54 protein-coding genes (1 of these 54 only partly in view) are annotated in these 57,671 nt (G+C 34.2%); 6 read left to right on the forward strand and 48 right to left on the reverse strand.

Annotated elements, in window-relative coordinates:
- The coding region (locus tag E7Z77_RS00460) for a pentapeptide repeat-containing protein (protein ID WP_292748955.1) at positions 1-763 on the forward strand (763 nt) is incomplete at its 5' end.
- 88 nt (positions 764-851) lie between these two features.
- On the forward strand, positions 852-1,880 hold the full coding sequence (locus E7Z77_RS00465; protein WP_292748957.1) for an NADH-dependent flavin oxidoreductase: 1,029 nt from the start codon (positions 852-854) through the stop codon (positions 1,878-1,880).
- 23 nt (positions 1,881-1,903) lie between these two features.
- On the opposite strand, the gene E7Z77_RS00470 is transcribed toward E7Z77_RS00465, so the two are convergent.
- The 4 genes from E7Z77_RS00470 to E7Z77_RS00485 all read right to left on the reverse strand — a co-directional run bounded on the left by E7Z77_RS00470 (position 1,904) and on the right by E7Z77_RS00485 (position 4,974).
- On the reverse strand, positions 1,904-2,554 hold the full coding sequence (locus tag E7Z77_RS00470) for a zinc ribbon domain-containing protein (protein WP_292748959.1): 651 nt from the start codon (positions 2,552-2,554) through the stop codon (positions 1,904-1,906).
- A 64-nt stretch (positions 2,555-2,618) separates the two neighbouring features.
- Positions 2,619-3,059 carry a hypothetical protein gene (locus tag E7Z77_RS00475; RefSeq protein ID WP_292748961.1) on the reverse strand — a complete coding sequence of 147 codons (441 nt, stop codon included), beginning with the start codon at positions 3,057-3,059 and terminating at the stop codon, positions 2,619-2,621.
- Positions 3,060-3,104: 45 nt separating this feature from the next.
- Positions 3,105-4,496 carry an MATE family efflux transporter gene (locus E7Z77_RS00480; protein WP_292748963.1) on the reverse strand — a complete coding sequence of 464 codons (1,392 nt, stop codon included), beginning with the start codon at positions 4,494-4,496 and terminating at the stop codon, positions 3,105-3,107.
- Between the two features lie 28 nt (positions 4,497-4,524).
- Positions 4,525-4,974: a flavodoxin gene (locus E7Z77_RS00485; RefSeq protein WP_292748965.1), complete on the reverse strand. Its 450-nt coding sequence runs from the start codon at positions 4,972-4,974 to the stop codon at positions 4,525-4,527.
- 95 nt (positions 4,975-5,069) lie between these two features.
- Here E7Z77_RS00485 and E7Z77_RS00490 point away from each other — a divergent pair, with 95 nt between their 5' ends.
- On the forward strand, positions 5,070-5,945 hold the full coding sequence (locus E7Z77_RS00490) for a hypothetical protein (protein WP_292748967.1): 876 nt from the start codon (positions 5,070-5,072) through the stop codon (positions 5,943-5,945).
- On the opposite strand, the gene E7Z77_RS00495 is transcribed toward E7Z77_RS00490, so the two are convergent.
- The 12 genes from E7Z77_RS00495 to E7Z77_RS00550 form a co-directional block, all read right to left on the reverse strand.
- Entirely contained in the window at positions 5,897-6,898 is a 1,002-nt protein-coding gene (locus tag E7Z77_RS00495; protein WP_292748969.1) for a glycosyltransferase family 2 protein, read from the reverse strand. The two genes, E7Z77_RS00490 and E7Z77_RS00495, sit on opposite strands and share 49 nt — an antisense overlap.
- 18 nt (positions 6,899-6,916) lie before the next feature.
- Positions 6,917-8,713 (reverse strand): glycosyltransferase family 39 protein, encoded by a 1,797-nt coding sequence (locus tag E7Z77_RS00500; RefSeq protein WP_292748971.1) that lies wholly within the window; start codon positions 8,711-8,713, stop codon positions 6,917-6,919.
- A 93-nt stretch (positions 8,714-8,806) separates the two neighbouring features.
- On the reverse strand, positions 8,807-9,490 hold the full coding sequence (locus tag E7Z77_RS00505) for an amino acid ABC transporter ATP-binding protein (protein ID WP_292748973.1): 684 nt from the start codon (positions 9,488-9,490) through the stop codon (positions 8,807-8,809).
- Positions 9,491-9,499: 9 nt separating this feature from the next.
- A complete protein-coding gene (locus E7Z77_RS00510; RefSeq protein WP_292748975.1) occupies positions 9,500-10,150 on the reverse strand; it encodes an amino acid ABC transporter permease in 651 nt (216 codons plus the stop codon).
- 30 nt (positions 10,151-10,180) lie between these two features.
- On the reverse strand, positions 10,181-11,008 hold the full coding sequence (locus E7Z77_RS00515) for an amino acid ABC transporter substrate-binding protein (RefSeq protein ID WP_292748977.1): 828 nt from the start codon (positions 11,006-11,008) through the stop codon (positions 10,181-10,183).
- A gap of 174 nt (positions 11,009-11,182) precedes the next feature.
- On the reverse strand, positions 11,183-13,798 hold the full coding sequence (locus tag E7Z77_RS00520) for a CDP-glycerol glycerophosphotransferase family protein (RefSeq protein WP_292748979.1): 2,616 nt from the start codon (positions 13,796-13,798) through the stop codon (positions 11,183-11,185).
- A 12-nt stretch (positions 13,799-13,810) separates the two neighbouring features.
- Positions 13,811-17,014 (reverse strand): CDP-glycerol glycerophosphotransferase family protein, encoded by a 3,204-nt coding sequence (locus E7Z77_RS00525; RefSeq protein WP_292748981.1) that lies wholly within the window; start codon positions 17,012-17,014, stop codon positions 13,811-13,813.
- A gap of 28 nt (positions 17,015-17,042) precedes the next feature.
- Positions 17,043-17,432: a hypothetical protein gene (locus E7Z77_RS00530; RefSeq protein WP_292748983.1), complete on the reverse strand. Its 390-nt coding sequence runs from the start codon at positions 17,430-17,432 to the stop codon at positions 17,043-17,045.
- 20 nt (positions 17,433-17,452) lie between these two features.
- A complete protein-coding gene (locus tag E7Z77_RS00535; RefSeq protein WP_292748985.1) occupies positions 17,453-17,878 on the reverse strand; it encodes a universal stress protein in 426 nt (141 codons plus the stop codon).
- A 50-nt stretch (positions 17,879-17,928) separates the two neighbouring features.
- Positions 17,929-18,669: a phosphocholine cytidylyltransferase family protein gene (locus E7Z77_RS00540; RefSeq protein WP_292748987.1), complete on the reverse strand. Its 741-nt coding sequence runs from the start codon at positions 18,667-18,669 to the stop codon at positions 17,929-17,931.
- A complete protein-coding gene (locus tag E7Z77_RS00545) occupies positions 18,666-19,637 on the reverse strand; it encodes an NAD(P)H-dependent glycerol-3-phosphate dehydrogenase (RefSeq protein WP_292748989.1) in 972 nt (323 codons plus the stop codon). The genes E7Z77_RS00540 and E7Z77_RS00545 overlap by 4 nt, the downstream gene beginning before the upstream one ends.
- 75 nt (positions 19,638-19,712) lie before the next feature.
- Positions 19,713-20,252, reverse strand: coding sequence for a glutathione peroxidase (locus E7Z77_RS00550; RefSeq protein ID WP_292748991.1), 540 nt, complete (start codon positions 20,250-20,252; stop codon positions 19,713-19,715).
- A gap of 104 nt (positions 20,253-20,356) precedes the next feature.
- Between E7Z77_RS00550 and E7Z77_RS00555 the strand changes: the two genes are divergently transcribed.
- A complete protein-coding gene (locus E7Z77_RS00555) occupies positions 20,357-21,448 on the forward strand; it encodes a cation diffusion facilitator family transporter (RefSeq protein WP_292748994.1) in 1,092 nt (363 codons plus the stop codon).
- Between the two features lie 40 nt (positions 21,449-21,488).
- Positions 21,489-21,851 carry a hypothetical protein gene (locus E7Z77_RS00560; RefSeq protein ID WP_292748997.1) on the forward strand — a complete coding sequence of 121 codons (363 nt, stop codon included), beginning with the start codon at positions 21,489-21,491 and terminating at the stop codon, positions 21,849-21,851.
- A 17-nt stretch (positions 21,852-21,868) separates the two neighbouring features.
- Here the strand turns inward: E7Z77_RS00560 and E7Z77_RS00565 are convergent, their stop codons facing one another.
- The 19 genes from E7Z77_RS00565 to E7Z77_RS00655 form a co-directional block, all read right to left on the reverse strand.
- Positions 21,869-22,159: a hypothetical protein gene (locus E7Z77_RS00565; protein WP_292748999.1), complete on the reverse strand. Its 291-nt coding sequence runs from the start codon at positions 22,157-22,159 to the stop codon at positions 21,869-21,871.
- Complete coding sequence (locus E7Z77_RS00570; protein ID WP_292749001.1) at positions 22,159-22,491, reverse strand: hypothetical protein; 333 nt, start codon at positions 22,489-22,491, stop codon at positions 22,159-22,161. Before E7Z77_RS00570 ends, E7Z77_RS00565 begins: the two co-directional genes overlap by 1 nt.
- Positions 22,475-23,611 carry a zinc ribbon domain-containing protein gene (locus E7Z77_RS00575; RefSeq protein WP_292749003.1) on the reverse strand — a complete coding sequence of 379 codons (1,137 nt, stop codon included), beginning with the start codon at positions 23,609-23,611 and terminating at the stop codon, positions 22,475-22,477. The genes E7Z77_RS00570 and E7Z77_RS00575 overlap by 17 nt, the downstream gene beginning before the upstream one ends.
- A gap of 8 nt (positions 23,612-23,619) precedes the next feature.
- Positions 23,620-23,955, reverse strand: coding sequence for a zinc ribbon domain-containing protein (locus tag E7Z77_RS00580; protein WP_292749005.1), 336 nt, complete (start codon positions 23,953-23,955; stop codon positions 23,620-23,622).
- 230 nt (positions 23,956-24,185) lie between these two features.
- The gene (locus E7Z77_RS00585) at positions 24,186-25,076 is read right to left on the reverse strand and encodes an SseB family protein (RefSeq protein ID WP_292749007.1); all 891 of its coding nucleotides are present in this window, start codon (positions 25,074-25,076) and stop codon (positions 24,186-24,188) included.
- 18 nt (positions 25,077-25,094) lie between these two features.
- Positions 25,095-25,712: a hypothetical protein gene (locus E7Z77_RS00590; RefSeq protein WP_292749009.1), complete on the reverse strand. Its 618-nt coding sequence runs from the start codon at positions 25,710-25,712 to the stop codon at positions 25,095-25,097.
- Positions 25,713-25,720: 8 nt separating this feature from the next.
- A complete protein-coding gene (locus E7Z77_RS00595) occupies positions 25,721-26,317 on the reverse strand; it encodes a hypothetical protein (RefSeq protein WP_292749011.1) in 597 nt (198 codons plus the stop codon).
- A 5-nt stretch (positions 26,318-26,322) separates the two neighbouring features.
- A complete protein-coding gene (locus E7Z77_RS00600) occupies positions 26,323-27,372 on the reverse strand; it encodes a zinc ribbon domain-containing protein (RefSeq protein WP_292749013.1) in 1,050 nt (349 codons plus the stop codon).
- Positions 27,365-28,819 carry an AAA family ATPase gene (locus E7Z77_RS00605; RefSeq protein ID WP_292749016.1) on the reverse strand — a complete coding sequence of 485 codons (1,455 nt, stop codon included), beginning with the start codon at positions 28,817-28,819 and terminating at the stop codon, positions 27,365-27,367. Before E7Z77_RS00605 ends, E7Z77_RS00600 begins: the two co-directional genes overlap by 8 nt.
- A 73-nt stretch (positions 28,820-28,892) precedes the next feature.
- Positions 28,893-30,800 carry an ATP-dependent DNA helicase gene (locus E7Z77_RS00610; protein ID WP_292749019.1) on the reverse strand — a complete coding sequence of 636 codons (1,908 nt, stop codon included), beginning with the start codon at positions 30,798-30,800 and terminating at the stop codon, positions 28,893-28,895.
- A 107-nt stretch (positions 30,801-30,907) separates the two neighbouring features.
- Complete coding sequence (locus E7Z77_RS00615) at positions 30,908-31,318, reverse strand: hypothetical protein (RefSeq protein WP_292749021.1); 411 nt, start codon at positions 31,316-31,318, stop codon at positions 30,908-30,910.
- Positions 31,319-31,329: 11 nt separating this feature from the next.
- Positions 31,330-32,226, reverse strand: coding sequence for an HIRAN domain-containing protein (locus E7Z77_RS00620; protein ID WP_292749024.1), 897 nt, complete (start codon positions 32,224-32,226; stop codon positions 31,330-31,332).
- Between the two features lie 53 nt (positions 32,227-32,279).
- Positions 32,280-33,260, reverse strand: coding sequence for an SseB family protein (locus E7Z77_RS00625; RefSeq protein WP_292749026.1), 981 nt, complete (start codon positions 33,258-33,260; stop codon positions 32,280-32,282).
- A gap of 64 nt (positions 33,261-33,324) precedes the next feature.
- Complete coding sequence (locus E7Z77_RS00630) at positions 33,325-33,606, reverse strand: hypothetical protein (protein ID WP_292749028.1); 282 nt, start codon at positions 33,604-33,606, stop codon at positions 33,325-33,327.
- A 2-nt stretch (positions 33,607-33,608) separates the two neighbouring features.
- A complete protein-coding gene (locus E7Z77_RS00635; protein ID WP_292749030.1) occupies positions 33,609-34,529 on the reverse strand; it encodes a hypothetical protein in 921 nt (306 codons plus the stop codon).
- Between the two features lie 12 nt (positions 34,530-34,541).
- On the reverse strand, positions 34,542-34,715 hold the full coding sequence (locus E7Z77_RS00640; RefSeq protein WP_292749032.1) for a hypothetical protein: 174 nt from the start codon (positions 34,713-34,715) through the stop codon (positions 34,542-34,544).
- An 8-nt stretch (positions 34,716-34,723) separates the two neighbouring features.
- Positions 34,724-34,879 (reverse strand): hypothetical protein, encoded by a 156-nt coding sequence (locus E7Z77_RS00645; protein ID WP_292749034.1) that lies wholly within the window; start codon positions 34,877-34,879, stop codon positions 34,724-34,726.
- A gap of 24 nt (positions 34,880-34,903) precedes the next feature.
- Positions 34,904-36,067, reverse strand: a complete 1,164-nt coding sequence (locus E7Z77_RS00650; RefSeq protein ID WP_292749036.1) for a cold shock domain-containing protein — start codon at positions 36,065-36,067, stop codon at positions 34,904-34,906.
- 124 nt (positions 36,068-36,191) lie between these two features.
- Entirely contained in the window at positions 36,192-38,816 is a 2,625-nt protein-coding gene (locus E7Z77_RS00655; RefSeq protein ID WP_292749038.1) for a hypothetical protein, read from the reverse strand.
- A 97-nt stretch (positions 38,817-38,913) separates the two neighbouring features.
- On the opposite strand from E7Z77_RS00655, the gene E7Z77_RS00660 reads away from it, so the two are divergent.
- Positions 38,914-39,327: a YkvA family protein gene (locus E7Z77_RS00660; protein ID WP_292749040.1), complete on the forward strand. Its 414-nt coding sequence runs from the start codon at positions 38,914-38,916 to the stop codon at positions 39,325-39,327.
- Here the strand turns inward: E7Z77_RS00660 and E7Z77_RS00665 are convergent.
- The 13 genes from E7Z77_RS00665 to E7Z77_RS00725 all read right to left on the reverse strand — a co-directional run.
- Positions 39,324-40,154: a hypothetical protein gene (locus E7Z77_RS00665; protein ID WP_292749042.1), complete on the reverse strand. Its 831-nt coding sequence runs from the start codon at positions 40,152-40,154 to the stop codon at positions 39,324-39,326. The genes E7Z77_RS00660 and E7Z77_RS00665 overlap by 4 nt on opposite strands.
- 94 nt (positions 40,155-40,248) lie before the next feature.
- Positions 40,249-40,884, reverse strand: coding sequence for a hypothetical protein (locus E7Z77_RS00670; protein ID WP_292749044.1), 636 nt, complete (start codon positions 40,882-40,884; stop codon positions 40,249-40,251).
- A gap of 118 nt (positions 40,885-41,002) precedes the next feature.
- Complete coding sequence (locus E7Z77_RS00675; RefSeq protein ID WP_292749047.1) at positions 41,003-43,477, reverse strand: hypothetical protein; 2,475 nt, start codon at positions 43,475-43,477, stop codon at positions 41,003-41,005.
- A gap of 67 nt (positions 43,478-43,544) precedes the next feature.
- Complete coding sequence (locus E7Z77_RS00680) at positions 43,545-47,603, reverse strand: ATP-dependent helicase (RefSeq protein ID WP_292749051.1); 4,059 nt, start codon at positions 47,601-47,603, stop codon at positions 43,545-43,547.
- Positions 47,590-48,810: a hypothetical protein gene (locus E7Z77_RS00685; protein WP_292749053.1), complete on the reverse strand. Its 1,221-nt coding sequence runs from the start codon at positions 48,808-48,810 to the stop codon at positions 47,590-47,592. The genes E7Z77_RS00680 and E7Z77_RS00685 overlap by 14 nt, the downstream gene beginning before the upstream one ends.
- A gap of 25 nt (positions 48,811-48,835) precedes the next feature.
- Entirely contained in the window at positions 48,836-50,503 is a 1,668-nt protein-coding gene (locus E7Z77_RS00690) for a hypothetical protein (RefSeq protein WP_292749056.1), read from the reverse strand.
- 209 nt (positions 50,504-50,712) lie between these two features.
- The gene (locus E7Z77_RS00695) at positions 50,713-51,564 is read right to left on the reverse strand and encodes a hypothetical protein (RefSeq protein WP_292749058.1); all 852 of its coding nucleotides are present in this window, start codon (positions 51,562-51,564) and stop codon (positions 50,713-50,715) included.
- Positions 51,507-52,523, reverse strand: coding sequence for a VRR-NUC domain-containing protein (locus E7Z77_RS00700; RefSeq protein ID WP_292749060.1), 1,017 nt, complete (start codon positions 52,521-52,523; stop codon positions 51,507-51,509). The genes E7Z77_RS00695 and E7Z77_RS00700 overlap by 58 nt, the downstream gene beginning before the upstream one ends.
- Before the next feature lie 13 nt (positions 52,524-52,536).
- Positions 52,537-53,244 carry a hypothetical protein gene (locus E7Z77_RS00705; RefSeq protein WP_292749062.1) on the reverse strand — a complete coding sequence of 236 codons (708 nt, stop codon included), beginning with the start codon at positions 53,242-53,244 and terminating at the stop codon, positions 52,537-52,539.
- 1 nt (position 53,245) lies between these two features.
- Positions 53,246-54,844, reverse strand: a complete 1,599-nt coding sequence (locus tag E7Z77_RS00710; RefSeq protein WP_292749064.1) for an AAA family ATPase — start codon at positions 54,842-54,844, stop codon at positions 53,246-53,248.
- 21 nt (positions 54,845-54,865) lie between these two features.
- On the reverse strand, positions 54,866-55,081 hold the full coding sequence (locus E7Z77_RS00715; RefSeq protein ID WP_292749066.1) for an exodeoxyribonuclease VII small subunit: 216 nt from the start codon (positions 55,079-55,081) through the stop codon (positions 54,866-54,868).
- Positions 55,078-57,138 (reverse strand): exodeoxyribonuclease VII large subunit, encoded by a 2,061-nt coding sequence (gene xseA / locus E7Z77_RS00720; protein WP_366510226.1) that lies wholly within the window; start codon positions 57,136-57,138, stop codon positions 55,078-55,080. The genes E7Z77_RS00715 and xseA overlap by 4 nt, the downstream gene beginning before the upstream one ends.
- 70 nt (positions 57,139-57,208) lie before the next feature.
- Positions 57,209-57,671: the 3' portion of a hypothetical protein gene (locus tag E7Z77_RS00725; protein ID WP_292749068.1), read on the reverse strand. It continues 41 nt past the right edge of the window; the window shows 463 of its 504 coding nt (coding positions 42-504); the start codon falls outside the window, past its right edge — the gene reads right to left on this strand; the stop codon is at positions 57,209-57,211.

A 57,671-nucleotide genomic window follows, 5' to 3' on the forward strand; every position in this document is an offset into this window, starting at 1 on the left:
TTCTGATTATGAAGATTTTGAAGATTCCGATTTAGATGATTCTGATTTGGATGATTCTGATTTGGATGATTCTGATTTAGATGATTCCGATTTAGATGATTCTGATTATGAAGATTTTGAAGATTCCGATTTAGATGATTCTGATTTGGATGATTCTGATTTGGATGATTCTGATTATGAAGATTTAGAATATGATGATCCCAATCATGAACATTCAATACCACCAGAATATCTTGAAGCTTTAAGGAATTATTTAAACGGAACATCAGATTTAAAACCTCTTCCAAGCAGAATGTCAGAAATGTTTGAATTAATAAAAAATGGTATTTATAAGAATGATTATTCCGGAACTGTATTCGGACCATCCATAGGTCACAATATTGATTTCAATTACAATATTATTCCTAAAGATATTTCATCATCAAAGCCTATTGACTATATCTCTGATGCAAATTATGCACCGGCAGCTTACACAGACCATGAAGATGATTCAAAAAATATGACATCTATCGTTCCATCAAATGAAAAAGATGATGCGCAGATAGTAAGATCCGTTTCAAAAAAGATTGTTTCCTCAATGCATGTTAATGCAGTTGTTCAGGCTGAAAATATAAATTCTGATGCTCCTGATAATCAGACAGGCAGCAATAATCAGCCAGCAGATAATTCTAGAAAGGAATCAACAGGGTTTAACTATTATATTCTGGCTTTATTGGTTATAGTTGTTGTAGGTATTTTTGCTGCATATAAGAAGTTTAATTAGGAAATATTTTTCCTAATCTTTTTTTTTATTTTTTGTAATGTTATTTAAATAAAAAAGTTTATTTATACAATCCTTATTAAGTATTATCATGAAAGACCTATTTGATTTTTGCAAGTTTGGAGAATATAAACTCAACAGCCGTGTTGTACGGACAGGCTTATGGGAGTCCGAAAGAGAAAAAACAGGAAATTTCACACCTGAAATATATAACCGCTATGAAAACATCGCTGCAAGCGGTGTCGGATTGATAATAACTGAACTGATATCATTATATCCGAGAGATGTGTTCAGCAAATATACGCATACACTCAATTTCAAGCAGTTTGTCCGTGAAGCGCGTGATTTGACTGACCTGGTTCATAGATATGATGTTCCTATATTTGCACAGGTTGGTTTTGTACAGTACAACAAGCCTGCCAATCACAATATGGGTCCTGATGACATATCCCTGGAGGATATCAGAAAGATTCAGGCAGATTATATCATTGCAGCGCAGAAAATCGATTATGCAGGTTTTGACGGAATACAGATAGGTCTTGGAAACTACTATTTCTTGTCCCGTTTCATCAATCCGAATTTCAATACACGTGATGATGAATATGGTGGAAGCACCTTTAATCGTTTAAAAATCGTATTGGAAATGATTAAGGTTATCAAAAACAATACAAAACTCCATGTTAATTGCAGATTAAATGCATTTGACGGCACAAATATGGGAATGGAATTGGATGAAACAATTGAGATAGCCAAACTGCTTGAAAAATACGGTGCGGATTCACTTCAGATGACACGTCCGCGTTCACCTCAATTCTTCACAAAAGAAAATACCCAAGGAAATCCTCTAATTGATGCCACTGACCAAATAATCAGGAATGTGAATATTCCGGTAATATTGGGTGGTGGATCCAACAGTCAAAATCAAATCAATGACATATTGAACAGTACTGATATTGACTTTATTTCAATGCAAAGGCCTTTTGTTGCAGACAATGCCTTTCTGCTTGATTGGAGAGTTGAAGGAAATGGAGTTAGCATCTGCAAAACATGCAATAACTGCTATTGGAAAAAGACTTCAACATGTCATATTCACAGTAGAGAATATCATATCGGATATTAAAAAAAGAAAAATAGAGTACTCAACTAAAATGTTTGAGTACCACTGGTTATTTGTAAAGATACGGATTTGGTATCCAATAAATGACCTGATGAATCAAATAAATTAATTTTTGCATGATCAGGATAGTATTTATATGAATCTGCACTGGCCACATCAACATAACCAGATGAATCTATAGTAACTGGAACCATATTTCCATTGTTCAGAGCGGAACCGTCCCTTGAGTAGAATATCTGTATTGTGACTTGTTTTCCAGCAAATTGTGGTCCGATAAGCAGATGAGCATAAGTCTTATCTGCCAACTCACTGCCTGTTGAAATACTACCTCCCTGTATTTTCATTGATTCCTGCACAGGTTTGGCGCTGGATGATGATGAGGTAGGGGTTGCACTTGATTGTGAACTGGATGAGGTTGGTGATGCGCTGTTTTGCGAATCACTGTGACTGTTATTGTTTTCAAGTCCAACATATGCAAAAACACCAGCAAGAGAAATGGCAATAATAACCAAAGCAACAATAATTATTTTAGTAGTCTTATCACTGCCTGCCTTTTCCTCATTTATTGAATTTATAACGGTTTCATGATTCATGGTTTTCTTTGTAAGAGGTGTTCCACATTTCTTACAAAATTTAGCTGAATCATTATTTTCTGAATTACATTTCGGACAATTCATTTCATCTTTCACCCTATAAATAATTTATAGTTAATTAATAATATGTTATCCACAATATTAAATTTTACTTTTTATATCTTCTGAACTGGTCTATGAAATTGTCAATTTCTTCTGAAATCTGGCTCAGCGAAACAATCGGCTTATAGGTTAAAAGGGAATTCAAGGCAATAAGAAGAGGTATCGCTTCACCAATGCGAATATCGTCAAATTCCAAATCCTGATATGTTACCCTGAAGTTTCCTGTGCTGTGCTGGTCCAATCTGAGACCCTGCGGAATGAAATTGATCTGCTCTTTTTCAATGAGTTCCTCCAATACCTTGGTGCCTTCCAGAATGTCTTCAAATTCAACTTTGTCCTTATTTAGGAGGGGTTCTACAAAATCAAATCGAATGTCATATTCATATTTGGAATAGTTGTTTCTGAAGTAGTTGTCCACCATCAGATAATTTATGAAAAGCTCATGGTTTATTATAGAATACTTTTTATTGTTTAAGATGAATTCCATGATTAATTATTTAGTAAAAAAAGTATAAAAAACTAGTTCATTGAACTAGCTTGAATCGTGTGGTTTGTATTTTTTAATTGATATTTCCTTGAATCTGCGAATGAATATTTTAGCCCAGATGTATCCCACTGTTCCTCCAACAAAACAACCGAATACTACACCGGCATAGATTCCTGAAACTCCCCATCCGAAGATGAAGCAGAACAGATATGCAAATACACTTTCAAGGATTAATGATCTAAGCAATGTAATCAAAAGGGAATAGACTCCCTTACCGACACCCTGAAACATCATGGATGACATCATACCATGAGGAACCGCCAAAACGAATAGGCTCAATACTGAAATCGCAGTTGCAATCTGCGGTGACATGCTTGCGCTTGCCTGAGTATATGAAAACATGGTCGCAATCTGTGAAGAGAATATGAACATTAACGCTCCAAGTAAAATTGATATCGCGAATCCGAGCTTGATTGAATAGGAATGTGCAGTCTGGAGATTTTTATAGTTATGGGCACCATATGCAACACCTGCAACTGTTAAAACAGCAGTTCCAAGACCTATCAGTGGAATCATTGACATCTGTACAATTCTCATTGATGCTGTATAAACCGCTACGGCTGTTGTTCCCGCAGCAAGTACAAGCATTGAATTTATGATAATTGCAAGTGCTGAAAAAACAATGTTTTCCAGTGTTGATGGAATTGCAACCTGCAATGTGTCCAGCACCATCTGGCCTGAATAGTTAAAGTTACTAGGGGATAAGTCAAGATACAAGTCCTTTTTGCCCCATATCCAATAGCTCATGACGATACATGATAGGGAAGCTGAAATCACTGTTGCCCAAGCTGCACCCGCAATTCCTAAGTTCAAAACATAGATGAATATAGGATCCAGAATGATATTCATGATTGCGGTTACCGCTATCGCTATTGTCGCTCTTCTCATGTCCCCTTCTGAACGGAAAATTGCAGACAATACTCCTGAATATACGAAAACGAAGAGGAATCCGAATATGATGTAGCTGTAATCCATTGCGTATTGGATAGTGTGTCCCGCTCCCATAAACTGAAGGATAGGAACCATGAATCCTTCTATGATGACTGTAAATATCAATGATATTATGATTGAAAGCAGGATTCCATGAAGACCTGCATTGTTGGCCTGAGCGAAGTTTTTAGCACCGATGTTTCTTGCAATCAGTGAGTTTGCACCTGCACCGATACCGTTACCAAGTCCAATAAGAACCATAAACAATGGTGTAATGAAACCGATTGCCGCAAGCGCATCAGCTCCAAGGCCTGCAACCCATATGCTGTCCGCCAGATTGTAGAGCATAATCAAAAGCATGGAAAGCATCATAGGAAGGGCAAGTTTCACAATAGCCTTTTTAGGATCTCCTGTAATCACTTCAATGTTCTTATTTTTTTTACTCATTTACTCCCCTTTTTATAATTATGATTAATTAGTCTATAAATCCATTCAAAGAATAATCGTCCTTTTTGACCTGTTTTGTTACCAGAAGCAATGTTTTTTCCGGTTTGATTGAATACTTTTCCATCTGGTCAAAAACCTTTTCATTGTCGGCTGAGCCTGCAGTCAGGAAGAATTTGACATTTTTGAATTTTCCTTCGTTCTGCTTCAGGTATGTAATGACCGGATTGGATGCCTTGCCTGCCCATACAGGTGAACCTACATATACCATATCGTAATCTGCAGGGTCATATTTAAGGGCTTCAATATTGATTATTTTTTCAGACAATGCGTCTTTTCCGCCACGTGCAAAGCCAATTTTTCCCTGATAGTTTACTTTTGACTTTATTTCTTCAATGTCTGCATCAGTTTGTTTGGCAATGTCTTCAGCCAGTTTTTTTGTAACATTTGTTCTTGAATAGAATACGACTAATGATTTCATACTAAAAAATTAGATGTTTAATCTATATAAATTTTTTTTAACATAACATTTAGACAAACAATCAAATTATATATCCCTAAAAAGATAATAATATTATGGAAAAATTAAAAATCGCCAAGACTATTTCAACATTTACAAATCCGCCAATCATATGCATTCCTTTGTTTTTCATCATATGTTTGGTCCTGTCATTTGAAAATGGAGTGTTCAACTTTTCTAAATTCATCGTTTTGGAGCTGATTTCAATAGTTTTCACTTCAGTTCTGCCTATGGCAATCATCTTATATTGGGCCAAAAAGCTCAATACAGACAGCGACATTTCAAACCGTGAGGACAGATTTACTCCACTGATTGTTGGCATTGTCTGCTATTTTATCGGATTTTTAATTTCATTGATTCTTAACCTTGATAACTTTTTGACCGTTCTGCTACTATGCTATTCAATCAACACCGGCGTTGTCCTTCTGATTACATCAAAATGGAAAATAAGCGTTCACACCACAGGATTGAGCGGTCCTGTCGGCGCACTGATACTGCTTTTGGGACCTTTCGGTGCATTATTTGGAATATTGTATCCGCTCATTATATGGTCACGCGTTACATTGAACAAGCATACCTTGGCACAGGCCATCTGCGGAGGCGTTCAGGGATTTTTCCTCACAATTATAGAGGCATATCTCTTCTTCACTGTATTTAACCTTAAGACTGTTCCGTTGACACCATTCATTGACTGCATATGGTTCATACTTGCAATAATAGTTACACCAATCATTTTGGGAATTCTCAGCTATGCAAACATCTTCAACAATAAGCTATTCTATCTGATTGAAATCATTGGAATTGTTATCTTTTATCTCTTCAGCCCAATTGAAGTGTTTATAATATATGTTCTGGTTTCAATTGCAAGCATATTAATAAGCTATTATGCAGGTGATGATTTCATCTGGTTTATGGTTTTAAAATCTTCATAGTCCTTTGACCTTATTATATCCTGGAAAAACTTTTTCTTTACAGGACCCAAATTAGTCAAAAAGTCAGAATAATATTCACTTGATTTAATTTCACAGTAGTCCTTTTTAATTAACTCATAGAGTGGAATCTTATATTTTTCTTCAATATCTCTTAAAGCAAAACGAGGGCCGTTTATTTTATAGGCAAGCAAGTCAAACTTATACATCTCATACCATTCATTTTCTATAAATATTCTCATAAGAACCTGGCCTGCCGGAACTGTATCAAGGAATTTCCCGTCGACCACATGGGTTATTGATGCATCGTGCTTTCTTCTGTAGTATAGATGCTCTTTGACAATTGAAATCCTTCGAGCCTTCAGATACACATAATAGAAAAATGGCATGTCCTCGAAAAATATTCCTTCGGGAAAACTTGCATCAATCTTCCTTAAAAAGGAGGTTTTGTATATCTTTTGGCATACTCCTACAGAGAGGTCAAATATGGAACCGGGAGTTTCTTCAGGGCCGAATACCCTGTTTTCAAAACTTTCATCAAATGTTTTTAAGTCAAACCAGTCATTTTCATAGATTTTGCCGGTTTCATCATCATAGTTGATCATCTGAAAGAATGTCATGTTACAGTCATTTTTGGTGATTTCCCCGTATGCGACTTCAAGGGCATCCTCCCTGTACCAGTCATCACCATCGAGAAACATCATGTATTCTCCGTCTGCAATCTTCATTGCGTTGTTTCTTGATGCGCCGGGACCCAGATTTTCCTGGTCAATCACCCTGATTCGGGAATCGTCAAACCCTTCTATTATACTTAAAGTACTGTCTGTTGAGCCATCGTTTACTATAATCAGTTCAAAATCAGGAAAGCTTTGCTTCAAAACGCTTTCAATTGCTTTTTCAATATATCTCTCTTCATTATAAACAGGAAGTATAACAGAAATTTTTGCTCTTGACATTGCTTTTAATTATGTAATCTATGTTATATTAGCTTTCGGTTCATACAATCTGACATTGCCTGAAGTCTGTGTTCTTTTCAGGTCCTTGTGCTGGACAAAGTGGTTTGTAATGATGTAGTCGTCAGTCGGAGAGCCGTAAAATACCGAGGAGTTCAGTTTCACGTCCGTGCGGAGATACCAGGTCACATATCTCATGCAGTACTCATTGTCTGTTGTAATGTTTTTGTTCATATACTCGGAATCGTGGGTTTTGATGAAATAGCACACTTCATCAAGGTTTTCGTTGATTTTACTGAACTTGTAATCGCTTTCAAAAGTAAATGCATGTGCCATCAGAATGATGATTCCCAATATAATAAGAATCTTAACATATCTGTGACGTCTTTTATTTTCAAATTCGAATGTAGGATTTCTTGTTATCCTGTATATGAAGGAGTCCTGATTTTCCAGACCGTTCAGAAGTGTCTGTGAAACGCAGTCTATTGCCCAAACGCAGAAATAAACCAATGGGGGTATGCATGAAATCAGATAGCGGTATGACTTGATATTGATCATGCTGAAGAATATGAAATAAACCAAAAACCATGCAAGGCAGAGGAAATCCATGGAATAGAATTTCTTGCCGATTGGCATCTTTTCAAGAAGGGAAAACATGACCACCATTGCCGTGAGCATGATAGTGTTTGCCAGAAGGTGGTTGACTGTCAGTGAAAAGACAAACAGCACTCCCAATATTATCAGAAGGACAACCAGACATTTCTCGAAGCCTTCAACCTTGAAGCTTCTCCTGTGTGATATGATGGACCTGACGCTTTCAAGATTGGTCAAAAAGTTAATCAGGTGTATCGCAACAGCCATGATAATAAAGATCAGAAGAATCTGTGAAAAGTTAACGCCGAATATGCTAATTGAATCAAAATTCATCAGGTAAAGGAAATTGAACAGGTAAAATGTGGAGTTATCCGTATATCCCGGAGTTTTAACGTACTTATATTCATTGTTGAATCCTCCTACTGATTCTGAAATCTGTGTAACGAATGTCAGTCCTGAACCGATTGAATTTATGAAGATGCATATCAGAGCAAACAGCAATACGGCTATTATTATCCCCATTACTATATATTTGAACTCGGATCCTGTGAGATAATTTCGCGCCATCTGCCAGAATTCCTTTCTGTCATAAAGAAATGTATCAATGACGTTGAAGAAGTCATTTTTGCTTAAGAAATATAAAAGCAGGAGCGGAAGTATGAAAAGCGCTGAATATCTGGTAAATATGCTTAAGACAGCTAAAGGGAAGCACAGCAGATAATATTTGGGATGCTCATATACAGCAAGTATCAAAAAGATAATCACCCAGATTGAAATGCTGATTACAGACACGTCAAGTGTACCGTCTGCCCAATATGTCAGAATAAGATTGAAGCTTGAGAAAAGCACAGCTCCGAACAATGAGAACAATCTGTTGAAGCGGTACTTCAAAAGGATATATATGCTCAGGTTTGCAAGGATTGAAAATATTCCTGTCACTATGAATATCGCTTCCTTGCCAAGGCCGAATCTGAAGAGTATTCCTGTCAAAAAGCAGATTACCGGCGATAAATAAAGCGTTGAGGCATTATGTATGTTTTCATTCAGTCCTGAGTAGAAGAGGGCGTTTGTAAGATATACCAGCACGTCTGATTTAAGCCCCACATGCATATTGTTGTTAATGGAAATTACAGTTACAATAAGACTAAATAATAATAAAACAAGCAAATAGATTCTATCTTGCTTTCTTAAATTTAAATCATAAATCAAATCATTAACAAACATAATACCCAAAAAAGAATTGTTTTAATAAGATTTATGTTGTTATACTTTAAAATACTTTCTAAAAAAAAAGAGTGATTGTAAAGATTTAAATCTTTACTCATTGAATTTTCCTAAGAACTCCTGCATTCTTTGATTTTGTGAAGCAAATACTTCATCAGGAGAACCCTCTTCCACAATATATCCGTCTTCCATGAATATGATTGTATCGGATACGTTACGTGCGAAATTCATCTCGTGTGTAACGATAACCATTGTCATGTGCTCTGCAGCCAGCTGCTTGATTACAGTCAGGATTTCACCTGTAAGTTCAGGGTCAAGCGCTGATGTAGGTTCGTCAAAGAATAATATGTCAGGATTCATTGCGAGTGCCCTTGCAATTGAAACCCTCTGCTGCTGACCACCGGACAGTTCGCATGGGTATGCATCTTCCTTATCTTCCAGACCCATTTTCTTAAGCAGATCCCTGGCGTGGCCATAAACTTCTTCCTTATTTCTTTTTTGAACTTTTAAAGGAGCGTTTGTAATATTTTTCATCACGGAATGATGCGGGAATAGGTTAAAGTTCTGGAAAACCAATCCGAATGTTCCGTCAAAGTTGATTTCACCGCTGTCTTCAACTTCAAGTCCTGTAATGCATCGAAGCAATGTTGATTTACCTGATCCTGAAGGACCGATTATGGAGAGTACTTCACCCTTTTCAACTTTTAGTGAAATATCCTTTAAAACCACATTGTCTTCAAAGCTTTTTTTAAGATTTTTAATTTCAAGTAAACTCATAATACCCCTCTAATCATAATAACTTAACCTGTTTTCCAAGTGTTCCATGACAAATGCAACCAGCACATTGAATATGTAATAGAAAAGACCTGCAACGAGCAATGCTGCAATTGATGCATCAGCTGCCGCAATCTGTTTTGCTACTGTAAACATTTCCGGAATTGCGATTACAAATGAAAGAGAAGTATCCTTTACAAGAGTAATTACTTCATTAGTTACTGAAGGAAGAATTATCTTAAACACCTGAGGTAGAATGATTATAAAAAATGTTTCCAATCTGTTATAGCCTAAAACTTGTGCAGCCTCATATTGTCCTTTTGGAATTGCTTCAATCCCCCCTCTGTATATTTCAGCGAAATAAGCAGCGTAGTTTATAGTGAATGCAATGATGACTGCATAGAATCTATAATCACTTGAAAGATTCATTCCAAAGACATAGTACGGTGCAAAAAATACTACAATCAACTGTAACATTAAAGGTGTACCTCTCATGATAGAAATATAAATCTTCATTAACCATCTTAATGGTGCAAAACTACTCATTCTTCCTCCGGCTATAACCAAACCGAGAGGAAGGGCGAATAGTAATGTAAGCAAGAATATTTCTATTGAGGTAACCATACCTCCTAGTAATTGCGAAATTACATTACTTAAAATCATATAACTAATTCTCCCCTCAAACTAATTAATTTATCCTTGGATTAAAGCAGTAGGTGAAATACCGTATTTTTCAGCTATTTTAACGAAAGTTCCGTCTACGAACATTTCATCTAAAGTAGCTTGTACTTGGTTTCTTAATTCAGTATTTCCTTGTTTGAATCCGACACCATATTTTTCAGTAGTGATTGTGTCATTCAATATAGTGAAATTGACAGTACTGTTTTTGTTTTTAATGTCGTATTCTGCAACACCAATATCCATAGCTATAGCATCACACGCACCGGATTCCAAATCCATGAATGCAGTGTTATAGTCTGCTACTTGGGTTAAAGTTGCAAAGGTATCAGCGATAGTTTTGTTGTCACCTTCAAGTGCTGCTAAAGCAGATGAGTCTTTTTGGGTTTCAACAGTTTTGTTTGCCAAATCAGCAATACTTGTAATGTTGGAATCTGATTTTACAACGAATATTTGTTTGTTGTCAAAGTATGGTTTAGACCAGGTGTAGTCATTTTCTCTTCCATCCATGGTGAAACCGTTCCAAATACAGTCAATAGAACCAGAGTCTAACTCTGCATCTTTAGCATCCCAATCGATTGGTTGTGCTTTAAATGTCCAATTGTTTCTTTCACAAACTTCTTTTGCTAAATCTAAGTCGAAACCAGTGTAGTTTCCACTATCGTCTTTGTATCCGTATGGTGGGAATTCAGCATCAAAACCTACAATGAAAGTTTGATTGTCATTTGCGGTTTGATTAGCGTTGTTACCACCTAAAAAGTCAAATAGACCCGCATTTACAGTAGTTAACATCATTAAACAGATAACTACTAAAGCTAAAATAAAACCTATCTTTTTATTCATTTTAAAACACCAATAGTTATAACTATAGTAGAATTTATTTCTACTGATATAATTTTTATTTGACTATATATTTATGTATTATTATTCAATTTGACAGTAAATGAACAAAATAATACTTTTTAACTTTAATATATTAAATTATCGAGTCAATATGTAAAAAAAAGATTACAAAAATCAGTCATTGTAAATTGCATCATAGCAGCGTTTGGAGTTTTCGGTGTCATGGAACTGGAAGAACTCGTCTACACGGCTTTTGTAGATGTCCTCCATCTGAGCGCTATTGTCAATATATGAAATTATCCTGTCGACAAGATCATCTTCCGTTGAAACGACGCTGCCGAATCCCATAGTATCATATTTGAAGTATCCTTCTTCGGATTCATAATGGAAATCATCCCCATAGTGATAGTAGATGACCGGCTTTTTAAGGTATGCGAAGTCAAAAAATATTGATGAATAGTCGGTGATGAGTATAGCTGACTCATTAAAGATTTCCTGGTATTTCTTGTCGTCATCAAAGTGAACGTAATCGTTTCTTTTGAAATTGCCTATATATTTGCCAAGTTCGGGGTGTGGCTTGAAGAGAATCTCATAGCCATTGCTTTTGGCATAATCTATAAGTCTTTCATTGTTCAGGAGTGAATTGAAGCGTTTGAAATACTCCGATTCTACCAAATCTTCTTCATTGCTGATGTAATTTCTCCAGGTAGGCATTATTACGATCTGCTTTTTATATCCCTCATTGTTGAGATTGTCATATCTCGGAAGGCCCAAAAGCCTGAATGTGCCGTCATCATAGTTATACAGGTCGCTTATGAGGGATTCGTATTCCATTCTGCAGGATGTCACGATAAGTCTTGGATGGCGTTCGTATTTGACAAGCCATGTGGAGAGGTCATGCAGAATTATTCCATGCTGAAGGAAATAAAAATCAACATATGACGTACCTGCAGTCAGATAAGGTGCCTCGAACTTGAACGGACTCAAATAGAACTCGGAACCCTGTGATGAGATGAGCTTGTCTGCAAACAGATACAGAATCTTGTTTTTCAGTGATTCAAATTCGACGATATTGTCATAGGAAGCCTTTAGCCTTTCATAATCCGGAGACTGCCTGTCTATGACAAAGTACTTTTCGATTCCGTCATTCTGCTTGATAGCATACTTGAAGAAGTGCTCCCCATTGTCGTCAGCCATGTCGATGCGATCCATTACAATCCAGATTTTCCTGTTTCTCATGAACGGGAAGAGTATCAGATGTATTGTCCTTATGAATATTGCCCTTCTGTAGAAGTCGTATTTGTCACGGAAGAGCTTTAAGAGCCCCCTTACTTCATACTGATACATTTTCCTATATGAGAACGGCATCACGTTGAATTTTCCGTTGAACATCACAATCCTTGAATCCTTTATGTAGTAATGTGAATCATATGAGATGTTTGAATGCTTTCTGAATTTTATTTCATTATCCAGTATGCATGAATCTCCATCACCAGCGTATTTAATCTTAAGCTCAATTGTGGAGAGGTCTTTGATTGAATCCAGAGGAATCTTCAAGTCAAAGTTATATGATCTCTGCCAGTTGACTGTTAAAAAGCGGCTGATATGGCGTGTCGGATATCTGAATGATTTGGCGGTGATTATTTCCCTGCCGTTTTTGAGGGCATAGACGGATATGTTTTCGCTGTCAAACAGTGACTTGACATGTCCTGAAATGCTTAGGACATCATCCTTCAAATCGGCAAAGTCAATATAGATGTCCCTTTTTGAGAGAACGTCAATCACATCATTTTTTGAATATAACGTGACGTCATCGCTTCTTACATCAACCCTGAATGAATCGATTGGATTCAGGCTGTTCAAATCAATGTCATCGTTTTTAACTGCAATAAAAAATCCGATCATTGAAATATTTGATGTGGCATCGTATATTACATCCTTGTCAATGCAATCGAGAGTTTCCTTAAGCAATTCAAAGAATTTTGGAATTTCATCGCTTTCAAGAAGGCTGTTTTTAACTTCCCTGTTCATCACCGGGATGAAAACGTTCAATATATTGTATTGAATATATATCGGAAGTTCCCTATTTGAGTCCAGAATCCCTCTTGCAAAGAGATTTGCCTGATTGAAGTCGAATTTCCTTTTGAAATAATCATTATTGTTTATCCTGAGGGTATCCCTTCTTTTTCTGAAGTAGTATTTGGCTGAACTTATGAAAGTGTAGCTATTGCTTTTCGTAAGAATCCTGTTCATGAAGAGGTCTGTTTCAAAAAGGTCCTCCCTTTCATCAAATTCGACAAGAGCCTCTTTTTTTATGAAAAGTGAATTGAAAAAGTTTATGTCGTATTCAGGATTTTTAATCAAATCGACTATGCCGTCAGGAATGTCATTTTCGCTTTTTGCATTTCTGTCAATGTAGTCAAGGCTGACATTTACAATGTTTTGGCCATATTTTTCAAATGCCTTCAGCACTTCGCTTAAGGCGTTGGCCGAGAGCGTGTCATTGTTATGCAGGAAATTAATGATTTCTCCCCGTGCATGTTTAAGAGCTGAATTATATCCTGAAGAGTAATTCTTTGGCTTTTGAGAAATCAATACGACATTGTCCGGATATTCCTCCTGATATTTGACGTATTCATCGAGGCAATCTGCACTTCCGTCATTTACTAAAATCAATTGGGTATTGTCCTTGAAATCCAAATTCTGATTGATTACAGACATTATCGCTTCATGGATATGGAATCCGATATCGTCTATCAGCATTATTATTGAAAACTTGAACCTTTTCATTTTATCCCCAATTTAATCTTTAATAATCCAGTCATAGCACCTTTTGGCATTGTTCTTGTCACGGAATTTGAAGAATTCATCAACCCTCTCTTTATACATGTCCTCCATTTCGCAGTGGTTTTCCATATATTCGATTACCTTGTCGATTACATCCTCCTCATCGTCGAAAACCGGACCAAATCCCATTGTCCTGTATTGGAAGTATCCATTTTCAGAATCGAAATGATAGTCATTGCCGTACTGATAGTGAATCAGCGGCTTTTTAAGATATCCGAAATCGAAAAATACTGATGAATAATCTGTAATCATCAGGCTGGATTCGTTTATTAGCTCTGCATAGGTCTTGCTCAGGTCAAATTCCACATATGAGTTTCTGTCAAAAAGGTCAATGTATCTGTTGAGTTCAGGGTGCAGCTTAAGGATAATCTTGTAGCCTTCATTTGAGGCAGCCTGAATCAGGCGAGGATTATTGATCAGTGAATTGAAATACTTATAAAAGTCTGACTGTATGAAATCAAATGAATTTGTCAGATAGTTTCTCCATGTCGGCATTATAATGATCTGTCTTCTCAGATACTTGTTGTCAAGATTGTCGTATCTTGGAAGACCGAGAAGCTGTACGACATCCCTGTTGTAGTAGTATCCCTCATTGAAAAGGGATTCATATTCAAGGTCTGTTGATGTTACAATCAGTTTAGGGTTTCTGTCATATTTCCTGAGCCATGAAGACATGTTGTCCTTTATTATTCCGTGCTGAAGGAAATAGAAGTCAAGATTGATGATTCCCGCCATCAGCTTGTAGTTCTTGTATGCAAATGGTGTCAGGTCATATTCGGTTCCCTGTGATGAAATCAGCTTTGAGGCAAACATGTAATAGAACATGTGCTTTCTGGAATCGCTTACTATTAAACTGTTTGAGAAGACCTCCTTGAGACGATGGAAATCATTTGATGAGTTGTGCACTGCAAAAAACTTCTTGACACCGTCATCCTGATTGATTGCATATCTGAAGAAGTGTTCCCCGTTGTCGTCAGCCTGTGTTTTCCTGTCCATGACAATCCATATGTCCCTGTTTTTCATGAAAGGATATAAAATAAGATGCAGAAGCCTGAAAAGGACTGCATGAATGAAATATGCTTCACCGGATCCTATGATATTTTTCAAATCACCATATTCCAGCCTAAGCATCCTCCAATATGAGAAGTTCTCCACATTGATATCACCGTCATAATAGATAATCTTTCCGTCCTTAATGAAATATCTGCTGAAATTGGAGAGATTACAGTATTTTCTAAATTGCACAGGATATTCCACATCGTTTGATGCCTTAACCTCAAATCTGATGTCCTTATCAGTGATTGGGATTTTAAAATCAAAATTATATATGGAACTGCCCCTTCTTGTCGGATAATCATATACGTCGGGATGGAAAATGTTTTCGCCTTCCTTACCTATGACTTCCAGGTCGCTGTCAAATGAATTGAAGTATCCGGAAATGTTCAGGATGCCGTCCCTGTAGGTGATGAAGTCAAAGTAGCAAAGGTCTTCTGAAAACTCATCATATTCCTCAACGTTGTTTCGGATTTCTGGAATCTGTGTGGGCTTGACAGGGATATAGTTGTTGGTTCCGTGCTTCAGGATTTCAGACATGTCATGGTCATATACTCCGAAATCCATAATTGCCTTGATTTTTATATTGCCGAAATGGCGTTGGTAAGTTCTTTTGAATAAATCCTTAAGGGGTTTAGGCGGTTCAAAGTCAGCTCCGGCAGCAAGGAACTTGTCCAGTCTCAGCTTTTCCATTAGAGTTGGTGTGAAATAAAAGTTGAACGGAAGAAAATCAACTTCATCCGGAAACCTGCTGAAGATTTCTTCGTGATGTTCCCTGATATATCCGTCCCAGCCCTTGAATGTGATGAAATAGTTGTACTTTTGGCTGGAGCTGTCCTCAAGCATCTTTATCAGATTATCTGTAATGATGTTGTCCTCAAGTGAGCCTGAATATATCAGAATGTTGTTCTTTTCCTTTTCTATTCTTTCGCTTATGCACATATCCTCTCCCTTGAATATGTGTCTGCATATCCTGTTTGCCGCATCAGGACAGTCATATGTGCAGTATGTTTTAATAAACTCGCTGTCATCATAATCCTTTTCCCGATTCATTTCCTCAATCAAATCGGAAACTGTCTGGACTTTAGGAAATGGAAGTTCGTCCAATGGGAAATAGATTCCACGCTCCTTCATGTATTCAGCTTCATCATAATTGAAGATGATGATTTTGCGCTTGGTATTTGCAAAGTCAAAGAAAACGCTTGAATAATCTGTGATTAGGCAGTCCGCCATATTCAGAAGGTCGTATATTTCCCAGCCCTGCGGAAATGCCATTATATTTTTGTAATTGGAAAAATCGATTTTTGCCTGGTTATATGGATGCAGCTTAACAAAAAATATCTGGTTTTCACTAAGGGATTGCTCTATTTCCTCAAGGAATTTGCTTATTTCAGCATTCTGCTTTTCATCATCCCTATTGTTGACGGAACCCTTGAATGTAGGCATATATACAAATATTTCCTTGTCTTCAAGAGATAAGATTGATTTAAGCTCATCCTTTCTTTTGTCATCAAAAAATATGCTGTTTCTCGGATATCCTTCAAGCAGCATTTCCCCTCTGTAGATTTTCCCGATCATGTATGCGTCTAGCATGATGTCTTTCATATATTCATTTGGAAAAATAAGATAGTCGCTTGAAAGAAGTGAATGCTGTATGATTCCCAAATTGGCCTGTTCCGGAATGTTTCTGCAACCCATATGCTTTAGGGGAGTTCCGTGCCATGTATTTATAACAATCTGACCTTTCTTCTTTACATATTTGTAGTTTATTCCGGAATCTGTGAAGATATATTTCGCCTTATGCAGTATCTGTGCCGCATGGTCATCATCAGTGATGATTCTATGGATATTCAAGTCATAATTTTCGCTCAGCTGCTCTATTTTAATCTTTACATTTTCATTGGCATGAACATATATCTTGAACTTTCCATAATCGCCTGTTGATATCTCCTCAACAATTCTAAAGATATTTCCAGCAAAATCAGTACCGTTTCTGGATTCAACATAGATTATGTTGTTATTGATTTTAGGATTATAATAACTTCTGTATATAACTGAATTTACGGCACATTCCTTGATGTTGTGGAATTTATCTTTAAAACTCATTTATATCACTAAAAAAAAGGAAAATTGATTAATATGAGTAACCGTCATCTATCCTGAAGGAAAGACTGTTGTGGGACCCTTTTAAAAACAATGTTCCATTAAAATTAGCATGTACTGTATAATTTCCATTGTCGAAGCCGGCCAGCTGTATGTATCCGCGTCCAACTTCATCGGTTGTGACATTATATTTATGTGCCCATCCTGAATCATCCAAAATCTTCAAATCGACAACCTGGTCTGGAATTTCATGCCTGTAAACATCTTTAAGCTGAATGTAGATGTATCCCCCGTTCTGAATTGTGGAATTTGCATTTATATCGATTTTAGTTTCGGCTGTATTCATGGAAATATAAGCAAATGCAGCTATAGCCACAACTAGTATTACAACAGCTATAATTGCTATCTTTTTAATATCCATCAAATATACTCTCCTATTAATTAATCATTATGAACTAACAATACATCGGTTTCAGCAGTTTTCAACACTTCTTCTGCAACGCTTCCAAGAATGAACTTGTGGAGTCCGCTTTTTCCGGAAGAGGATATTACGACCAAATCCACTTCTTCTTCAACAGCAACCTTGTTGATGGTTTCTGCTGCAAAACCTGTTTTGACCATTGTTCTGAGATTATATCCTTTAGGGAATTTTTTTTTCATTGCCTCAACGCATTCATTTGCTTCTTCCAGCATTTCCTTGTTTACCCTTCTGACTTTTTTTCTGCTCTGAAAAGCGCTTGATGTTAATTTACCTGCAACAGATAAAATAATGATTTCCCCATCATCAGCAATTAATTTAGTTACCCTATCTATTTCCTGGTCAGCATAACCTGATCCATCAGTTGGCAGTAAAATTTTGTTAAACATGTGTACACCATATCTATATTAGTATTTAATAGTTAATATTTATTTTCAAATTATGGGCAATTTTCGAACCTGTCGACTAACTTTTTAGCAATTTGCCAGTCATCGGCATCATCGATTTCAGTCCATTCAAGCCCGTTTGTATAAACATAATCGATTTCAGTTTTCCTTGACAATGCCTTAAATGCAAAGTCATAGTAGTTTTGCCTGTCCTCTTCAATCAATTCGCCCAATATATCGTTGAATGCATTGATATCCTTTTTCACGACTTTTGAAATGCCGATAAATTCCCCTGTTGAGGAATATATGTCAATGTCTTTTCCAATCTCTTTTATTATTCCGTCTTCGATGATTAGCTTAAATGATTCCTCGTTGAGCATTTTGAAGTTGTCCACAACCATTGCGGTATTATTGGTCCCGGCAATGTCTTCAATTATTTGGGGGTCGACGACATTGTCTCCGTTGATTAATATGAAATCATCGGGACAGTTGTTTTCAATATATGAGCTTGCAATATATGTGGAAACTGAAGTGTTGGTAACGTCATATTCATCATTGTCCATTACCTTGACTGAAATGGCGTATTTTTCCTCAAGAGATTTCGCAGCGTCATGGACCTTCTCCTTGTTGTATCCCGCAACGAGTATGAAGTCAGCTATTTCGCAATTCATGCAGTTTCTAATCATACGCTCCAGCAGTGTTGTCCCGTTTATCTCAAGCAGCGGCTTTGGAATGTCACGGGTAAGTGGCATGAGCCTTCTTCCCATTCCAGCAGATAATATTACGCAAATCATTCTAACTTGTCCCACAATTTATTGAATGCCTGAATCGGAGTTACCTTTTCAATGATTACATCATAAACAAAATCAACGATGCAGCTTTCAACGGCGTTTTCAGTGCAGATATCCTTTATTGCCCTGATTGAGTTTTTGCCTTCAAATACTATTCCGCTTGCATTCTCATTGATGATGAGTCTTTGGCCGTAGAGGACTCCCAATGTATGATTTCTGCTTTCCTTTGATGTGGCTGTAAGTATCAGGTCTCCGAATCCGCAGTATTCGCGAACTGTCTGGGATTTGCCTCCGACCGATTCGATTATTCTTACAGTATCATTGAAACCCTTGGTCAGCACGGCAAACCTTGCATTTTCATTGATGTTGAGCCCCTCACATATTCCGTTGGCTATCGCATTGATGTTTTTCAGAATACCGCAAAGCTCGATTCCTTCCATATCATCTATTATCTTGACCTTGAACTGTTTGCTTTCAAGAATCTCCTTTACACGTCTTGAGCTTTCGATATCACTTGATGCAATGTTTGTGATGGACGGCAGGTTAAGCATTATTTCCGATGCAAAATTAGGTCCTGAGAGTGCAACGATGTTTTTGAACGGATATTCGGCAATTATCTTGGACATGGTTTTAAGGGAAGGATATTCTATCCCTTTTGCGGTAGTTACAAGAATCACATCATCTGCTAGAACTTTCTTCAAATCGTCCAATGTGGATCTGTAGGCGGATGATGGAATTGTGAGAAATATTACATCGCAGTCCTTCAAATCGCTGATGTCAAGGGTTGCACGGATATTGTCGTTCAGCTTGACGTTAGGATAATATTTGGTGTTATAGCCCTTTGAGTTTATGTCATCGCAAAGATTTTCGTTTCTCAAAAGCAATATTACCTCATCAAGATTTTTACTAAGCTGCTGTGAAATCGCACTTCCGAATGCACCAGCACCAATAACACCAACATTGAAACCCATATATGCACCTCTAATTAATATTATTGGAGAAAAAGAATAAAAATATTTCCCTATCGGGAAAAATGAAAAAAAGTATTATAAAAGAGCTTTGATAGCTTCTTTTACATCATCTAAACTTTCGGTCGGTTCAAAGCGCTGGGTGACATTGCCCTGGCGGTCAACCAGAAACTTGGTGAAATTCCATTTGATGTCATCGTTGTCCTTGTAGTGCCTGTCCTTCATCTTGACGACAAGCTTAAGTTTGCCTGAACCTTCTCCGGTGAATCCCTTAAATCCCTGTTCGCTTTTAAGGTATTCATATAACGGGGATGCATTTTCACCGTTCACATCAATTTTGTCGAAAATTGTATATGGAACCAGCCATTTTGAGCGGCACACTTCAGTGATCTCTTCGGTTGTTCCGGGTGCCTGGCCTCCGAACTGGTTGCATGGGAAATCAAGAATCTCAAAACCCTGTTCGTTGAATTCATTGTAGATTTCGTTCAATTGTGTGTACTGCGGTGTGAAACCACATTTGGTTGCTGAATTTACTATTAAAAGTACTTTGTCTTTGTATTGGCTTAGGGAAACTGTGTTTCCATCACCGTCTTTTACTTCAAAATCATAAATTGACATGGAAAATATCCTCCTTAAAGTTATTATTAAAATTGAATATATTTAAAATTTTTTAAAATTCATATACAAATGATTTAAATTTATTGAAAAACATAAATTAAATCATGTCAAGACAAGATAAAATAGTCAAAACAAGTATTATCGGCATCGTTGTCAACCTTATCCTGGTTGCATTCAAGGCCACAATCGGAATACTTGTAAACTCAATTGCAATTACACTGGATGCAGTCAACAACCTCACTGATGCACTGTCATCCATTATCACAATTATCGGGACAAAACTGGCCGGAAAGGCACCAGACAAGGACCATCCTTACGGATACGGACGTATTGAATATTTCTCATCTGTGATTATTGCAGCCATTGTCCTTTGGGCGGGAATCACTGCGCTTATGGAATCATGGCCTAAGATATTCCATCCGGACGTCACTTCATACACCACAGTTTCCCTCATTATCATCGCTGTGGCGGTTGCGGTCAAGTTCCTTCTTGGCCGGTATGTGAAAGGTGTAGGGGAGTCAATCAACTCACAGGCGCTTGTCGCATCCGGAAGCGATGCATTCTTTGATGCGATACTTTCCCTTTCAACACTGGTGGCGGCTATAATTTCAATATTCTTCCACATATCCCTTGAGGGAATACTGGGGGTCATAATCTCATTTGTAATCATAAAGGCAAGTATAGACATGCTGAGGGAAACCCTGGACAGCATGATCGGTGCAAGAATCGATTCTGAGCTTTCCCGAAAAATCAAGGATTCAATTCTTGAAGTGCCTGGAGTCTACGGCGCATATGACCTGACCCTTCACAACTACGGGCCTGAGGACATGCAGGGATCTGTCCACATTGAAGTGGATGACTCACTGACCGCACTTGAGATACATTCACTAACAAGAAGCATCGCCTATAAGATCTTTGAGGAGTTCTCCATCATACTGACCGTCGGCATATATGCGCGAAACGAGAAGTACAAGGATATACGCAATGATTTGGAGATGATTGCATCAGAATACGAGGAAATTCTTGAAATCCATGGATTTCTGGTGTATGAGGATAGAAATCTCGCCTCATTCGACATAATAGTCGACTTTGATGCGGACAGGGAAAAGGTTAAAAATGAGATAATTTCCAAAATCAAAGCCAAACACCCTGAATTCGACTATATAATTATTGACGACTATGATGTGTCAGATTAATATAGTAGTTGATTTAAATATTAAATATAAGGTGTAAATCATGAAAACTCAAAACATAATTTTGATTGCAATTGCAATACTTGTTGTTGCATTGGTTGGCGTTGCTGCATACAGCATGATGAACAATCATTCACCTCTTGACTTGAATGCAACCAACAACAACACAACAAAATTCATTAATATCGGCACCATAAATGCAAACGACACCAATAAGACTGTAGGTGACAATTCACCACGCAATGTGACAAATGTTACCAACAATACAACAACATACAAAGTATATGTGCCTCAAACTGATTCATATGTATCCGTTATCGGTGAAAAATATGATGATGCCGTAAACAGATGGTACACTTACGATGTTGATGGTGTAAGATATTACAACACAAGAATTAATCATTAATTCTTTTTTTCTTTTTTTTATTTCAAAAATACGGCGCTTATAAGATTATCCCTGTATGTGGTATCGTCCCTGAGCGATTCTATGTGATGGATGACGTTGAGTTTCAAATCTTCAAGCTTTATTCTGGTTTCAATGTCTTTGAAGTCAACCTCAAAATGCAGGACGTAGCGGATTTCCATATCATGGTCAAAGATGCTCCAGGTCGGGCCGTTAATGTCGAGAAACCTTATTGACCACCTTGACATGACCCTGTTGATTTTTGAGGTGGTTTCCTCCACATCAAAATCTGAATAAAGAAAAATTTCCATCATTGATACAAATCCTCTGATCCCATTTGAGGTATTTCGATTTCAATGTCCTGCTTGTTGAATACTCCGAAAGCTGTCAGTTCCTTTTTGAGAATTGACATTGACTGTGAAACTTCCTCGTTTTCCAATGAGATTATTGCAACATTAAGCCAGTTTTCATCTTCAGAAAGATAGATGCAAGGCTCAAAGAGCTGGAATTTTGAAATAAGTGTTAAAAGAAGTTCGTTTACATCGGCCTGTTTGCCTGTGTGTTCATAGTTCAGTTGTATAATTCTTTCCTTGATGTTCATGGTATTCAATATGTTTTCAAGATATTTAAAAATAGGTTTCATATTCCTTAAGCTTAGCTATATTTTGTGAGGCCATCTCAAAGCCTTCAGATATGACAAGCCATATTGCCTTTAGAAAGCCGTCTCTTGTGAGCCTGTCGCAGTTTTCAAGGGCAAGCATCCTGTAATTAGGGCTTTCGGTGACTTCATCCAAAAAGAGTTCATTGATGTCTGATCTCATGTCATCGTCCAGGTATGATTCAAGAATCTCCTTTATGGATATGGCAAAGGTGTTTCCGATTGATTTTGTTATTTCGATTTCATCCGGACCCATCTCTCCGTCAAGGGATTTTTCAATCTGTATGAATGATGAGTAGTCCTGATAGCCGTATACGGTAAACCTTCCCTCTGTTGTGTGTGCTGCATATTCATCAATAAGGCGTGTGAAGGGTGAATAGGACATTATGAATACTGCAATGGATTGCATCAAAGAGTTTTTGGAGCAGTCAAGCACTGTGCATAATATCTGGGTGACTATTTCATTTAAAATAAAGTGTGAGATTTCATGAATGAGGGTTGTTATCTGAAGGGATCTTGTTAGCCTGTCGTCTATTGTGATTCGGTTGAACTTGAAGTATCCCAGTTCAGCTCCGTATGACTTGTAGTCGACTTCGACAAATGACTTTGAATAGAGAAGCACCTTGTCGGTGATGCTCAGCTCATCGAGAAGGATTTCATTCTCCTTTATGAGGCTGTCGAATGTTTGAATTGATGATTGTCTGATGTTTCTGATGATTGCGTTATAGTCCCTTATCTTGAAGTCGAATCCGTCAATCATTTCAAAGTTTTCGCGGGAAAATATCTCATCAAAATCAGTGTATTCCATTGATTTGGTGAAGTTGAATTCAGGATGGGATTCTATCAGCTTTACGTCAATATCCTTTATTGTTTTGAGGCTGACAAGACAGTCCGGGCAGAAGTTTTCCTCCTGCGGAAATTTACGGTGGCATTTCGGACAGTATTTTGTCTGTTCAATGGCGTCATAATAAGAATAATCCGCTGAATAGTCAAGCTGATTCAGCATCAAACTTTTTATGGATTCCTTTTGTAGCGCTTCACCAACCAATAATTTCTTTTCAGCATCCACCCTGCAATAGGTTGAAAGATCTCTTATGCTTATCATGGTTTAACCTAACTAGCGATGATGATAAAGTTCAATACCCAAACCGCAATGGCCACTATCAATACAAATATTCCATGTCTTTTGGCTTTTTGCGAGTCATTGCGGGTTGCGAGATAAATGCCAATAATCAAACCTATCAACGGAATGAGAAATGCAAATACATAACCCAGAACTATAGCTGCAGTGTGGCTTTTTTCAACGACCGGAACACTGTAAGGCTGACTGTAGCCGGTTTGCTGCGTATTGTTGTTGAAGTTTATATTTTCCAGGCTTTTGCCGCAGCTTTTGCAGAATTTCGCTTCATCAACCAGTGCTTCACCACAGAACGGACAGAATTTTGTCATCTTATCACCTTTTTTCTAATCTCATCTACATATCAATAATCAATTATTTCTCAAATCATCTATCAATTGGTTAAATTGAAGTTATCATTAATCAAATCAATATTTTTATCATAACATGTTGAATTATTAACTGGAATTTCATTATTTATGGCAGTTAATTTTTCCGGGAAAAATAACGATTTCCACAATAATATTTATTGCGAACATGATATTATAATTTTGTGATAAAATCAGATTTCAAAGATATAGAATATTGATTCGAATAGCCTCTCGTCATTGGCATACCTTTCAAAGCCCAGGGAATATTTAAGAAGAACGTTTCTCGGAATCAGTACATTGTCCGTTTCGGGGTTGATGATGAGCCCGTCCATATCCTCGGTGAGGAGAAAATTCACCAGTGTGGCAAGGTTTACAATCTGGGAGTATTTGTTTTTTGGTGTTGAAATCGCCTGCATTTTCTCATCAGATGTGAATACCGTTGCATAGCTTCCGCCGACATTGTCGGTGTACATTGATGCAACCGGTCCCCTTTCCTTAAGCGATATGATATCTCCGTGAAGCTTCAAATCTGAAAGCATCAGCCCAAGAAGCCTTGAGCCGGCCATCCTCTCGAAAAGCCCCTCATAATCACCAATGTTTTTAGGGTTTGAGATGAAATCCTCAAGGTCTGTGTTGTCGATTGACTTTTTCAAATCAATAAGTTCCTCGGGAGTGTAGGGGTTGTTTGTAAAAAAATTGGTCTTTGGTATATTTGTAATTGCCAAAATGAACTCCTTTTTAAAGAGGTATTTTTCAGAAGCAGGATTGAGGATGTATCCTTCAATGTCAGTGGTCTTCAGGATATTCTGATAGAGCTCGAAGGAATTTTGAAGAATCTGAATGCCTTCAGCAGATTTGTAGAACTTATGGAATTCATCAATATCTGTGAACAGCGGTGTGATTTTGGATTCCTCATCCTCATATATTATGAAATTCAGGGTATTGTCCTGCCTTTTTGCAGGAATATAAAGGTTTGAATACCTGAATTCATTTATGAGGCGAAAAGTGAGCTCTTCGCTCAGCACATTGTCGTTTGAATAGATGTCCTCAACTACGTTTCTCAGGTGTTTGTGGTTTGTCATCAGTTCTAGATTTGTCGATTATTTGTTATAATACTTATCCATCTTCTCGGAAATTGCTGTTTTCAGGGCCTTTGCGTTATATGTCCTGCAGCCCAAAGCGCTATCCTTGAGTGTGATGACCAGAAGCTCGTCGGTTTCGTTCTTTTCAATTCCGACGTATTTTATTTCATCAAAATGAAGCGTGAATCTTCCTGAGATGACCAGTTCCTCATCAAGGAGTACCAGTTCTGTTGAAACCCATGTGATGTCATCGTAATTTTTGGCAATAATGCTTCCTATCAATGCTCCGGCGCCTGCAAGAACTAGACCTTTTCCCAAGGTGGAGCCTATCAGTCCCACGGTTGCGGCAGTGCCGATGATTCCCTTTGCACTTCCCAAAACATCAGGTGAAAGTATGTTGGTGAGGGTTTCCTTTGATTTGGAATTGACCGGAAACTCGACGCGTGACTTGCCGTTTTTTCTTATATATTCAAGGGACTCCTCATATCCCTTTTGAGGAAAGGTGTTAGCTTCCTTTTCAGGAAAGATCATGTTGGCTGTGTCTTCCACAATGCCTTTTGTAAACTTGATGGTGTCTTTGATTGGGTTTTTCCTGTCTTCTTTTGCTTTGATTCTGATTGGAATTTCATCGCTCATGTTATCACCTAAAATATTTTTCCGATTCCGATACCGTTTGTTCCGACGGTTACAAAGGTATGTGATGAATCGTCTTTCGGATAGTCTAAACTCTGAGATTCGATTGCGTGTATTATCTTATAATTTTGATATTCTTCATTAAGTTTGTGATAGAATTCGTCATGGCTGTATTTTGAATCTGATGCGCTTTTTACTACTTCCCTGATGGCCGGTGTGATGTTGTGGCCAATCCAGTTGATATAGTAGAACTCCTCTCCTGCGGAAAACCAGAGGATTGAATTGTTGGTTGAGTCCTTCCTGTCATGATATGTGAAGTGGACTGCGTCATGGCCTTCAACAGTCACCTTCCTTTCGGGATACTTTTCAAGGAAGTATCCGTAGAGGCTCATGATGTTTGGATTGACGTATCTGATTGTGAAAACGTCAATGTCCTCATCGTATTCGTACATGTTGAAGTCTGAACTGTATGGGTTTTCATATTCCGGAGGAATCCTGAAGCTTTCATATCCCACATTCACCGTGCTCCAGTTTGATGAATCGATGGCGCCTGCGGCATTCATCAGGATGAGGAGTGCCACTAATGCCATCAGAGTTTTCTTGATCATTTTAATCAGTAGTCTTTAACTGAATCTATAATGTTGTCGAAATCATGTAGGAAGTCTGAAACGTTGTCGTTTTCGTCTTCACCGTTGAGGCTTAAAACCAGCTCGTTTACAAGCTCGTCCATCTTGGCGACAAGGGATTCAAGAATATCCATTCTGGAGTTGATTTCCCTGTCTATCTTTTCGCTGTCGTCTGTCGCCAGGTCAAGAATGTTTGATACCGCTTCGGCGTGGTGGGCAAACATCCTGTTTGAGTTTTCAACGGAGGCCATGAACCTGTCATAGGTCAGTTGCGGCGGTTCAAAACGTTTTTCAATCAGTTTTCTTGCATTTTTCTCCTTGATTTCATACATTATCTTCAGTTCGCTGAGTCTTGTTCTGTACTTGTCGAACTCATGGATGCTGTTTTGCGGCTCGACCTTCACTTCCTTTTTTGGCCTTTCAGGCTGTGTGCTTTCAATGATTTCCTTGACCGGCTCTGAAGTGGTAATCCTGTGGATTCCATATCCCACAAAGAATGCCGGGGTTGCAAATACCAGTCCGAACACGATCAGTGAAAACAGAATAGGTTTGCTGAACATTGTCCCGATGGAAGCGAAAAGCAAGAATATTAAAACAGTGATTATCTTTGTTTTTGACGGTGTGAACTCGCCTGTGGTCTTGTCCTGCCAGTAGAAGAAGAGATGCTTCAGGTCAGGAATGAGGCCGTAATTGTTGTTTTCGGCAATGGCCTTAGGCAAGTGGTCATGTCCTATGATTTTGTGGATGGAATATCCGATTGCATATACCAGCGCAGCAATTACCGCTGCAAAGAAAATCACAGCAGGTGATTCCAGTACGAATGTCATGAAGAGCAGAAATACCAGAATCGCAGCAATCTTTGATTTTGACAGTATATAGTAGCTGTCCTGATAGTTGTAGAACAGCCTGTAGACAAGACTGTTGTTGGGCCTTGTTATTTCATATACATTTCGAAATGATGTTGACTTGCACTTTGGACAGAAGTTTGCAGTGCCGCTTACCTTGTTTCCGCAATTATTACAAATTTTATCAGTCATTTTCATCAACTAAAAAATCTTCGTATGTTAACGTATTTAATTCTTCATCGGTTATATTGCTTTTAGGAGCTAATCTATTTGCCTGATTAGTAATGACCTCCTCAAACAGGTTCCTTACGGCTCTACCATTGGCAAAGTTAGGTGACCTATTTTCATATAATCTTTTAAAGTAGTCCTTTATATACTTATCGGCAGCGGCGTCCAAAGTCAGGTTGGATTCCTCACACATCAGCCAGAATATATTGTAGAGCTCATCCTCGTTATAGTCCTCGAAATAGATGAACTTGTTGAATCTTGACTCCAGTCCCGGATTTGAGTACAGAAACTTCTCCATCAGTGCGGGATATCCTGCAACGATGACAATCAAATCGTCACGATGGTCCTCCATGGCTTTCAATAATGTGTCGATTGCTTCTGATCCGTAGTCGTTTTCGCTTTTTGATGTAAGGGAATATGCCTCGTCGATGAAAAGTATTCCGCCCAGCGCGGACTGTATTACCTCCTGGGTCTTTATTGCGGTCTGGCCGACATAGCCTCCGACAAGGCCTGATCGGTCGGTTTCTATGAGGTGCCCTTTTGAGAGAAGTCCTATTGCATGGTATATTTTTGACAGGAGTCTTGCGACTGTGGTCTTTCCAGTTCCAGGATTTCCGCTGAAAACCAGATGAAGGCTCATTGCGGGCTGCTTAATCCCCCTTTCCTGTCTGATTTTTCTAATCTGCACCAGGTTGATGAGGGAGTTGACGTCCTTTTTAACCTTTTCAAGGCCGACAAGCTTGTTCAGCTCTTCAAGATACTCCTCCAGTGAGCTTTCATCCTGAGGTTCCTCAACACTTCCCGTTTCATTAAGTCTTATTGCTTTTACGTCAACGTTTTCATCTTTGAGCTTCTCTTCAAGGCCTGAGATATAGTCATTGTATATATTGAATACGTCCACGTTGAGTTCATTGTCTACGGTTATGAAGAATTTACCGAAGATTTTGTAGCAGTTGAAGAGCTCATTTGCGCTGTTGAGCTCATGCATGTCAAAGTTCATGCCGTACATGTCAAGCTCATGAAGGCACTTGAATGACAGCGGCATCTCATCGGATATCTTCTGCTCTGTCAGCGGCAGTATGTCGTCTTCTGTAAAGCTTGCGTTTAGAAGTGAGTTTATGAATTCCAGTTCGTTGTCCGTTATCTTATCGTCGCCCAAACCGAGATATGCGAAATATTTGAAGAGATCGTCGATTATCAGGCTTTCCAATGTGACATTTTCCAAATCCCTTATCGAATCGCAGTACGGTGTGAATATTGACAATGTCTTTACAAGAAAGTTCAGGTCGGTGAGATAACCGGCCAGATAGTCCATGTGAATTTTTTCAATGTCGCTTTTGCAGTTCGGACAGCTGTCCTGTGAGCTATCCAATATTGTTCCACAATTTTTACAAACAGTCCACTCTAACATAGAAGATACCCGAATTATTTTTTCTATTAATATATAATGTAATTAAGGATAAATAAGTTGTGTTTAACATTAATCAGAAATAACCCATATCGGCAAGCGCGTCCAGTCTCTTCCTGAAATATTCGCCGTTTGAGGTTTCTATGCCTGAATTGAGGAATTTCATGATGAGCTGAAGCTCCTGCTCATAGAGATTGGCTTCCCGATATATCCTTGAGAGATTCAGATAGGGATAGTCGTCGTTTAAAAAGAGGTCGTTTTTGAGAAGCCTTCTGAAGAAATAGAATCCCTTTTCGAATTCCTGGTTTTCAATGTATGAGTCGCCGATTTCAATAAGCTTTTGCTTTTCCTTTTCGTCTGTCGAGTAGTCTTCGATGGCCTCCTTAAAGGTATCTGGCAGGAACCTGTTTGCAAGGCCGCTTCTCACATATTGCCTGAATCGGCTGTCTATGACGTATGTTGTGCAGTAGTCGTCCTCATCCCTCATTCCCCTTCCGTGGGTCTGGACAAGATTGAGGCATGTCTTGAAGTCATACCAGTCGGGGTCGATGCTTGCCCGTCTGTTAATCTGTTTGTCTCCCCAGTCCGGATAGGGAATCTTATATATTATCTGGAATCTGCAGAGGTCTCCCGGCAGGTCGACACCCTCACCCATTGACGGGGAAACCAGTACAGACGGCTCATCCGAAACGATGAAGTCTTCAAGCTGCTGCTGCCTGTTTTTAGAGTCATGCCCGATTAGTCTGGTGCTTTCAATGTTTTCCAAAAGGTAATCCATGCATCTGCTGCTGACAGTGTGGATGATGCCCTTTTCGTTTTCATGTTTTTTGAGAATGTCATTTATTGTATCAATGGTCTTTGGAGCGTTGGTTCTTATGAAGTTTCTTGAAAGATTATGGCCGTCATATGCAATTATCCTATTTCTTTTGATGTCAAAGGGGCTTTTTCGCCTTATTGCATATATATCTGAGGCGGGAATACCAAGCCACTCGCTAAAGAGTTCCCAGTCAAGAACTGTAGCGGACATGAAAACGACAGTGTCTGCATATTCAAACAGGGTTTCCCTTGCATAATGGTCCACCTTAAGGGGCTTGAACTCGGCAATCTCTGAGGAATCGTCATAGTCAAAAATCCAGGATTTTGGATCAATCATGAGATTGTCAGTGAAGCGTTTGCAGTCGCTTATCTGATGCTTTATGAAAGAAATCTTTTCTAGAAGCTCATCCTTTTTGAGGGATTCGAGCTTTTCAAGTTCCCTTGCGTATTCCTCCTGGACTTCATTTATGAACTTCATCCATCTGGTGTAGTTTTGGGTGCTGAGCTCCTCAATAAGTTCCTCGCTCAAATCAAAGTGGAGGTACTCCTCGAGGTCATCCTTTGAAAACTCAAGTGTCAGCTGGTCCATCAGCATTGCCTCGAGGTTATGCGCCTCATCGCATATCATAAGGTCCCTTCTCTGAAAGTCCTTTACATAATTGAGCTCCAAAAAGAGGTAGGGATAGTTTGAGATGACCGATTTTGCATTCAAGGCAAGGTATTTCTGGTAATAGTATGGACAGGTGTTTGCCTGATTTATCTCATTTTTCCTGTTTTTAAGTGAATATTTGCAGTCATGGCCCTCGATAATGCATTTTCCCTCGCTGCAGGGTTTCGGGACAAGCGCATTTTCATATTTTCTGCAGCTGAAGTTGGCCCTTCCCTTGACTACACGGAAATTGCTGAAGTCCCTCAGGTACTGGTCCTGAAGTTGCTTGGTGATGGTTAAAATATATGATGAATCTGAAAGTGAAGCAAGGGTTGCCGCTATCGCGGATTTTCCTGTTCCGGTACCGGCTTCCAGAATGATATACTTATATCCCTTATCTATTGCTTCAAGGATTTCAGAAACTGTTTCAAGCTGGCCTGCCCTAGGATTAGTGAACGGAAAATGCTTTCGAACTTCAGGATTGATTTTAGAGTAATCGCTATATTGCCAGCTTGTCATTATATTATCTTTATATGATTCATTTAATAAATAGGATTTTTCCAAGAGCATTTGAAAAGTAATGTCTGTGTTGAATTTTGAAATGAAAAATTAAAAAAAAAGAGGATTTAATAGTTTTCGCCAATCCATCCCTGATTGTTCGGCCATCCGCAGACATCACAGTATCCGCCATCACTCATTTCAGAGCCGCATTCAGGACAATGTGGCGCTTCCCTTATGATGTTGACGATCTCTTCCTTTTCCTCTTCCTCTTCACCTTCATTTCCGCAGTCCTCGCATACCCATTCGCTGCCATCCCAGTCTATATATGAGTCGCAGTACTCGCAATATATAACATATTCTCCTGTAGGGGAGCCGCAGAACGGACATTCATCGAACTTGCTCTCCCAGTCAAGCACGGAGTCGCAGAAGGGACAGTCAATAAAGATTTGCCAGTCCTCCAGTTCTACACCGCAGTAGGGGCACTTGTCATTTAGGTATTCATATTCAAATTCCTTTCCGCATGATGGACATTCCATAGTTTAACCTCCTAAATAAGTTTTGCAACAATATACTCGGCAAGATATGTAAACAGTATCTTTGCCTTCTGACAGTCTTTGATTGTGTCTTTGATTTCACTTGCGCTTTTTGCTTCGTCGATTAGTGTATAACTGGAATTTGCAACATAACCGACCGGTTTTCCCTCATGCCTGACAAGTATGGCATCAGGGTCATGCTCGTTATCGCTCTCCCTTACGAGGCTGACAACCATACCTTCACTTAGAGGTTTGTCTTTTTTGAAAAACTCTGTTCCTGCAATGCATATGAATGTTTCATTGGAATCCTTTAGAATCTTTGTCTGTCTTTCCACCTCATCAATCAGGTCATAGCTTTCAGATGCAAGCAGAAAACAGATTGCTGAGTCCAGTTTTCTACCTAACTTGTCCAGAAATTCGCCTTTTCTTCTCAGAAATGTTTTTCTGTCAAAATCGTCATCCGTGAGTTTCAATGCATCATTGATAAGTTCAAGCCCTCTTTCAAAATTGCCTGTGAATAACTTTTCCTCATTTGACATCAGATAAAGCAGATGTGCCTTGTTGTTTCTGACAACCTGTGAACCCTGCATTCTAAGTGACTTGTTATAATCATTGAGGGAATCTTCATATTGGTGCAGATCCTGGCGGATGATTGCACGGACATTATAAAATTCGGGATTCTGATTGTTATCATGAATTGCAGCGTTGATGGATTCCAGTGCGTCCCTGTATTGGCCTTTCTGCCACAGGTCCCATGCTTCATCGCAAAGTCTTTCCGCCCGTGACTTTCTCGAACCTTTTCTGAAGTCATCATTGTCTTCATCATCATCCATATATCCCATATATGGGATGTCGGGAACGCCGACGCTGTCTCCCCAGTCTGCAGGGTCTCCCACTTTCCATTCATCCATCCTTATCACCAGCTTGTCATTTAATAATATGTTGTGGTTAAATTATAAAAAACTTATGGGCTAATTCCTTCATCCTCCTCAATCAGGAACATGTGAAATATTGCAGTATTCAGTCTGGAGTCGTTGCATGTCTTTTCAAGAAGGGAGGAGTACTCAAGAAGGACATCCCTTGAAAGTATGATGTTTTCGGCATTGGGATTGATTATGATGCCGTCCATGTCATCGTTGAGGACAAAGTTTGTCATCTGGGAGAAGTTGACAATCTGTGAGTACTTGTTGAAGGGAGTCTGGACATTGCCTATCTTGGACTCTGAAGTGTATACTGTGGCATAGTTTCCCCCTACCTCATCGATGTAGAGAAATCCCAAAGGCCCTGTCTCGAACTGTGAAATGATGCCGTCAGAAGCGTATTCTGTTAGGTCATCCCTTGAAAGCATCAGGGTAAGCAGGGTGGAATCTGATATCTTTTCAAACAGTCCAGCATAATTTCCGATATTGTTCGGATTTCTGACGAACTCCTCCAGATCGCTGTTGTCTATTGATTCCTTGAGCTTTTTCAGCTCGCCGGTTGAGAAGGCATCCCTGTTGCTGAATTGATGTTCCGGAAGGTCATCAATCTCCAGAAAGAGATCCTTTTTCAAAAGCAGGCATTCGCTTTCGGGGTTCAGGACAAAACCGTCAAGCATGCCTTCACGGATGACCAGCTGATAGAACAGAAAGTCCATCGAATGGGATTCACACTCGTCATTTGAAAAGGTCTTGTTGAACTCGTCCATATCGGAGAACAGGACCCCATACTGCTCATCCCCGTTTTCATGGACCCTGAAGTTCAGGGAGCTTTCGGACATGTCTGCAGCAACTATCAGGCAGGAATGCTTGAGCTCATTTTCAATTCTTTCGAAAGTGTCCTTATCAGCATCTTCACCGAAGCAGATTTCCTCAAGTGCCTTTCGCAGGTTTTCATGTTTGATGTATGGCTTTCTCATCATGTCTGTGCTGCAATCCTCAATTAGATTATTTTTTTCCTTATTCATATGTTACTTTCCTTAAATCATCATGTGGTGTTCATATAAACTCAATCATTGGTATGTGATGGCCCTAAAGAAGCTTCTCAAAGATTTCTACAAAATTGCCGTAAAGGGTTTTGTAGAGTGCCAATCCCCTTTCATATTCATCATCTCCGGATTCGGCTTTAATCCTATCCACAGATTTCGGAATATACTTTACGGCAAGTTCCTCCATCCTTTTTGAGAAGTTCCTTATGTCTTTTTCCTTTGCTTTTTTGAAATCGAAATATGTATCCAGGCGCTCGTCGTACCTGACAAGTTCCTCAAAGTCCCTGACGATTTCCTGGATGCTTAATCTAATTACATCTTCCATAGTCATGCCCCCTCTTCGACTGCAAACATATGCCTCAACCCTGTAGTGAGCTTCGGGTCGTTGCATGTCAGCTGAATCAGACGGGAATATTCCAAAAGGACTTCCCTTGTAATCAGCACATCATCCGAATTCGGATTTATGATCAATCCATCCATATCATTGTTAAGGACGAAATATGTAATCAATGCCGGATTGATGACCTGCGAAAATTTATTCAGCGGCGTATCTATATTGGCCATCTTGGCCTCTGAGGTATACATCGCCACATAGGTCCCGCCAAGAGTTTCCATGTGCAGAAATCCGTTGGGTCCCGCTTCCTCAGTTTCTATGACTCCCTCATGGCCTTCAGGCAAAAGGTCCCTGTCGGACAATACCATTGTAAGCATGGTCGAGTTTGACATCTCCTCAAAGAGCTCCTCATATCTGCCGATATTATTGGGGTTTTCAACAAAGGCCTCGATGCTTTCATTGTTCATGGAATCCCTGATCTGCTTAAGCTCAAAGGTTGTATACGGCTCGGCGGAAGATGCTTTGATGATTGGCATATAGTCAATCAGCTCAAACATCTCGTTGCGGAAGATGAACCCTTCGGATTGGATGTTGAGGATGAATCCGTCCAAATCCAATTTTGGAAGCATCAACTTGTACATGCCGAAGAGATTGTCCTGAGCCACTGATTCACCGGGAGCTATTGCCTTTCTGAACTCATCCATGTCAGTGAAAAGCAGGGCATAGCTGCCCCCGTCAAGCTCAACGGTAATCATGCCCGGCTTATCGCTTATCAAATCTCCGGCGATTATCAGTGATGAATGTTCGAATTCGCCGAACAAAAGCTCGAAGGTTTCATCCGGCACATCCTCACTGAATTCCATTTCGTTTAGAATTCCTCTTAAATGCTCATGCCTAATGTATTCCCTATGCATCATATCACCTGCCTAGTAAGGGTATTCACCCAATCCATATGAAGGCAGCCTGAAACCTGTGCCCTCATTGTTCGCTCTCTTCTTAAAGGAACCTTTCCTCAATCTCTTTCCTGTGATGGACATGCCTTCAGGTGTTGCATATCCGTTGTTGTACTCTATTCTGGTGCTGGTGGTCTTCGGCCCCATTACCGCACTCAGCTGCTTTGTGAAGCTTGGCTTTTCATTCCTGAGCCTAGGAATGGATTTTTGAAGGAGCGGTTTTCTTTGAAGCTCCTTCCTTTGTGCCAGGGACATGCCACTGAAGTTTTTTCCGCATGACAAACATTTGTCTGCAAAAAGGTCCAATTCATTTCCACATTTCGGACAAAACATGATTATTCCCCCCTTACGTTTACGGCGTTCAATGACTCACTGTTTTTGGATTTGTCAAATCTCTTTTCCGTATAGAATGAAACCAACTGACCCACATAAATGGTGTCGCCCTTGAATTCCTTTCTGTGGAAAAAGAGTGACTTGTCATCATCGGTCCTTATGAATCCATAGTTCTTGTCTTCAAAAAATCTTGTAACGGTACCGTATTGAAGTTCCTGGTCTTTGAATTTGAACTTCATCCAGTAGTCTTTGATTTGAGCTGTCAGGTTAAACATTTCCAATGTATCCTCATCAATATCCAGATTTTCAATCTCTTCCAAAATGTTTCTTGAGCCGTTTTCCAGTTTGAGCAGATAATACAATTCCGCATGCCTTAAGGCAATTTCAGGCTCTGAATCTTTAAGGACAGAATAGACCAAACCGTAAAGATTGACTTTCTTGTCTGCCGGACCCTTAGCCAATACCGCTTCGCAGATATTTTTCAGGGCTTCCTCCCGATTGCCTAATGCAAAATGGTTTTCCGCCAGTTCCCTGTAGATGTACCAGTCATGCTTTACCTTGATGACTTCATTGAGATACTTCAAAGCCCCTTCATTTTGGTCCAATCTGCCTAGTGACTTGGCTATTCTCCAGCGGTGCCAGGTATCGCCGTCATTGGTGAAGGTGGATAGGGATTCCAGAGCCCTTTCGGATACCTCGATGCACTCCTCATAGTCTTGCAGGCCAAAATAGGTTTTTGAAGCATATTCGAAATACTTCTCTTTTCGGGAGTTGGATCCTGTCCCATTGGAATCTGATTTGTTTGGACCGAGCAAATCGGGATCTATCTTTTCAATCCAATAGACCAAGTTGAAAAAGTCATTTTCTTTTTTAAGCTTTTTCATTACCTTAAAGACGGAAAATGTGTACGGACAGGTTGAAACCTTGCTTAAATCAGCCTGATTTGTAATCTCTGTTATGAATTCGGCATAGTCAAAGAGTTCATATTCGTCCTTATTGTCTTTTATATGTGTTCTATAAATAGCCCAGGCATATGAAATCCTGTCTTTTTTTGTGAAAACTTCAGGGTTTTCCTTATAATATTTTTCATAAATTCCTATTGCTTCAATATCCTTTCGTAAAAAAACTAGTCTGTTTGCTTGCGCTAAATCTTTTCTTATATTCATAATGACAGTTGTCTATATTTATGTGGCGTTTGTATAAAGGCGAATGATTTTGTAACGGTATATTAATATTAGTTTTTCATCATATATAAATATTTTGTTTTTAAAGTAATTTTTCTAAAAAACATCATTTTTTAAGAATTTGTTTTTTGAGCTCTTCAACATCATAATCTTTCTTATTGATCTTACCCAAAGAACTTCTGTTGGTGGTCATTCGATGGAATTGCCTAAGATTAACCTCTTTCACTTCATTCTTATTATTCTTAGAATCATCTTCATCATCTTCTTCATCATCCTCCTTATTATCTAAATTAAATACACCAAGAGTTATTATGCCATTTTTTAACCATATATCAACATCTTTTCTTGTATACAACTCTTTATTGCTTCTAATCAAACTTTCTATAGATGCATTATCATTATCCAATTTTTCCTGCATAGGAATTGCACTAGGCTTCACATATGCCTTATGGAAAACCTCATAAAATTCCTTATATTCCTCATCTCCATCACGACCCTTAAAGTACCATTCGTATATCTCCTCAACGCTACATCTCGCTTTACTCGCAGCAACATTTGATGTTTTTTTATTTTTAACTGTGTCAAGAACAATATTGAATTTAATTAACCTTAATAATCTCTCCAAATCATCTTTACATTCAACATATTCCTCTTCGCTTAATTGAGATTCCTTCATTGCGATTTTATGGTTTTTTCCTTTATCCTTGAGATATACATAGGTTCTCTTTTTAATTTCTAAAAATTCGTTATAAAAATCAGTGAATCTTTCATCTCCTGATTTGCCTAATTCATAATATTTATTTAACTCATTATTATTCAAATCTGATGATTCTAGTGCTTTTCTAATCGGTTTGGATTCAACCACCTTTAAAAACTTAGATAATTTTTTCGGAATGATTTTAGATTCATAATATTCAAATAATGGTCCATACATTCCAGACCCGCGTTCACCCAAATCAATATAGCCAGTTATTGCTTCAACTTTGATTCCGACAGTTTTAGCGATTTCATCCAATGGTTTATTTTGTTTAAAGCCCTTAATAATCAAATCGACAGTGACCTTCATATTCTCATCTTTAAAATAAGAATAAGCAGATCTTGAAAGCCAACGCTGCAAATAGATATCTTTAATGCCAACCCTTTTAATTGCTTCATCATTGGTTTTGCCCAATCGCCTTTGAGTTAAATATTTATCCATTAAAATTCTTGTTGATTTTATGTAAAATTGGGAATTGATATCTGCATTTTCATAAAAGTCATAAAAATCTTCAACAGTTAATTTAGCTTTTGAACATGCTATTTTCAAATCAAAATTAAATAGATATTTAATAAATTCCTTTTTCCTAGAATTTATCTCCTGATTTCTTAATTTTGAAAAGTCATTATCCTTAAAATCTGAAAATTTAATGAGATTTTCATATTCTGTTGGTGTGACACCAGCATATTCAATCACTTCAGGCTTGGTTTTACCGTCTTTAATCGCTTGGGACAACAGATCAATTTTTATTTCTTTTAGCTTTCTTTCGAAATTTCCATCATATCTAATCCAAAAGTCATAAACCTCATCTGAAACATTCAAATTATTTCTTATTTCATCTTCAAGTATACCTTGCCTTGCTAAATTCAGATACTCTTCAATTAACAAATTATTAAATACTTTAAAGGATTCATTATATTGGCCTCTTTGATAATAACCTAAATTAATTTCATACCACCGTTTAAGTTGCTCTTGGGTAATGGTAGAGTAATCAATGCTTTTCCAAATATCCCGATTAGTTAGAAGATAATTTTCAAAAATATATTTAATCTCACGATTGACAATTTTGTAAAATTGATAAAAAGCTTTTTCCCTTCGGCTTCCAAGCTTATACTCGCGGGTCTGCTTTATCTCAGAAGGGGTTAATTTATTCTCCCTAAATTTAGTAATTAGTTCGCAAACAGAAATATAATTATCTATTTTAGTCAGATATTCATCAAGATGCATATTATTAAATCCAATGTTAATACCTTTGACTTCTAGCATCTTTTCTCGAACCATTGAGCTTACCAATTGATTGACATAACCTTCAGGTATGCCATAATCAATAAGATCCTGCTTTTTGAATTGTGAATTCTTACCGAAATGATTTCTAATTGATATGAAATTATTGGCATTATCCATAATGCGATTGCATTTTTCACAGCATAGGGAATAACTGGAATGATTAGGTTCACCACATACAATACAGTAATCATAGTCAATATCAATCACTTCAGAAAAATCAGGAATTTCAATCAAATCCAACTCCCTTTCAGAAGTGTCTATTTCAATAGGCTTAAAGTCAGGAACTCCTTCAGATTTCTCAAAATCCGGATTGAAATCAACATATAATTTTTTAGCAATATAAAACAACTTTTTATGCAATTGCTTGACAATCATAAGTTCGCTTCTTTCCATTTCTTCAATATCATCATGAAGGCGGTTTCTTAGCTGATATGCCTCATAGATCTTATCCTTAAAGCCATACTTAATCTTGCCTTCTCTGTAAACTGCATCCAACTGATAGTAAAAATCTTTCCGTGAGTTAAATTTTTGACCAATTTCTGCCATCAGCAATTCCAATACGCGCTGTAAAAACGGTGTTGCATACTTTTGAACCGCACCGGGTGAATTCTTAACGCTTTCTTCAATCTTAATGGCAGATTTATATAATTTTTTATCGTAATCCTTTAAAAAATCAAAGTTAGACACAGTTTACACCTCCGTATAAATATTGTGTTAATATCTTATTTATAAATTATGAATGTTTAAATATGAGCAAAAGCATATAAATTATCAAGGTGAAATGATGGGAGAGGCTTTTAGAGATTTCTACGACACATTAGTTGAAAACCTGGAAACATATGCCGGTGAATATGAATCATTTATTGACTATGGACCATGTTTATTCAAGTTATTATGCGATTTGCTCAACTGCGATATTGATCACTCTTTAAAGTTGCCAATTTGCGGTGCTATTGCTTATTATGTAACTCCCGACGATGTTATCCCTGAAAATATATATGGTCCCTATGGCTACATCGATGATATATACTTATCAAGCTACGTTTTGAAATTAGTGGCTTCCAAACATGGATATGAATTGATTCAAGAGAGAAGCACACCTGAAATCGAAAACATACTCGATGAATGTGAATCAAAATCCCTTGAAATACTCAATGACGATGAAATTAAAAATATTTTGAATTATATTGGGCTTTAAAGTTTAAATGCCCAATCTTCTGCTTTTGCATACTTATCATCATCATAATTTTCCTTAAAATCATCAAAGTTTAACAGCAATGAATTTCTATCAACATAATTATCTGAATCAATTAAAATCCCATTATAATCACATCTTATTATTGCTTCAATGATATTTCTCAGATTAACAACCTGCATATGGGTGTAATGCTCTTTTTTAATTTTATCTTTACTTGTGAAAAGTTCTAGATAATTATTTTTTGTCAAAATTAATTGAGATTCAATGCCTTTTAAATCAACGATTTCCTCTGGGCTTTTAAGAATGCATGGAGAAAATAATATGGAGTTTGCCATTTTTTTAAATAATATTCTATCTTCATGAACTGCTGATGGATCATTTAAAAATTCTGCCAAATCCCTGTTGGTGAATTTATCGGCAAATAGTCTTAAATCAGACATCCCATATGTTCTTTGTGTAAAGTTCATTGGAAAATAAGGTGTTTTAGGCTTTCCGATGAATCCCATCAAATCAATTTCTATATGCTCTGTGAGGGGATTGACAGTCAGTTGCATGCCTGATTCAAGATAATGATCAAAATCATGCCATTTAGGACTTATGTTTTCATCTGACCCAAACATCTTTTTGTACTCATCCATATCTGTGAAAAGTGGAATGAATTTTTCATCTCCATCCATTGCAAAAATTAGATTTTCTTCAACAGTTGGTGCGATGAATGTTGAATAATTTATCTCTTCCATATAGATGCTGTAATAGTCATAATCACCATCATTGTATTTATCATGTGCATTTAAAAAATGCTTATGAGAAATATAGTCCAAAATCAACTTAAATTCCTCCTTCGGTTAAAATTCCTTGAGCAAACACTCTAATTTGATTAAAATTTACATTTATGGTCATGGTTGTTCCTCCAATTTGGTTTTAATAATAATTTATTCCACAAAGATTTTCATCAGGACCTTCCGGATAGTCATAGCAGTCGAGATAATCACAAAATCCATTATCATTAGGCATATAATCTAAATATGCACATCCGCAAGGTTGTGATGTGAATTGGCTTTCTTTGAGATAAAAAAGTTTCCAAAACATATCCTCTTCATATTGATCATATTCATAATCTTCATATTCGGGTTCATATTTATAATCATAATCATAGCCATTTATCTCAATGAATTTATCTTCTTCCATAGCAGCAATTTGCACTTCAAAAAAATCATTTAAAGCAAAATAATCCAGAACAATTTCAGAATGATTTAATTCATATTCTTCTCGCTCTTTAATCAGTTTTTTATCACGTTCTTTCATGATTAAATCATTATATTCAAAAGGATAATCCAAATCAAAATCTTCTGAATCGTCATGCATTAATTCATAATCATCAATTTGAATTTCATATTGCCTAATTGAAGAGTCGATTTCATCGCATGGAGAATATGGCTCCATTGATAGAAATTTTTCTTCATATGATTCTCTTTCTTCAATCATTTTTTCAAAGCGTAAAAATTCAATGTCATCCATGAAATCTTCATTTAATTCAAATTCATTATACCTATCCATAGTGATGGTCTCCATTATTTGTTGGTTAGATACATATTTTCCGTTGTATCATTAAATGTAAGTTGGATGTTATATATAAAGTTTTTGATTATAATTATCAAATAAAATTTTTTATTATTTAAGATAATCCATTTTTTAAAAATACCCTATTATATAATTCACTGTCAATTAAAGATTTATTTTTCTCTAAAAGAAATTTTAAATTATCTTTGCAAGTATCACAATTATAAATTTGATCATTATGGAGAGCTAGCTCACATAATTTCTTCATTTGCAAATCAGTGAATTCTGATGCATAATTTTTTAAAAATCCTAAAATATGCCTGGCAGTTGAAAAACCAAAAGTAAGTTTTCTTAATTCATTTAATTTATAATCAATTATCATCTGATAAATATACTTTGTTATACTTTCATCAAAAACATCTATATTTTTTATTAAAAAGTTCATAAAATTCTCATCAAAATATGAAACTAAATTATTTTCAATAATCTTTTCACATAATGTGTTGATTTGATCTTCAGTAAACCATTTAGAATAGGCATTTAAGTCAAAAAATAATTGTGAATTGATTAAATCATTATTAGATCCATCTAATAATTTGATTCTACTATCAATAAAATCTTTATAAAATTTTTCATGATTAAAATTTCCTAATTTATCAGTATTAAAATCAAAAATATATTTTAGGTCAGATGAAAAATTACAAATATTAACATTATCAATAACAATCTGGGATAATTTATTTAATTGTTTTTCATTGAATTTATTTGATAAATCTTTTAAATCATGCGTAATCTCTTTAGAATTAAATTTGGAATTTAAATTATTTAAAGTTTGAATTTTGATGTTAATAAGATTAGAACATAATTCTTCATAATATTCAAAATTGTTTTCTTTTAAAATATATGTGAAATCCTTGACAAAACTACATAAATTCACATTTTTGATTACTGTTTCACTTAAATTATTTAACTGACCTTTTGAAAAATTTGTGGTATATGATTTTAAATATCCAAATATATTAAATACTTCTTCACAATTTAAATTAGGATTATCTAATTTATTAATTCCTAAATCAATAATTTTTTTATAATTGATATCAAAATTATCCTCATTAACCTTTAGAATATTATTAAATTGATTATAATCTTCAAAAATGTATTCTCTTTCAATAACACAATTAGACAAGATAGTTATTTGTTCTTTACTAAATTTATCGGCATATTCACATAAATCATTAAATATTAATTGTCGGTCATTGAAATCCAAATCAGTATTGTCTAATTTTTCAATACGAATATTTATAAACTTTTCATAGAATTCATCGAAAAAATTTAAACTAAATTTCTCTTTATTTATTTCCAAAATATAATTTAGTTCATTAAAATACTTAGAAATATTACATTTAAAAATAGCATAGTTACATAAATCTGTTAACTGTTTTTTGTTAAATTTATCAGCATATTCTTTTAAATCATTAAATAATTCATATTCCCATATAAAACTGTTATTATTTAATTTTTGAATATGATTATCAATCAAATCATTATAAAATTCATCAAAAAATTTAGAATCAATATTGTTTTTATTAACCCTTAAAATATGATTGAAATCATCAGAATAATAGGAAATATTGTTTTCCTTAACTAACATATTACGTAATTCAATTAGTTGGTTTTTAGTAAATTTATTAGCATACTCCTTCAAATATGAAAACATGTCATCTATTGAATAATTATCCCCTTTACAATTTTCCAGTATACTATCAACTATTTTTTCATAATTTTCATCATAAAATGTATCATCAAAGTAATTATTATTCAAATCAAGAATTTCATTAAAATATTTAGCATAATGATTCATTTTAGGATTTTTAATCATTATTTCACATAATCTAACTATCTGATTTTCATTAAATTTATCACCATACTCACTTAAATAATTAAAAATTTCCTTAGGAAATTTAGGATTACTTAATTCCAAAGTATTTAATTTATTCATTATAGTTTTTTGGTGAATCTTTAAATTTCGTTTATCTGATTCTTTTGCTAAATCATAATTAAAAATATATAAAATTTCATTATTTTCTTTAATTTTAAATTTTAATTCTTCAAGATATTTAGAATTAAATGATATTTCATTTATTGGATTAGAATAAATCCAATAATATTCATCATCTTCAACTTCCTCAATAAATAAATAACCAGTATTTTTTCCGAAATTGCTTAAACTAAACCAATTTTCATAAATATCCTTAGAGATATTTTCAAGTTTAATAATATCCTCAATAGTTTTGCCATTTTTATAATAATTTAGAATAATATTAATTATCTCTTTTTTATAGCAATCAATTTCTGATTTAAATTTATATTCATATCCTTTTTCTTCATATTTCTCAAGTTCTTCAATTTCTTTATCGCATTTTCGTTGTAATGATAAATCATGACGACGACGCGCATTGTCTCTCTCATCTTTGAGTTCATTAATTTTTAATCTAATTCTAAATTTTCTTCTGGCTGCATTCTTAGGTTCTTCTTCAAGTTGAATACTGATTTTTTCAATTTCATCGTATAATTCGTTTAGCTTATTCATAAAAATCTTTAATGCAATTAATTTATTAATATATGGTCAAATATCGTTTTTAAAATTTATAATAACTTTAATTATTATTACAAAATTTATTATGCTCGCAATAATCACAGTTGCTTTTCTTATCAAATTTTTGATCTAATATCTTTGAGGTTATCTTCTCTAATTCTTTTAATCCAAATTTTTCATATGTATCTTTAATATCAAATGTTTTTATTGAATTGTGATTTAGTGAATGTAATATTATAGAATTCAATTGTTTATCCTTAAATTCCAAATCATCTTTTAATGAAGAATAATAAAAGTGTAAGATCATCTCATAATAATCCATATCAAATATTTTTTCATCGGAACCAATAAATTTAACAATGGAACATCCACCATTTTCATCTTTTACAATTAAATCAATTGTACCAAATACATCACAATTATTCAGATGTTTTAATACCGGATATTCATTTTTTAATATATCATATTTCTTTCCAAATTGGTTCCAATAATTAAGAACATTAGAAATAATTGTTTTATCTTCTTCAAACTGACTAATACTATGGTAATTAAGAATTGTGTTTATCTTCAATTTAATATCATCTTCAGTTAAATTTTTTTGAGAGTGAATGCTGTTTAATAACCTATGTAAAACCATTTCCACATGATTATCATCACTTACTTCAACTGCAAAATTTAAGTCATTAGAAATATAATAGTTGTATGGGCAAACAAGGTAATTATTTATAATATCTTCAAAATATAGTTCAGGAATTCCAGTAATTGAAGAAGATGAATTTGAAGATTCAACTGCAGGTATTGTATTCACATTGTTCAAATTTAAATTTTTTATAGTAACATTTTCATTTTTTTTCATGTCAATTAAACATTGTGGTTTAAAGTAATTTGAAGATAAAATTAAAATTTCCTTTGCTCTTGAAGCAGCTACATATATCATTTTCATTTCTTCCAAATTATGTTGTGTCTTTTCTTCGGAAATATCTTTAGGTTTATACCTCAAAAATTCTATATTCGTATGCCAAAGTCCTGTTTTATATTCCCTTGGAAAATCACCATCACTTAATGAAGCAACAAAAACGATTGGATATTCTAAACCTTTAGATTTATGAACTGTCATGACATGAACTTCATCTTCAAAAGTTTCAGTTTCATCAATATATGAACTATATGATTGCAAAACACCATTTAAATAGTTAAATAAACCCACATAATCATTTGAACCCATAATTTTTTCATAATCTTTAATTAATCTAGAAACCATACTCAAATTCTTTAAAATTTTTATTGATTCGGAAGTATTTTGAATAGAAATTTTATCTATATATCCATTTAACTTTAGTAACTGCTTGTAAACTTCTAATGATGTAGGTTTATACATATTTTGACCAAACATCTTAGATTTGATATCTTTTAATTTTAAAAAGAAATTTATATCATTTTGATTTGAGATTCCTAATTTAATTAAATCAAAATCATCTAAATCAGACAAATCATATGAATTAGTATTAGAAACAACTTCTTTAATGAAAGTTATATCTTTATTAAAAACTTTTTTATAAGAATATAAAGACTTATCGATATTGAAAGCATATTCAACAACATTTTTTTCAAAATTTGACTGAATATTCTTCAGGACATGTTTTGTTTCATCAGATAAACCAAAAAATTCATCATTATAATCAGAAGCAAATCCCTCAAAATTTAAAAAAACATCTGATCTATAAATAAAACTGGTTTTATCATAAGGCATTAAATACCATAACAATAACAAAATTGATTTTATTTCATTTTGTTCTAATAAATCTTTATTTCCTTTTAAGTAAAAAGGTATATTATTTTCTCTAAGAACATTACTAAAGTCCATTGCTTGCTCATTTGTTCTAAATAAAACTCCAATATCACTATATTTTTTAATTTTCTTATCATCATGCAAGCTTTTTATAATCTTAACAATATTTTCATATTCATTAGAAAACCCATTACTTAAATAGTATATTGGGGTTTTATATTGTTTTTTTGCCTTTAATTTTTTAGGGACATTACGTTTACCTTTTATAAATTCTTCATTAAAATCAACAATATCTGATGTTGACCTATAATTAGTATGCAATTCAACATATTCAATGTTTTCACGATTTTCAATATCAGTTATCCGGTCAAAATAGCAAGGTCTAGCACCTCTCCAACCATAAATACTTTGGTCTGAATCTCCAACTATTGTAAATGAATCTGAATTTTCATTCAATTTTTTGTAAATTTGCATTAAATGATGATTTGTATCTTGAAATTCATCAATTAAAATGTTTTTATACGGAATTTCTACACGACATAGAATTTCATAAGTTTTTTGAAGGATTGTATTATCATCACATGTTTTATATTTTTCTAATAAATCATTGTATTTTGGATATGATTCTACAATTGCTATCCATTTTGCATGATAATGAGAATTTCTCCATCCCGCATCATTAATTTGATTAAATGTTGGAAAAGTACCATATTCTTCCTGAAAATTTTTGACAAAATCTTTATATTCCCATTTAATTTTTCTACCGTTTCTACGTCTTAACTCATCAGCAAAATCTTCGGCTACTAATCCAAAGTTAAAATATCCATCATATAATCTAGTAATTAATGATACATCTGAATCATGAGTTTGTGAAAAACCTGTAAATCCTAATTCTTCTCTGTGTTTATTTAAAAATAGGCTTCTTTCACCATATCTTTCTAAATAATTATAAGGTATTATTTCATAATTTGCAATAACATATCTACAAAAAGCATGAACTGTACTAATTCTAATTTGATTAATGATTTCAATATCTAAATCAGTTTCATTTTTTAATCTATTTCTCAATTCATTAGTTGCTTCATTGGTAAATGTTATAACTAATATTGTTGACGGATCAACACCATTTTTAACTAAAAATCTAACACGTTCAATTATCACTCTTGTTTTACCAGAACCCGGACCTGCATTAATTACTAATGGTTTATCTCCCATATAAGTTACAGCAGATTCTTGATCTTTATCTAGGAATATGCTCTTTTCAACTTGATTAATTTTTAGTCCATAATCATCTCTAATGATTTCATATTTCATTAATTTTTCAATATCCCTACCATATTCATCTTTTTCAATAACTGGCTCGTTTTCTAATTCTTTAGTTAATACTTCCAAATCATCAATTAAAAAATTATAAGCTAACTCTCGTATAAGTTTGAAATCATTTTTTTCAAGTTCATTGGATTCGGAAACTAAATTAGATAAATATTCAATAGTAAAATCTTGAGGAAAATCATCTAAATAAGGATATAAATAAGCAATATTATTATTGTTCGCATTTTTTAAATCATCATAAAGTTGATGTTTTACTGAAAAATCAAAAAATGATAAAATTTCTGACATATCTTTTTCTTTGAGAAAATCATTTGTTTTTAAATAATTGTCTAAATCTTCGTGATTTGTTATATATTTTTTATAATCATTTAAAACCTCTTTAAATGTGTTTATATCCAAATAAATTTTATTTAAAGCCATATATTTTGAAAAATTATTTTTATTGATTTCATTTTCATAAATTTTATCAATTAAATTTATTCTTTCATCAACAGTAACTTTTGTAGGTTCTAATGAATTTAAATTAAAATTATATTTTAAATCTTTCAAATAATCATATTTTAAATCATCATCATGAAATTTTTTAAAGCAAAATAACGAAATTTCAAAAAGTAATTTATGTACCTTTTCACAATGAATAAAACCATACTCATAGTAATTTTCACCATGAGCATTTGCATCACCATACCTTTTAACATCAAAACATTTTTCTTTAATAAGTTTATCTATTAATTTTTCATGATAACAACCTTTAATTAACTTAGATAAACCATATTCCGGTAGCAATATATCCTCAGAAGGATATTTGAAAAGTTTTCTAAGGTTAGAATTTGTCTTAGCAAGCTTTTTAATTAGTAATTCACATATTGTTCTTCCAGTTCTTAATGATGTTGTATATAACTTTCCTGAAATAGTATCTTCGAATGCAAGGCACTCCTGATAAATTTGATCAAATTTTTTATCATCACTTAAAAAATCAAATGCACTAATATGACTCATAAAAACTCACCTTCATCAATTTTTTCATTATTAACTCTTCTGTAATTTGGTTGCTTCTTATTTTATTTTTATTAATCAATTCACCTATTTCATCATTGATTCTTTCCTGTTGAGCATCATTTAATAAAGCATCTTTAATTTTTTCACTTTTAATTATTTTATTAAGCATAATTCTAGAATCACTTTGGTTTAATTCAATCTGCCTATAGAATTTATTTTCACAATGCCCAAAAAAAGAATCAAATATGCAATAATCATTTATTTCTGTTTCAATTTCATTAAAAATAACTCCTATTTCATCTGCAGTTAAATTATATTTTTTTGAGATATCCGGAATATTTGTTTTAAGTTTAGATAATTGATTGTGATAATCTTGCCTTATACATTCTTTTTCAAGATAATCTTTTAATTTTAATATTAAAATGTTCTCATCAGAAATTACATCATTTGAAATATCAATTTTAAGTCTATCCAAAATCATCAAAATTATATCATCATCGTATTGATACTTTTTTACTAATCTCTCAAAAGAATGACTTTGAATAAATCTATTTAAAAAGTTATTTAATACATATTGTTTTTTAATAAATGAATATTCATTTAAATAATACTCAACAATATCACTTATTTCACCATTTATATTATCTGAATATATGTCTTTTTCTATCTTTTCCATTAATTTAAACATTTCATAATCAGTAAAGTCATTTGAAATATACTTAAAAATTGGTGATTCCTTAAATTGCTTAAATTCAATTAATAAATTTGGATTATCGGATGTCTGATTAAAATTATCATTTTCTATTTTAGAAATTAGTGTATTAATTGTATCTTCACTACATTCAATAGGTTTAACATCAAATTCACTCAAATTTTCAAATAAAACCAATTCCTCATTGTCCTCTATTTCAATGTTAACAAATGAGTTGGTTAATTCTTTGTTAAATTTTTGTTTAAATAAATTAAAATCCAAATTATAAGATAGATTCTCTAAAAATCCTTCTAAAATATGTAACATATCATTTTCAGAAAAATTATAACAGTACAAGTCTTCATTTATAGCATAATTCCCATTTTCATTTAAATAAAATAAATAATTATTAATTTGACTTTTTAAATTATTGTCAATTTCCAATTCATTTATTAAATTTTTAATTTTAAATATTTTTAAATTAAATTTTAAAGATTTTATCTGATCAATATCCATCTTAACAACCTAAACATAATTTGAATTATTTTTTCATATATTCAATTTTATTATTTCTTATTACATAATCAAACTCTTGAATATAATTAATTGAAGATAATAACGACAACATTTTTTCATCAATTAAAAACAAACGACGATTTGCAAAAATAAATTCTTTATATTCCCTTAAAATTTTAATATTAAATTTTTCTATTTCTTCATAATTCCCTTCAAAATTTTCAAATTTATTTTGAACATCATCTAAAATTGAATTTAATTGTTCTTTTTCTTTTAAAACATTTTTATCATTATTTAATTGTGATATATGGAATTCAATTGACCTGAAAAATTGTTTTTCACAGTCATCTCCTATTTTACTATTAATTTCTGTAAGTTCTTTTTTATAATAAGCAACATTAAGTTTTGATTCATTAAAATCATATTTTTCTAAAAAAATATTTAACAATGCATCATAAAAATTAAAATAAAAAACATTTATAATATCATTTTTACCTACTTTATTTGAAAATACAAGTTCCACATAATCTTTTAGATTTTCATCATCAAAATTATAATTCAAAAATTTATTATACCTTTTTAATTTATTAAAATCTTCTAAATAGATATCAAAAGATTTAAATAAACCATCATAAGAATTACTTAAATCAAAATCAGTTGAAGATAATTTGAAACATTCATACTTTTTGTAAAAACTTGAAAGCATGAATAGTTGCTTTTTACAATATTTATGAATATTTAATAAAATTTTAAATTTATTCAATACAAATTCTTTATTATCACCCATATTAAAATAAGTTAAAATATCATTATCAATTAATTCTGTGTACAATACAGAAATTAATAGTTTTTCGATTATATCTTCTCCTTCACTAACATATTTATGTATTGGAGATTCTTGAGGAATATTTTTTTTATTTAAATTATCACTATTAAAATAAAATCTTAAATCTTCATTTAAAATATTCCTATCCATTTTCTCAATGTATTTTGGATTTTTAGATAACACAGGAATATTTTCCAGGTAATCCATTTCTAGGAGATTATTAAAAATCTTTAAACCAGTTAATATATTCAATTTTTTATTTAATTTAATTAAATCATTTAAATTATCTTTAAAATTATTCGAAACATCCATTAAAATATTATATTCCTCTGATTCAAAAAAATCTCTAGAAAAATAATCCTTTAAAAAGAATATGTAATCTAATTCGTTTACGATATCTTCAATATCCCTTGCAATATTATCAATCGAAGATTTGTTGTATTGATCCAAATTAGATATGGGAAAAATTAATCTTTTATTATTTAATTTGTTGAAATGGTAATCTCTCATTTCTTTGGTTTCATAAGGCGTTAAATTAAAATAAGAATAATCAGAAAGAATATTAATAATTTTTTCAATGTTCTTTTTCTTTTCAAACAATTCATCAATATCATCACTAAAATCAACATTAGAATCTTCAATTAAATAAGTTAAAAATGAGTCATCTTTAATATCAAATTCAAAATCAATAATTAAATGGCTTATATCTAATTTATCAAATAAATTAAACAATTTTGTTCTATCAGGCCTATTATCTGAAATGAATAAAACTGAATGTCCATTAGCTAATAAATTTAAAATAGCCATATGTTCATTATTAACAGACTTTTTTAATCTTGAATATACATCGGGCCACATAAATGCCATATTATTATTAATTTCATCAATTGATATTAGAACCACCAATATTAAATTTAATATGATATTATATTATGTTTAAAAAAATATATATTTTAACATAAGTAAAAAATATTATATATAATTTGTTAATAAAAAAAGAGAAATTTGATAACTATCTAAATAAGAGATATCATAAAAACTCAAATCCTAACTTTTAATCCATCAGATTTAATATTTTAAAATTTTTTTCTTGATTTTTTAAGTTTTATAGCTTGCGGTACTGGTTTATCTGACAAATAACCATTTTTTGCACCATAATTTAAAAATTTACTTTCTAATTCCCTAATTTTTGAAGTTTTGATATGATCATACTTTGATAGTCTCTTTAACCTCTTTAAAAACCAATTCATTTGAGTTTCATCACAAAAAATACCGGAATTAAAAAATGAGATTATTATTTCGGTTTCTTTTTCATACTGTTTATCTTTATGATACACTCTTGCTAACTTCCTATACGGATGATAATCATTTTCAAATAGCACATGTGTCAATAATTTATTGTAAAATTCAATTGCATTTCCATTTTCTTCCATATAAATATATCTGTTGCCTTGTTTTACTAACCTTTGCTTTATTTTTATTTTTTCATCATAAGATAAATTAGTTACATCCATATTCAAATAAGAAGAATCAATGCTTGTATTTAGTGATTTATTTAAATTTATTTTTGAAAATTCTTTTAAATCGCCTTTATAAACTCCACCATACCAATAACAACCACTTTTTGTACATGTAAATATGCTAATATTATTCTTCTTGTGAAGTGTGGTTAATTTTACAGCGCTCCCACAGATTGGACAAGATCTATCCGTATCATATGTAACAATCGATTTTTTATTTCTAAATAACCTGTTTGCTCTTATTTTAAAATCTGTTTTAATGTTAAAAGGAATATCACCTTCATCATTGATAACATGATAAATTAAATCTACTTGTTTTTCAGCATCTTTATTTCTACGATAACATTCATTTAGTCTTTCATAACGTTCAAATGTTTCAACAAGTTCATATTCGTTAATAGCATCCAAATATAAACCCCTTTCTTCAAAATACAACCCCTTGATAAATATCTAAAATTTTTAATTCTTTTGCCTTCTTTTATTGATTTGTTTATTACTGTATCATTAATATTTATATGATTTTCCTTTGAAATTATATTTAAAAAACCAATAAATGTATCTAAATCGTATTTATTTAAAAAATCCAGTTTAATATCTTCAATATGATTATTCTGAAATTTGGCATATGTTTTATTTGCTGTTCTTATTTTATAATCATAAGCTTCCATGAAATTTTCATCATCAAAATAGTCTTCATTGAAATATTTTTCTTTTTCTTCTCCAATCCAAGAAGATTTTTTGTTTACTCCAAAAACACATACATCAATTCCATTATTTAATAAAATTTCATGTTTTTTCACTTGAACTGCGTTTAGAACATCACTGTTTGCTTTGACTTCACAAAAAAAGCAATCTTTCTCATTGAAAACAAATAAATCTGGAAAACCAATATGATTATGTGCATAATCCTGAATCATATCATATAAAATTGATAGGATTTGATCTTTTTTTAGATGATTACAGATTACTAATATTCTATATTTTATCCATTCTTTAATTGGATATCTGTTAATAATAGATTTCAAATCAGCATTTTTTAAATAATTAAATCTATGATTAATTTTATCTTCATAAATCTTAAAAAATTCATTATCATAAAAATGCTTTTTATAATGCTTCTTTTGGGCTAATTTTTCGAATTTTTTAAAAATATCTTTAAAAAGAATTTTAAGTAGGTTTTTCCAGGTGGTATTTTCTGAAAAAAATGCATCATAACCCATAGATCTAAAATATTCAACTGCAAGATATTCACTTGAATAATATTTCCCTTTAAATAAAAACATTGGTTTAGATTTTAACCTTCTGTTAATTTTTGCGTCTATATCAATAAATTCCAATTTTCCTTGTTCAAATTGTTTTAATTGCATAATATCTCATTACCTAAATTAACCTTTCATAACTTAAAAAATAGCTAAACTTGAAACTTGGATAAATTCTATGGTAATCTATAATATTTCCTTTCTCCAATCTTCTGTAATTATTCTCTACCCCAACATCCATAGTCTGGACCCTTTGTTTGGACATATTATGTTTCCTTTTGTCATCATAATGGCTGACAAATACAATCAACTTCTTTTCCACATTATCCAAAAAAGATCGTATATCTTTGATTGGCAAATCATTATCCTTGCAATACTGTTCATATAATGCAGGAATGACAATAGACAATGATTCAATCGGCTTTAAAATCAAGCTAAACTCAACTTCATCCCCATAGTAATTCCTGATTTTGCGCAAATTCTTTTTAAACTTATTTGATACGCAGTCATACTTATTAACATCACTGGCCATTATTTCCAGCATGTCCCTTGCATTGGGATTGTTGAAGTTATGGAACTTGAACTCAATGATGTACAATGTCAATTTGCCGTCAAGGCTTTCCTTATAAAACAGGGCATCAGTGGTTTTTGGAGTGTTCTCTTTTAATAATTCGCAATCCCAGCACATTTCATCAAGAGAATACATTTTAAAGTCATTTTCAATTAAAGATTCACCAAAATCACTCATTGAGATTTCAGTGATGTCTTCATAAAACTTTTCATGGCTTTTAATGAAAGTGATGAATTCCTTATTGGTTAAAGTTTCCATTCTATTCACCCAAATGTTTTTTAAGCCTTAACTGGTCAATCAAATCATATGGTTTTCCCAAATTATCATAGATTCTATATAATTCGTCAGATTCTATTTTAGTGAAATTGTACTTCCCTTCAACTTCAGATTCTTCTGTCAGATAAAAATTAATATCTTCTTGCATGTCATAATACTCTGTGAATGCATCTATTGCCTCTATGAAAAATGGGCTATGTGAATTAAGATAAAGAGTAACATCCAAATCTTTTGCAAGAAGCACCAATATTTCTGCAAATTTGAATTGCCAATCAGGATGTAAATTTACTTCAGGCTCATCGATTATTAAGTATGTGTCTTCTTTAAGCATATTACAAATTAACAAAAGTTGAATAATTCCAATTTGTTTTATTCCGGAAGAGACAATATTTTTATCATTTACATTGAAATTTTCATTATGAAATTTTAAAGACATTGGAAAGCTATATTTATTAATTTCAAACTTTCCTCCGATAATTTCATCAATTTTTTCTAAAATACTCGAAGATTTTTCATTTAATTTAATATTATTTATATCTGCAAATGAAATCTTATTCAGAATATGCTCAATATGCTCGATATTTCTTCCTTTTCCAAAACCCATTAATTCTGTTGAATTATCCCTTAAATCAAAAATAGAAACATTGTCAATATAAAAAACATCATTTATGTAATTATTGTCCTTGAAATAATCTTCTGCAAGCATATATTCAGAATCTGAAGTTTCAATGAAAAATCCGAAATCTATTTTTTCCTTATCAATTAAAGATTCTTTTCTAAATAATTCATGCATTACATGATGCCGACTCAAATCTTCATTTTCAGAAAATAAAAGACGAATTGGGAGATTTAACATTGAAATAACAAATTTATATGAATCAATATTTAGATTTTCTATTTCCTCTTTTAGATTATCTACATTTTTAAAAAATAAGTTGTAATTTTCCATGTTGATATCATTTTTGGAAAGAAAATCTTTAGTATGCTTGACTTTTGACATTTCATAAAAATAACTGCCAATTGAATCAAAAGTATATTCATCATTTGGAAAATTCTTTTTAATTCTCCTATATTCATTCATCCTTTGAATATGCTCATCAAATTTAATTTCAATATATTTTTGAAGTTCAATAATAAAATCGTTATCAAAATCTTTTGCTAGCTGTTTTAAAAACAACTCATAAACAATGCCAATTTCATTTATTAATTCTTCTTTTTTATTGTTTGCATAATCTAAATAGTTTTCAACTACTTCTTTTAATCTCAAGTAACAATCAATTATATCAGAATAATTATCATCATAATCCAATTCTTCAGGAAGTTTAGACTCAACTTCAATGCCATCCTTAATTAATTCATCTCTAATGCAATTGAGATTATCTATAATTTCAGAAACTGCTACTTCCCATCTATCTGAGGAATATGTTTTTAAAAATGTATAAAGTAGTCTACTTGCAGTAGATTTGCCACTCCCGTTTATTCCCCCTACAACATTAATCTTATTAATCTTTATTAAAGCTTCATTAATAGCTCTATGATTTTTTATTCCCATTATTAAATTTGCCATCATTCCAACTTCCAAAAAAATTAATAATAATTGAAATTAATCTTGATTGAACTCAACAACATCCTTATTTTCATCAACAATTTTAGCTATTGTATCTTCAGCTTCCTTCAGTTTGGCATCACAGCTTTGAATCAAAACCATTGCCTTTTCAAACTCAGCGATTGCCTCATCCAAGTTCACATCTCCGTTTTCCAGTTTTTCTACAATTCCTTGCAGTTCAACCATGTTTTCTTCAAATGTCTTTTCGCTCATAATATTCCTCCAAAGATTACTATTAAAATAATTACTAATAAAACAGCAATCGCTACAATTATGCAAGTATATGTCACCTTCTGCTTTTGCTGTTCCTTTTTAAGTGTGATTACCTGATTAATCTTATCCAGTTTCTCTTCATAAATCTTCAATTCATTCCTATAATAACCCAATAGGATGTATGGATTTTGGATGATTTTTGAAGTCTTGATCTTATTCAATTCATCGATTTGAGATTCGTATAAGATTTCAGGATTTTTAAATAATCTGCCATTCAAGACAATATGCAAATCCTTCTCTTTTTGATTTATGGTTAGGCCATAACCTTTTTCCAGTCCTGCTTTTAAATTAGCAATTTGGTTACTTCTCAAAGTTATATATTCATTTAAATGATTCTTAATAACCGGCTTGGTTTTGATGGATTCCAGCCTGTAGTGATTAGCCAATATTAACCCATTTGACTTAGTCGTGAATCTATCCCGAAGTTTATTCAAATCATCTTCCATCTTTAAGCAGATGCTATAGGGATTCTTCAGTATTGATGCATTTTTCATATTGTCCAATTCATGGGACTTTGTCATAATCAATTCATTCGATTTGCTCATGAACCTACCATCCAATGCATGGAATTGCCTTGACTTATCCAAATAGATCAAATCGGGATTCTTGATTATGCTTCTCTGCAATAGGTTATCAAAATCCTTTTTATCGTTTTCAAGTTTTAGGGATATCCCCTTAGTTAAATTCATCCTTTTATAATCCAAACTTTCTTTCAGATTATCAATCTGATTCTGGCAGGGATTGCTTTTCAGATAGGATTTTGAAATTTCCAGCGAATGCCTTTTGGATGTCAGCTGTTTTTCCGATTGAAACTTGAATTTGTTTGCAGCCTTATCTAGACCAATCCTATGACTATTTATCATTGAATCCATTGCATCAATTAAACGAGATTTAAGTCCATCCAAATGGGACTTTGATGAAACAAGTTGCATTTTGCATGGGTATCTAATCACATATTCATTGATGATTTTATCGAGCATCACACGATTGGAATTCAATATTTCATTCGAGCTGTTATTGAAGCGGCTGCACAAATCATCATATTCTGACTTTTTGGATTTATAGACATTAGTGGAATCAGCAATCATCGGATTGGACAATACAAAATCCAGCTGCTTTTTGTAATCTCCCAATTTAGAAGACATGAAAGTCATCAATTTGGAATTCATATGATTAATGTTATCTAAAACATGATTCCTGTCTTCGATTGCCAGACTGGCAGCCATGGTTGGTGTTGATGCCTGCACATCGGCGACAAGATCAGATAGGGTTGTGTCATCCTCATGGCCGATTGCACTGATGACCGGAGTTCTGCAGTTAAAGATAGTCCTAACGACCATCTCCTCATTGTAGGACCATAATTCCTCCAGACTACCTCCGCCTCTGGCAACAATCAAAACATCCATGTCATATTCATCTGCTCTTTTGATTTGCAAGGCCAATTCATTTTTGGAATTGGCGCCCTGAACGGCTGCCGGGAAAAGAAATACCTGGCAATAAGGCCACTTTTGTTCGACAGTCCTTATGATATCATGAATAACAGATCCTCCCTGGGATGTGATGACCCCAATCCTTTTTGGGAAAGAAGGCAATTCTTTCTTATGTTCCTCTTCAAACAAACCCTCATTCTTTAGTTTCTTTTTCAATTGTTGTAATTTGACATACAGCTGACCCAAACCGTCTTCAATAACGGATCTAACATCAAGCTGATATTTCCCATGAGGCCAATAGACGCCGACATTGGCGGTCACAAGCAATTTCATTCCATTTTCAATATCAAAACCAATATTTTTCCTGTTATCCCTATATATGATGCATGGAACCTTAGAGGTTTTATCCTTTAAAGTAAAATAAAGATGACCCACTTGAGATATGTAAGTGCCTGAAACCTCACCTTTCACATGAACATTATGAAAACTAGGAATGCTATTAAAATAAAGTGCCATTTTTTTGTTAAATGTGGATACGGATAAATATTGGTCATCGGAAATAAGAATACACCTCTAATACAATATTGTGTTTAAAATGATATATAATTTATCATAATACCATTATTTTAATAATACACTATTGCGCATTGAACGTTAATGAATTCATCAAGTCTGCCGTTTCCTTTTCATTAGGGCTTGAAAGATATATAATCGTATTAGTAGTCGAATTTTTCTGGAATGACGCATAGAGATTTTCATAGAACATGAAGGATATCTGATGAACGCACACTCCGTCGACGGTCCATGACGGCTTGTGCAGCTCCTCACACAGCAATGAATTTATCTTGCCCTTTTTGGTTGGAATCATCTTGTCCGGCTCGATGACATTGACGGTGATGTTGCCGGTATCGTCAACCAGCATGACATGGCCGTTTGAGACTATTCTTGTGGTGAAATTTTTTGCATTGGAGCTGTTCAGGCTGAAAGTCCTGAAGTCATAATGCCCATCTGTTGGTGTGAAAACCTCACCGTCCCTGAATTCACATGGGTAGTCCTGTGCAATATTCGGATTCAATATGGTGAAAATGCAGCAGAACAAT

Source organism: Methanobrevibacter sp. (assembly GCF_015062985.1).
Classification (GTDB): Archaea; Methanobacteriota; Methanobacteria; order Methanobacteriales; family Methanobacteriaceae; genus Methanocatella.

Coding starts and splice junctions, on each gene's coding strand:
- E7Z77_RS00690 (WP_292749056.1), bottom strand. CDS start 50,503: ATGGCATTTATGTGGCCCGATGTATATTCAAGATTAAAAAAGTCTGTT.
- E7Z77_RS00585 (WP_292749007.1), bottom strand. CDS start 25,076: ATGACAAACCACAAACACCTGAGAAACGTAGTTGAGGACATCTATTCA.
- E7Z77_RS00530 (WP_292748983.1), bottom strand. CDS start 17,432: ATGGATATTAAAAAGATAGCAATTATAGCTGTTGTAATACTAGTTGTG.
- E7Z77_RS00685 (WP_292749053.1), bottom strand. CDS start 48,810: ATGGATATTGATCAGATAAAATCTTTAAAATTTAATTTAAAAATATTT.
- E7Z77_RS00625 (WP_292749026.1), bottom strand. CDS start 33,260: ATGAATAAGGAAAAAAATAATCTAATTGAGGATTGCAGCACAGACATG.
- E7Z77_RS00535 (WP_292748985.1), bottom strand. CDS start 17,878: ATGTTTAACAAAATTTTACTGCCAACTGATGGATCAGGTTATGCTGAC.
- E7Z77_RS00605 (WP_292749016.1), bottom strand. CDS start 28,819: ATGTTAGAGTGGACTGTTTGTAAAAATTGTGGAACAATATTGGATAGC.
- E7Z77_RS00680 (WP_292749051.1), bottom strand. CDS start 47,603: ATGAGTCATATTAGTGCATTTGATTTTTTAAGTGATGATAAAAAATTT.
- E7Z77_RS00715 (WP_292749066.1), bottom strand. CDS start 55,081: ATGAGCGAAAAGACATTTGAAGAAAACATGGTTGAACTGCAAGGAATT.
- E7Z77_RS00500 (WP_292748971.1), bottom strand. CDS start 8,713: ATGTTTGTTAATGATTTGATTTATGATTTAAATTTAAGAAAGCAAGAT.
- E7Z77_RS00615 (WP_292749021.1), bottom strand. CDS start 31,318: ATGGAATGTCCATCATGCGGAAAGGAATTTGAATATGAATACCTAAAT.
- E7Z77_RS00475 (WP_292748961.1), bottom strand. CDS start 3,059: ATGGAATTCATCTTAAACAATAAAAAGTATTCTATAATAAACCATGAG.
- E7Z77_RS00580 (WP_292749005.1), bottom strand. CDS start 23,955: ATGACAAAATTCTGTCCGTTCTGTGGTGAAGCACTGGTTGATGAAGCG.
- E7Z77_RS00465 (WP_292748957.1), top strand. CDS start 852: ATGAAAGACCTATTTGATTTTTGCAAGTTTGGAGAATATAAACTCAAC.
- E7Z77_RS00610 (WP_292749019.1), bottom strand. CDS start 30,800: ATGACAAGCTGGCAATATAGCGATTACTCTAAAATCAATCCTGAAGTT.
- E7Z77_RS00470 (WP_292748959.1), bottom strand. CDS start 2,554: ATGAATTGTCCGAAATGTAATTCAGAAAATAATGATTCAGCTAAATTT.
- E7Z77_RS00645 (WP_292749034.1), bottom strand. CDS start 34,879: ATGAATTGGACCTTTTTGCAGACAAATGTTTGTCATGCGGAAAAAACT.
- E7Z77_RS00575 (WP_292749003.1), bottom strand. CDS start 23,611: ATGATAAGCATAAGAGATCTTTCAACCTATTGCAGGGTGGATGCTGAA.
- E7Z77_RS00540 (WP_292748987.1), bottom strand. CDS start 18,669: ATGATTTGCGTAATATTATCTGCTGGAATGGGAAGAAGGCTCATGCCA.
- E7Z77_RS00505 (WP_292748973.1), bottom strand. CDS start 9,490: ATGAGTTTACTTGAAATTAAAAATCTTAAAAAAAGCTTTGAAGACAAT.
- E7Z77_RS00490 (WP_292748967.1), top strand. CDS start 5,070: ATGGAAAAATTAAAAATCGCCAAGACTATTTCAACATTTACAAATCCG.
- E7Z77_RS00650 (WP_292749036.1), bottom strand. CDS start 36,067: ATGAATATAAGAAAAGATTTAGCGCAAGCAAACAGACTAGTTTTTTTA.
- E7Z77_RS00705 (WP_292749062.1), bottom strand. CDS start 53,244: ATGGAAACTTTAACCAATAAGGAATTCATCACTTTCATTAAAAGCCAT.
- E7Z77_RS00510 (WP_292748975.1), bottom strand. CDS start 10,150: ATGATTTTAAGTAATGTAATTTCGCAATTACTAGGAGGTATGGTTACC.
- E7Z77_RS00635 (WP_292749030.1), bottom strand. CDS start 34,529: ATGCATAGGGAATACATTAGGCATGAGCATTTAAGAGGAATTCTAAAC.
- E7Z77_RS00565 (WP_292748999.1), bottom strand. CDS start 22,159: ATGGAAATTTTTCTTTATTCAGATTTTGATGTGGAGGAAACCACCTCA.
- E7Z77_RS00555 (WP_292748994.1), top strand. CDS start 20,357: ATGTCAAGACAAGATAAAATAGTCAAAACAAGTATTATCGGCATCGTT.
- E7Z77_RS00570 (WP_292749001.1), bottom strand. CDS start 22,491: ATGAAACCTATTTTTAAATATCTTGAAAACATATTGAATACCATGAAC.
- E7Z77_RS00550 (WP_292748991.1), bottom strand. CDS start 20,252: ATGTCAATTTATGATTTTGAAGTAAAAGACGGTGATGGAAACACAGTT.
- E7Z77_RS00590 (WP_292749009.1), bottom strand. CDS start 25,712: ATGAGCGATGAAATTCCAATCAGAATCAAAGCAAAAGAAGACAGGAAA.
- E7Z77_RS00630 (WP_292749028.1), bottom strand. CDS start 33,606: ATGGAAGATGTAATTAGATTAAGCATCCAGGAAATCGTCAGGGACTTT.
- E7Z77_RS00525 (WP_292748981.1), bottom strand. CDS start 17,014: ATGAGTTTTAAAGATAAATTCCACAACATCAAGGAATGTGCCGTAAAT.
- E7Z77_RS00670 (WP_292749044.1), bottom strand. CDS start 40,884: ATGGATAGGTATAATGAATTTGAATTAAATGAAGATTTCATGGATGAC.
- E7Z77_RS00520 (WP_292748979.1), bottom strand. CDS start 13,798: ATGAAAAGGTTCAAGTTTTCAATAATAATGCTGATAGACGATATCGGA.
- E7Z77_RS00560 (WP_292748997.1), top strand. CDS start 21,489: ATGAAAACTCAAAACATAATTTTGATTGCAATTGCAATACTTGTTGTT.
- E7Z77_RS00480 (WP_292748963.1), bottom strand. CDS start 4,496: ATGAGTAAAAAAAATAAGAACATTGAAGTGATTACAGGAGATCCTAAA.
- E7Z77_RS00485 (WP_292748965.1), bottom strand. CDS start 4,974: ATGAAATCATTAGTCGTATTCTATTCAAGAACAAATGTTACAAAAAAA.
- E7Z77_RS00640 (WP_292749032.1), bottom strand. CDS start 34,715: ATGGGGCCGAAGACCACCAGCACCAGAATAGAGTACAACAACGGATAT.
- E7Z77_RS00595 (WP_292749011.1), bottom strand. CDS start 26,317: ATGATCAAGAAAACTCTGATGGCATTAGTGGCACTCCTCATCCTGATG.
- E7Z77_RS00675 (WP_292749047.1), bottom strand. CDS start 43,477: ATGAATAAGCTAAACGAATTATACGATGAAATTGAAAAAATCAGTATT.
- E7Z77_RS00545 (WP_292748989.1), bottom strand. CDS start 19,637: ATGGGTTTCAATGTTGGTGTTATTGGTGCTGGTGCATTCGGAAGTGCG.
- E7Z77_RS00660 (WP_292749040.1), top strand. CDS start 38,914: ATGGGAGAGGCTTTTAGAGATTTCTACGACACATTAGTTGAAAACCTG.
- E7Z77_RS00515 (WP_292748977.1), bottom strand. CDS start 11,008: ATGAATAAAAAGATAGGTTTTATTTTAGCTTTAGTAGTTATCTGTTTA.
- E7Z77_RS00620 (WP_292749024.1), bottom strand. CDS start 32,226: ATGGATGAATGGAAAGTGGGAGACCCTGCAGACTGGGGAGACAGCGTC.
- E7Z77_RS00700 (WP_292749060.1), bottom strand. CDS start 52,523: ATGCAATTAAAACAATTTGAACAAGGAAAATTGGAATTTATTGATATA.
- E7Z77_RS00600 (WP_292749013.1), bottom strand. CDS start 27,372: ATGACTGATAAAATTTGTAATAATTGCGGAAACAAGGTAAGCGGCACT.
- E7Z77_RS00495 (WP_292748969.1), bottom strand. CDS start 6,898: ATGTCAAGAGCAAAAATTTCTGTTATACTTCCTGTTTATAATGAAGAG.